Source organism: Bradyrhizobium sp. BR 1433, assembly GCF_051547665.1.
Classification (GTDB): domain Bacteria; phylum Pseudomonadota; class Alphaproteobacteria; order Rhizobiales; family Xanthobacteraceae; genus Bradyrhizobium; species Bradyrhizobium australafricanum.
The window spans coordinates 4,733,054-4,790,724 of sequence record NZ_JBPUGG010000001.1 but is presented as its reverse complement, the minus strand read 5'-3'; the positions used below and the strand labels follow the sequence as shown (position 1 = coordinate 4,790,724).

The following is a 57,671-nucleotide window of genomic DNA, read 5'->3' as shown; positions in this document are numbered from 1 at the left end:
GACCGGCAACGCCGAGGCGACGCCCACCGCCGTGCCGCGTTCCTTGGCGATGGTTTCCAGCTTGACCAGCGCGCGGTCGATTTCCGCCGACGTCGGCACCGCGTCGATGGCGAAATCGGCCTTGGCGAACGGCAATGACTGGCCCGCTGAGAGGGTCTGCGCGACGCTACGTGGGGTGGAACCGTCGTCGAAATAGCTCAGGCCGCGCTTGGCCGCTTCGCGGACGATGGGCTGCATCACGGGATCGGCCGCAACGAACCGGCCTCCCATGAAATTGGCTATCCCGGCATAGCCTTGCAGGCGGCTGAGGTGCCAATAGAAGCGGTCGAGGTTCTGCTCGCTGCTCAGCGTGGTCAGCAGGGTTTGCGGCCCGGGATCGTTGTCAGGATAGTCGAATGGCTCCATCGGGATCTGCAGCAGGATCTCGTGACGCTGGGTCCGGGCACGTTCCGCAAGCTTGCCCGGATCGGAGCCATAGGGCGTGAAGGCCAGCGTCACCGCCGGCGGCAGCTTCATGATGGCGTCGGTGGTCTTGGCGGCGCCGACGCCGAGGCCGGCGACCACAATGGCGACCACGGGCATCCGGGCGGCCTTGGCGCGGTCAGCCTCGGCCGCGTAGACCGTGAACGGCTTCAGGCCGTCGGCGACCACCGGGATCATGCCGTAGCGTGACTTTTCCAGCAGGCGCGGATCGATGCCGGTCATCGCCAGTGGCGGCGTATCGCCATCGGCCTTGTCGGCCGGATCGCCGGCGCCGATCACCACGTCCTGGCGCTTGCCGCTGGAGCCGTCGATGATGGTGACGGTTCTCGCGTCACTGGCTGCGGCCGGGGTCTTGGCGGCGGATTTGGCCGCCGGTTCGGCCGCCGCCTGGGCGGCTGGAGCGTGCTTGTCGTCAGCGGCGGCGGGCGGAGGATTGCGGAGCGTGACACGGGCGATCGGCTCGCCCCCGAGCGGGTTGTCGTTGAACAGCGCGATGCCGACAAAGCCGACCAGCACGAGCCCGAGCAGCACGGCGAGCGCCTGCATCGCCGTGAATGGCAGGCGAAACCGGCGCGTCCTGCCCACGGTCGTCTGCCCAAGCGGCGTGCTCAGTTCGTCGGCCGCTTCTGCCATGACCCTCCCCGAATCAACAGCGCGAACGATAGCACGATGCGGTGCAATCCCGCGCGCCGGCCTGCCCGGCAAAGCACGGTTACAGGTGGACACCGAAAGCAGAAAGGGCGGCCCGCGGGCCGCCCTGTTCGCCGAAATCGATCGGATTAAATCAGTTCGCGGCCTTGTTGCCCGGCTTGTCGACCGCGGCCTTGTCGCGCGCGGCCTCCGGCGCCGCTGGCGCACTGGAGGTCGACTTGATGCCGTGCAGCAGGTTGTTGGCCATCTTCAGCGCCTTGTCGTCCTTGGCGTCCGGCGGGACGTAGGACTGCGAGCCGGTCTTCTCGTCGCCGTCGTTCTTGAGATGGCCGCGCAGCGAAGCTTCGCCCTTGGTGTCGGTGCGCGCCTTCAGCTCTTCCGGCACGTCCTGCAGCACCTCGATGTCGGGCACGATGCCCTTGGCCTGGATCGACTTGCCCGACGGCGTGTAGTAGCGCGCGGTGGTCAGGCGCAGCGCGCCATTGCCCGAGCCGAGCGGGATGATGGTCTGCACCGAGCCCTTGCCGAACGAACGGGTGCCGACCAGCGTCGCCCGCTTGTGGTCCTGCAGCGCGCCGGCGACGATTTCGGAGGCCGATGCCGAGCCGCCGTTGATCAGCACGATCACCGGCTTGCCCTTGGTCAGGTCGCCCGGATGGGCGGCGCGGCGCTGGGTTTCCTCGGCGTTGCGGCCGCGGGTCGAGACGATCTCGCCACGCTCCAGGAAGGAGTCGGACACCGTGACCGCTTCTTCGAGCAGGCCGCCGGGGTTGTTGCGGAGATCGATGACGTAGCCCTTCAGCTTGTCGCCGATCTGGCCCTGCAGATTGGTGATCTCCTTCTTCAGGCCTTCGGTGGTCTGCTCGTTGAAGGTGGTGATGCGGATATAGGCGATGTCATCGGCCTCGACGCGCGCACGCACCGAGCGGACGCGGATGTTGTCGCGCACCAGCGTGACGTCGATCGGATTGTCCTGGCCCTTGCGGATGATCTTGAGCTTGATCTTGGTGTTGACCGGACCGCGCATCTTCTCGACGGCCTGGTTCAAGGTCAGGCCCTGCACCGCCTCGTCGTCGAGGGTCGTGATGATGTCGTTGGCCATGATGCCGGCCTTCGAGGCCGGGGTGTCGTCGATCGGCGAGACGACCTTGATCAGGCCGTCTTCCATCGTGACCTCGATGCCGAGGCCGCCGAACTCGCCGCGGGTCTGCACCTGCATGTCGCGGAAGCTCTTGGCGTCCATGTAGCTCGAGTGCGGGTCGAGGCCGGACAGCATGCCGGAGATCGCGGACTCGACCAGCTTGCTGTCATCGGGCTTCTCGACATAGTCGCTGCGCACCCGCTCGAACACGTCGCCGAACAGATTGAGCTGGCGATAGGTGTCCGACGTCGCGGCGCGCGCGCTCGATCCCATCAGCACAGCGCGGGGCTGCGTGACGAAAAGCGTCAGGGCCGCGCCGGTGGCGGCGCTAAGGAGAATTACCGAAGTCTTGCGCATCATCCGCGAACCTTTTCGCCTTCATTTGCGGCCCACCATGGACCTGGATCGATTGGAGTGCCGTCTTTCCGGAACTCGACATAGAGCACTGGCTGGCTCGCATTTGTCGCGAGAATGGATGCAACTTGGGACGTCGACCCCATGGTCGCAACCGGCTCCCCCGTAAGTACAAACTGGCCGATGTTTACCGAAATACGCTCCATCCCGGCGATCAGGACATGATACCCGCCCCCGGCATTGAGGATCAAGAGTTGTCCATAGCTGCGGAAAGGACCAGCGTAAACAACCCAGCCGTCACACGGGGTTGTGACCTGCGCGCCCGGCTTGGCTGCCAAAGAAATGCCTTTTTGTACGCCCCCCGCGCCGTCGGAACCGCCAAATTCGCGAATCTTGGTGCCATTCACGGGATAGGAGAACAGGCCCTTGGCCGAGGCGAAAGCGACCGCCGGGCTCATGCGGGCCGGGTCCTTGAGCGCCCCCAGATTCGGCTTGCCGTTAACCGTCGCCGGCGCTCCCTGGAGGCTGGCGGTGGCGGCGGCCTTGGCCGCGCTCTTAATATCCTGCTCCATCTTGGCGATCAGGGTCTGCAGATTGTCGGCCTGCTTCGATAGTGCGATGGCGCGGGCGCCTTCGGCCTCCATGTCCTTTTCGGCCGCGCTCTGCTGCCGCTGCCGTTCGTCGACCAGCGCCGCCAGCCGGGTCTGGTCTTCCTTCAGCTTGTCGCGGTCGGCCGCCAGCGCATCGCGTTCGGTCGAGATGGTCTTGCGCAGCGCCACCAGCTCGCTGAGATCGGCCGCAAGCTTCTCGGCGCGGACGCGCAACTCCGGCACCACGGCGCCGAGCAGCATTGCGGTGCGCAGCGATTGCAGCGCGTCCTCGGGCCGCACCAGCAGCGCCGGCGGCGTGCGTCGCCCGGCGCGCTGCAGCGCGGCCAGCACCTCGATCACCTCGGAGCGGCGTGAATCGAGCGAGGCGCGGATCTCGCGCTCACGGCCGTCGAGCGGCTGCAGGCGTGCCTCGGCGTCCGCGATCCGCGTCTCGACGCCGCGCACCTGGCCGGCAATGTCGATCAGCTGCTGATTGAGCTTGCTGCGGTCCTGGCCGATCGCGGCGATGTCGGCCTTCAGCTTCTCCTGCAGCTCGGTCGCCTTGCGCTGCTGTTCGCGCGCGGCCTCGAGTTCCTGCTCGCGCTGCTTGATCGCATCGGGCGATGGCTCCGCGGTTGCGGCCTGCTGCGCCGGCGGCGTGGATTGCTGCGCTGATGGTGTCGCTTGCGCGTGCGCCGCGGCCAATGGATATACGGCGAACATCGCGATCGACAGCGGCAGCAGCCAGCGGCGGCGCGCGACGGTGCCGAGATGCGAAGCCGAATACGAAGCTGTGTCCCGCTTGTGCTGCATTCGCGTGAGTTCAGTGGTTTCGACTGTCCGTCACCACGCCTTACGCGCGATGATAGGGGTGGCCTGCCAAAATGGTTGCGGCGCGATAAATCTGTTCCAAAAGCATGACGCGGACCATTTGATGCGGCCAGGTCGCGGAGCCGAATGCAATTCGCAACAAAGCCTTGCGCTGCAATTCAGGCGAAAGTCCGTCTGCGCCGCCGATCACGAAGACAGTATGTGCTGTTCCCTCGTCGCGCCAGCGGCCGAGCTGCCGGGCAAAGGTCGCACTGTCGATGCTCTTGCCGCGTTCGTCGAGGGCGACCAGCGCGTGCTTCTCAGGCAGCAATGCGGAGATCGCCGCAGCCTCCTCGGCAATGCGCGCGGCGGTGTCGCGCGCGCGGCTTTCCGCGATTTCGTGGATCTCGAGGCCGCGAAACCCGAGCTTGCGGCCGATATCCTCAAAGCGCTCGCGATAACGCTCGGCGAGCTCCCGTTCAGGGCCCTGTTTCAGACGGCCGATGCAGATCACGACAAGGCGCATCAACGCAGACTAGCTGCGCTGCAGCCGATTCGCATCGGCTTCGAACCCCCTTAGACCGCCGCGACCGCCGGGTTCTGAGTCCACAACCGCTCGAGGTTGTAGAACTCGCGCACCTCAGGCCTGAACACGTGCACGATCACCTCGCCGGAATCGATCAGCACCCAGTCGCAATTGGGCAAGCCCTCGACATGGATGTTCTTGACCCCGTTCTCCTTGAGGCTCTTCGTCACATTTTCCGCGATCGCGCCAACGTGCCGGTTAACCCGGCCGGTGGTGACGATCATGTAGTCGGAATATGCGGATTTGCCCCGAAGGTCGATGGTGACCGTCTCTTCCGCCTTCATGTCCTCGAGGCGGGAGAGGATCAGGCTCAGCGTCTTGTTGGCATCCGGTTTGTCGGCGTCCGGTTGCGCCTGCAAGGCCGCGGTTTTGGTCGATGTTTTACGCGCAGTCTTTGGAACCTTGGGTAAAACAGACTTTGACAATACAGATGTGGCCAGGGACCATTCCTTTCACTGTATCGCGGGTGCCGAATCCTCGGCCCCACGCGCCATACTACGCATGTGGGGTTAATGGTTTCAATATTCCAGTAACCCTTTTGCGCTTCATGCCGTTCTCCAGCTCCCGTCCGGGTTCCGAAGTCCGGTCGAAGACAGATTGGATTTCATTCCTGTCAGGAACACCCAGGCCGGCGCCTGCTGGTCGGCCAGCCGTGTCGCCTGATTTTCGGGCATGCGATAGCGCGCGAGCGCCTGCGCCGCCGGTGCGGCAAGGGCGCGGAAGCTTTGGGCGGACGGTCGATCACGGCAATCGGCACATCGGACGCGATGCGCCGCCAATCTTTCCAGCGATGAAATTGCGCGAGATTGTCAGCGCCCATGATCCAGACGAAGTGCACGCCGGAGACACGGCGGCGCAAGTGGATGATCGTGTCCACAGTGTAGCTGACGCCAATGACAGCTTCGAGACAGCTGATGTCGATGCGCGGATCGTCGGCAACGCGGCGCGCGGCCTCGGCGCGCTCGGCGAGCGCGTGCAGGCCATCATGGTTCTTCAGCGGATTGCCCGGCGTCAGCAGCCACCACACGCGGTCGAGCTGCAGGCGCTTGAGCGCGAACAGGCTGATGGCGCGATGCGCGGCGTGCGGCGGATTGAACGAGCCACCAAGCAGCCCGATGCGCATGCCGTTGGTATAGAACGGAAGCGCTTGGGCTGCGGATAACGACACGCTCGATGCTTGCTGCAATGGCTTACCGTGCGCGTGCGACAATGATCACGGCCGCGTCTGCCCGGTGCCGTGGACGCGGTACTTGAAGCTCGTCAGCTGCTCGGCGCCGACAGGCCCGCGGGCGTGGAATTTGCCGGTAGCAATTCCGATCTCCGCGCCGAAGCCGAACTCGCCGCCGTCGGCGAACTGGGTCGAGGCGTTGTGCAGCACGATCGCCGAATCGACCTCGTTGAGAAATCTTTCCGCGGCAGCGGCATCCTCCGTTACGATCGCATCGGTGTGATGCGAGCCGTGATTATGAATATGCGCAATCGCTTCATCGAGACCGTCGACGATCCTCGCCGAGATGATCGCGTCCTCGTATTCGGTGTCCCAGTCCTCGTCGGATGCGGGCTTCACCCTGGCATCGACGCCCTGCACGGCGTCGTCGCCGCGCACCTCGCAACCGGCATCGATCAACAGCTCGACCAGCGGTTTCAGCTGCGTCGCGGCAGCGTTGCGATCGACCAGCAGGGTCTCGACGGCGCCGCAGACGCCGGGACGGCGCATCTTGGCGTTCAGCACGACCGCCTTGGCCATATCGAGCCTGGCGCTAGCATCGACGTAGATGTGGTTGACGCCCTCGAGATGCGCGAACACCGGAACGCGTGCCTCCGCCTCGACGCGTGCGACGAGACTCTTGCCGCCGCGCGGCACGATCACATCGATGCCGCCGTTCAATCCCGTCAGCATCAGGCCGACGGCCGCACGGTCGCGGGTCGGCACCAGGGTAATCGCGGCCTCGGGCAGGCCGGCTTCACGCAGGCCCTGCACGAGGCAATCATGGATCGCGCGGCAGGAGCGGAAACTGTCCGAGCCGCCGCGCAGGATCACGGCGTTGCCGGACTTCAAGCACAGCACACCAGCGTCGGCGGCGACGTTGGGGCGGCTCTCGAAGATCACGCCGATGACGCCGAGCGGCACGCGGACGCGTTCGATGGTCATGCCGTTCGGCCGCTGCCAGCTTTCGGTGACGGCGCCGACCGGATCAATGATCTCGCGTACGGTCGCGACGCCATCGGCCATGCCGGCGACGCGCGCCTGCGTCAGCGTCAGGCGGTCGACGAAGGCAGAGGTCATGCCGCTCGCACGCGCCTCGGCGACATCCTCGGCATTGGCGGCGAGGATGGCCGCCGCATTGGCGCGGATCACGCGCTCGATCGCGGCGAGCGCCCGTTCCTTCTGCTCCGGCGGCGCCAGCGCCAGCACGCGCGCGGCGGCGCGCGCCTTGGCGGCGAGGTCGGTCATCAGGGCGGTGAGATCGGCGTTGCCGTCGATCGCCTTCAGGGGGGCGCTCATGAAACTACCAGCTTTGGACTAAGGCCATGTTCTAGCATGGCAATTGAAGGGTGGCGAGGCGCGGAACCGGCATGGCAGGTGGGCAGCAGGCCGCCCGCTCGGCCCAGCAAGTTATTTGGGCCTATTTGGCGGGATCGCCCCGGCCGGGCCGATCACGAGGTCGTCGCGATGGATCATCTCGGATCGGCCGCTGATGCCCAGAATGGCCATCACATCGGGCGAGGAGCGGCCCATGATCTTCTCGGCGTTCTCGGCGTCGTAGGCGACCAGGCCGCGGCCGATCTCGTGGGTGTCGGGGCCGCGCACCACCACGGCATCGCCGCGGGCGAACTGGCCGTCGACCCGGATCACGCCAGCCGGCAACAGGCTCTTGCCGGCGCGCAGCGCCGCGACCGCGCCGGCATCGATGGTCAAGGTGCCCTTTGGCTCGAGTGAGCCCGCGATCCAGCGTTTGCGCGCGGTGACGGGATTGGCGGGGGTCAGGAACCAGGTGCAGCGGCCGCCGTCGGCGATCGCAGCAAGCGGATGCTCGATCTTGCCCGATGCGATCAGCATGTGGGTGCCGGCCGTGGTCGCGATCTTCGCGGCCTCGATCTTGGTGGTCATGCCGCCGCGCGACAGTTCGGACCCGGCCGAGCCGGCCATCCCCTCGATCTCCGAGGTGATGCTTTCGACCACCGGGATCAGCCTGGCGTCGGGATCGAGCGCGGGCGGCGCGGTGTAGAGGCCGTCGATATCGGACAGCAGGATCAAAAGATCCGCGCTCGCCATGGTGGCGACGCGGGCGGCGAGGCGATCATTGTCGCCGTAGCGGATCTCGGTGGTTGCGACCGTGTCGTTCTCGTTGATCACGGGCACCGCGCCCCATTCCAGCAGCTTGGCGATCGTCGAGCGCGCGTTGAGATAGCGGCGGCGCTCCTCGGTGTCCTGCAGCGTCACCAGAATCTGCCCGGCGCCGATGCCGTGATGGCCGAGCACCTCCGACCAGATTCGCGCCAGCGCGATCTGGCCGACCGCTGCGGCAGCCTGGCTCTCCTCGAGCTTCAGCGGGCCGCGCGGCAGCTTCAGGCGGCTGCGGCCGAGCGCGATCGAGCCCGACGACACAACCATGACCTCGCAGCCTCGCTTGTGCAGCTTTGCGATGTCCTCGACCAGCGCGGCGAGCCAGGACGCGCGCACTTCGCCGGCCTGCGAGTTCGACCAGCAGCGACGAGCCGACCTTGACGACGATACGGCGAAAGTTCTTGAGCGCGGGGCGTTTCATGGATTCGGTCTGGCAGGAAGGTGGAAGCAATAGACGCCACAATGTGGCTTGGGAAGTCCAGGCGTTGCGCGGCTTGTGCCGTTCAACCCTGCGGCACCGGCGTCGCCCACGGCTCCGCCTGGCCCTTGGCCTTGTTGGACACCGGCGCTTCGCCGATCACGTCGACCAGCGCGCGCAGCGCGTCCTGCACGCCTTCGCCGGTCGCGCCTGACAGCAACAGCGGCGTCTTCTTCGCCGCCCGCTTGAGGCGGTCCTTCTGCTTCTTCAGTTCGTCGGGCGCGACCGCGTCGATCTTGTTGAGCGCGACGATCTCGATCTTGTCGGCGAGATGGCCCTCATAGGCTTCGAGCTCGGTGCGCACCGTCTTGTAGGCCTTGCCGGCATGCTCGCAGGTCGCATCGACCAGATGCAGCAGCACGCGGCAGCGCTCGACGTGACCGAGGAAGCGGTCGCCGAGGCCGGCGCCTTCATGCGCGCCCTCGATCAGGCCGGGGATGTCGGCGAGCACGAATTCGCGGCCGCCGAAATTCACCACGCCAAGCTGCGGATGCAGCGTGGTGAAGGGATAGTCGGCGATCTTCGGCCGTGCCGCGCTGACCACCGACAAGAAGGTCGATTTGCCGGCGTTGGGCAGGCCGACCAGGCCGGCATCGGCGATCAGCTTCAGCCGCAGCCAGATCCAGCGCTCTTCGCCGGGCGCGCCGGGATTGGCGTTGCGCGGCGCGCGGTTGGTGGAGGATTTGAAATGCGCGTTGCCGAAGCCGCCATTGCCGCCTTCAGCCAGCACGAATTTCTCGCCGAGTTCGGTGAAGTCGTGCAGCAGGGTCTCGCGGTCCTCGTCGAACACCTGGGTGCCGACCGGCACCTTCAGCACGATCGGCTTGCCGTTGGCGCCATGGCGGTCCTTGCCCATGCCATTGGTGCCCTTCTGTGCCTTGAAGTGCTGCTGGTAGCGGTAATCGATCAGCGTGTTCAGTCCGTCGACGGACTCGATGATGACGTCACCGCCGCGACCGCCATTGCCGCCGGAGGGACCGCCGAACTCGATGAACTTCTCGCGCCGGAACGCGACGCAGCCGTTGCCGCCGTCGCCCGAGCGAATATAGACCTTGGCTTCATCGAGGAATTTCATGATTTTCACTAGTTAGGGCAGGGTGGCCGCGGCGGCAACCCGGAAAGGCCCTGACTTCAGCGAAAAGCCTTAATTTTCGGGCCTTTTTACGGCCCTTGCGGCTAACTCGGCCGCCGCCGGACCAGGAATTTCTGCATCCCCTCCAGCACCAGCTCGCGGCGCTGGTTGTGGACGGTCGAGCGCAGCGTCACGACGCCGGTGGTCTTGCCCGGTGACAGCTCGATCACCTCCAGCGCGGGGTAGATGGTATCGCCGGCATAGACCGGCTTCAGGAACTTGCTCGATTGCTCGAGGAAGCCGATCAGCGACTCCTCCACGACATAGGGGAACAATCCCGCGCCGGGCGCGGTGTGCACCAGGGTCTGGAAGCCGTGGGCGAGCAAATCAGGCATGCCGCGCGCGCGGCAATATTCGACGTCGTAATGGATCGGATGGGTATCGCCGCTGGCGGTCTGAAACGCCGCGAACACGGCCGAGGTCTGGGTCCGGCTCGGAATCACGAAGCGCTCGCCGAGCACGAAATCCTCGAACCAGCGCTGCGCGGGGACCATGCGATGCTGGGTGGGGTCGAAGTCGCTCATGCGGCGTTTCCTGCTCTTTTTGTTGCCGGGATCAGCTACCGGTATCGCAGCGACGCAGGTGCGGCAATCCGTTCAATTCGTCACGCCCGGGCTTGTCGCGGGCATCCACGTCTTTAAAACCGGACGACTCGGGCATAGGCGAGCGGAAGCGACGCTGTCCTTGGCCAAGCGAGCGGAAGCGACTCCGTCGTTGGCCAGGCCCGACAAAAGAAAGCGCAAGTCGATTCATGAGCCTGTTCGCAAAGCTGTCCTCCTACGACGACCGGTCGGCGCGGCTCGCCGGCATCGGGTTGATGCTGCTGTCGATCTTCATGTTCTCGTTCGGCGACGCGATGGGCAAATTCATCGTCGCGACCTATTCGGTCGGGCAATTGCTGTGGCTGCGCGCCTGCGCGGCGCTGCTCGTGCTGCTGCCGATCGTGTGGCAGCGGCGCGCGGATTTCCTGCATCTGGAACGGCCGTGGCTGCAATTGCTGCGCGTCACGCTGTCGACGGTGGAGGTTGCGGCGTTCTTCCTGGCGACGGTCTATCTGCCGCTCGCCGACGTCATCACCTACTACCTCGCCGGACCGATCTTCGTCACCGCGATGTCGGGCCTCGTGCTCGGCGAGCATATCGGCTGGCGGCGCTGGACCGCGATCCTGGTCGGCTTTTGCGGAGTGCTGATCGCGCTCCGGCCGTCGGCGCAGACGATCAGCTGGCCGGCGATGATCGCGCTTGGCGGCAGCCTGTCGTTTGCGGTGCTGATGCTGATCACGCGCTCGTTGCGCGCGACGCCCGATATCGTGCTGGCGACGTCGCAATTCGGCGGCACCTTCATCCTGGGCCTCGTGCTCTCGCCGTTCGGCTGGGTGACGCCGTCAGCCGGCAGCCTCGTGCTGTTCTTCACCGCCGGCATCATCTCGGTCGCGGCGCTGCTTTGCGTCAATCGTTCGCTGAAGCTCGCGCCGGCGAGCGTGGTGGTGCCCTACCAGTATTCGATGATCGTCTGGGCGGTGATCTTCGGCTTCGTGGTGTTCGGCGACGTGCCGTCCTGGGCCACCATCATCGGCGCCGCTGTTATCATCGCGGCCGGCCTCTACATCTTCGTGCGCGAGCAACAGCTTGGACGCCCGGACTCCGCGGTGAATCCGCCGGCGTGACCGCATTGTCGTCCCGGCCTTGAGCCGGGACCCATAACCACCGATGCTGATTGCTGCACAGGCTGAAGCCACAGCTCGGCCGAGCAATGTCCATTTGTGGTTATGGGTCCCCGCGTTCGCGGGGACGACGACCGTTGTTGTGGATCGGGTCTCAGCTCTCCCGCCGGGTCGAGTTGTTCCAGCGCTTCAGCGACGTCCAGACACCGCGTGACAGGCGGAAGCAGTCGACCGGGCTCGAGGAGCCCAGCGCCTCGAAGCGGTGCAGCTCGACGCCGCCCCACTGGAAGCCGCACTTCTCGAGGATATTGCGCGACGACGGATTGACGACGCGGGCGCCCGAGATCAGCTGGTCGAGATCGAACTCCTCGAAGAAGTAATCGATCACCGCGCGCGCAGCCTCGGTGCCGAAGCCCTGGCCCCAATAGTCGACGCCGAGCCAGTAGCCGAGTTCGGCCGATGTCTCCTCGCGCCAGTCGATGCCGACCATGCCGATCGGCGTGTGATTGTTCTCGATCAGGAAAACGGTTTCGCGCCCGCCGGCGCCGAGCGCGCGCACGAAGTCGATGGCGTCGTCCTGGGTATAGGGATGCGGCAGGCGGCGGGTGTTCTCCGCGATGCGGCGGTCATTGGCGAGGCGTTCGATTGCTTTTACGTCCGCGAGCGTCGGCTTGCGCAATGTCAGCCGTTCTGTCTCGAGGACGCAAGCTCTTGCCTCACGCAAGGTCGGCGTCGGGATGTCCTGCAACATGTCGAGCTCCTGTGATGCGAAAAAATCGGTACGCAACGCTTGGAACGTCACGCGCGGTCGAAGTGGAACGCGCGCAACAAAAGGGGAGGCCGGTCATCCCGCCTCCCCTTGGAGCCCTTTGCGACTCCGCCGGTTCAACAGGACCCGGCGGACTCATGTGTGTCCACCGTCTACTCGGCCGCCTCTGCCATCGGAATAACCGATACAAACGTGCGGCCGTTGGCTTTGGCACGGAACTCGACATGACCCTCGACCTTGGCGAAGAGAGTATGATCGGTGCCCATGCCGACATTAAGGCCAGGATGCCAGGTGGTGCCGCGCTGACGCGCGATGATGTTTCCGGGGATCACGCGCTCGCCACCGAACGCCTTGATGCCAAGGCGCTTGCCCTTGGAATCACGCCCGTTGCGCGATGAACCGCCTGCTTTTTTGTGAGCCATGGCTCGTCTCCGACTTCGCTTTGATCTCTAGATCAATTCCTTGACGGAATCATTTCACGTTTTGTCACGCTTCACATCTGAAAGCGCGACGATCACTTCTTCTTAAGCCTTGGCCGCGGCCTTCTTGGCCGGAGCCTTCTTGGCGGCCGGCGCCTTTGCGGGCGCCTTCTTCTTGGCCGCCTTCGGCGCTGCGTCCTCGCCATCGGCGGGCGCTGCGACCTTTTCCTTCTTCGGCCGCGGGCCGACGGTCGGCTTGGCGTTATCGGCGAGGATCTCGGTGATGCGAAGCACCGTGAGCTCGTCGCGATAGCCGCGCTTGCGGCGTGAATTCTTGCGGCGACGCTTCTTGAACGCGATCACCTTGGCGCCGCGCTTGTGCTGCAGCACTTCGGCTGCAACGGACGCGCCTGCCACGGTGGGCGTTCCCAGCACCGGCGTATCACCGCCGAGCACCAGAACTTCGCCAAGCTGCACGATCGTGCCGACATCGCCGGCGATCTTGCCTATCTCGAGTACATCATTCGGAACGACACGGTATTGCCGGCCGCCGGTTTTGATGACTGCGAACATCGTTTGATTCCTTCGTGTTCGATCCCGGCCTCGGACGGTTCGCCCGGGTCGGCTTTTTGTTCAGTCGCTATGGGTTGCGTGTCTCGTGCGAAGGGAATGAATTCCCAAATGGTCCGCACAAAAACGATCGGCGCGAGAAATCCCCGCGCCGGATGGGGGGACTTATAGCCGCAAACGACCGAGAGTCAAGGTAGCGCAAAAACCGGCCAAAAATGAAGGGTTTGGCATGGTTTTGGCCCGGATTGGCGACTCAAGCCTGCGCCTGAGCCGCGGTCCGGTCTGGCGACGGATGGCCTGGCGCGGGCTGGCCCAGTGTGTCCGCCGCACCCGAGGAGCCGGTTTCGCCGGTAATTCCGTCCATCGAATGGCGCCGGCGCGCAAGCAACCAATCGGGTTCCCCGCCGTTAACGACCCGACCTCAAGCGGGCAGGCACGGGCAAATGGCCGAAGACACTGGATTGACCACGGGCATCGCGCACCACGGTGCCGCGCGGCTGCCGTCTGTCGACATCGACAGCTTCAACATCGAGCTGAAGGACGACGAGGGCTTTCTCGGCGATCGCGCCTCCAAGGGTGCGTTCCGCAAGATCCTCGACCGCTGGCGCAAGCCGCTGCGCAAGTCGGACGAAGATCCGTTCGGCGACGAGCCGTCGGACAAGATCAGCAAGAAGAAGCTCGATGAGTTGCTGGTCGGCGACGACACCGAGGCCTCCGCGGTCGTGCATAGCGCGATCGAGGAGTTTGCGCAGGAGCTCGCCCATGTGACACGGCGCTTCCTCAACACCAAGGCCTGGGCCAAGACCGAGCGCATCGTGGTCGGCGGCGGCTTCCGCGACTCCAGGCTCGGCGAACTCGCCATCGCGCGCACCGAGATCATCCTGAAGTCGGAGGACTTCAAGGTCGATTTGCTGCCGATCCGCTTTCATCCCGACGATGCCGGGCTGATCGGCACGCTGCATCTCGCGCCATCGTGGATTTTCGAGGCCCATGACGGCGTCCTCGCCGTCGACATCGGCGGCACCAATATCCGCTGCGGCGTGGTCGAGTTCGCGCTGGAAGAAGGCGCCCGATCTCTCCAAGGCGGCGGTCTGGAAATCGGAGCTGTGGCGCCACGCCGATGACGAGCCGACGCGCGAAGGCGCGGTGAAGCGGCTGGTGAAGATGCTGAAGGAGTTGATTGCCGCCGCCGAGAAGGAGAATCTCAAGCTCGCGCCGTTCATCGGCATCGCCTGTCCCGGCGTCATCAATGAGGACGGATCGATCGAAAAGGGGGCGCAGAACCTGCCCGGAAATTGGGAGAGCAGCAAATTCAACTTGCCGGCGAGCCTGGTCGAGGCGATCCCGCAGATCGGCGATCATGACACCGCGATCGTGATGCATAATGACGGCGTGGTGCAGGGGCTGGCCGAGGTCCCGTTCATGCAGGACGTCGCGCGCTGGGGCGTGCTGACGATCGGAACCGGGCTTGGCAATGCCCGCTACACCAATCGCAAGCGAGAGAACGGCAAGGACGAGAAGAAGGCCGAGAAGAAAGACAAGGACGACGAGAACGAAAAGAGCGAGAAAAAGGCCAAAAAAGCCAGGAAGGCCGATGCCTGAGCCGTCAGGATTCAGCGATCGCGCGCGCTCCATCCGGTCTACGGTCTGCCTTCTCCTTCCCCCTGAAAGGGGGAAGGTCGGGATGGGGGTCAGCCGCAGGCGATGCTGTTTGCGGAGAGAGCAGATCCCCACCCGCTTTGCTCTGGCGAGCAAAGCGACCTCCCCTTTCAAGGGGAGGTAAGCATGCGTAGCCCGGATGCAGCCAACGGGTCGCGCGAATGCGCGCCCGATGACAAGCTCCGCGAAATCCGGGGCACCTCCATCCGCAGATCCAGCGGCCGCGGATTACGCACGGTAAGGTTGATCGGTTAGGTTAAGATCGGGTTCGCGTTGCCGTTTCGACGTCGCTCGCTACCGTGGCCCGTGTCGCTCCCGCCGACCGGCGAAGCCGCACTTCCCGGCCAGCAATATTAAGAAGCGGCACGGGACCGCCAGTTTTTGTCGCGTCCTGGCGGTCCCACCACTTCTACCTCCAATTGATCCGCTCGAAGAAGCCGGCGATCTCGGCGGCCGCGCGGTCGGGGTCCTCGCGATGCGGGAAATGCCCGACATCGGGAAACATCTCGAGGTCCAGATTGGAGAAGGTCTCGCCCAATCGGTCGGTCCAGGCATAGGGAAACAGCGGATCGTGCTCGGCCCAGCGGATGCAGGTCGGAACAGTGATCGGCGGCAGCGCCGGGGCTTCGCCCTGCATCATCTTCACGCGCGCCGCGTGTGACGCGCGATAATGCGCAAAGCCGCCGGCGAGATTGCCGGGCTTGAAGAAATTGTCGGCGAAATCCTCGATCACGTCGTCGAACGCGGCCTTGCGGTGCGACCAGTGGTGCAGGAAATGGCCGATATAGGTGCGGCAGCTGTCTCTGCTGGCGCCGACCAGCGCGGGCGCCATCTCCATCTGGTGGAACGACTGGTACCAGATGTGATTCAGCCGGTCGGGCGCGGCCATCCGCGGCCCGATGCCGGGATAGACGAAATCGAACAAAAATAGTCCGGCGATGCGGTCGGGCGCCTTGCGGGCGAGGGGCTGCATCACGGCACCGCCGACGTCGTGGCCGACCACGCCGGCCTTGCCGATGCCGAGCGCGTCCAGCAGCGCCAGCATGTCGTCGGTATGCTGGTCGGGGCCGTACGCTCCTCCATGTGAGCCTTGCGGCTTGTCGCTGTCGCCGAAGCCGCGCAAGTCGGGGGCGATTAGGGCGTAGCGGCCTGCGAGGCGCGCCATCACCGGCTCCCAGGTCAGCCAGAATTCCGGCCAGCCGTGCAACAGCAGCAGCGGCTTGCCCGTCCCGGTCCGCGCGACGTGGAACGCCGCGCCATTGGCTCGAATCGTCACATGCTCCATGGCCCGCTCCTGCTCCGGCTGGTTCGCTCGCGCGCCGACGAACCCGAGGTGTCCTGCTAGCGCCTTGTTTCCGCGCACTTTCTCATGTTGGCCCGATGTTTCGGCGGTACGAGGCAGCGGTGACGGAAATATTATTGCAGCGCCTTGTCTGTCCCGCCGTCCTCGCCTAGAACACGCCCCGACCGCGGGTGGCGCAAATCACCCGGGCCATCGGAGAGGTGGCAGAGTGGTTGAATGCACCGCACTCGAAATGCGGCATAGGTGCAAGCCTATCGGGGGTTCGAATCCCTCCCTCTCCGCCATATCAAATTGTAATTATTAGAGTTTTTTGATTTTAGCTTGCGGGCCCCTGCCTGACTCACTTCATTCGTCTCATTCGTCCGCTGTCTCTCCGCATCCCCACTTCGAAAGGCGCGATCGGACCAAACGTCCGGAAGTCCGCCCGTAGCGGCACAGCTTCCGCTGCGCTGCATCTACAGATTGATAAGGGGAATCGCGCACCATTCGATATTGAGTGGCCCGCGTGCACCACTTTAGGCTGCCAAGGACCCTTGGGAGAGAACAACGAGTGCCTTCCGATACATCGTCTAAGCAACTGCCCGTTTATCTCGAAGGTTTGGCAATACGATTCTTTCGAGGGATCGGTCCAGAACAACAGAAACTCGGCCCGTTTAAGGGCTTCAATTTCTTTGTAGGCGCCAACAATTCTGGCAAGTCCACGATACTGGACTTCATTCACCGATATCTGGGTGCCGCAGGAAACATCAAAACGACCGCCGACAGAATCGATCGATACACCGGAGAAAAAACAGGGGAGTTGGACTTTGCTATAGGCTGGACCCCCGATCGGTTTATACGGACCGTATTTGATCGACTGAACCCTGAAATGAAACGTCGCTTCCAAGATAAAATCTCGGCGATTTGTCGCGTCCTTGGAGAGCCCGATCGTACAATTTGGGTGGTCCCCAAGAAGGGGCCAGTCATTTCTCCAAGCAAGATGGGCCAACTGAGGAGTTTGTTCGACCAACATGAGTGGCATTCGCTTTGGGCCAACTTGAAGCAAATGCAGGGCGGCGACCTGATAAACCATTGGATACCGCAAACGGTATCTCTCTTCTATGAAGCCCAACCGGAGCATTTGCCCCCGATAGGCTTCATACCGACGCACCGGCAGATAGGCGACACCTCGGACCAATTTGACGATTTTAGCGGGCGCGGCTTGATCGCTCGGCTCGCCGAGCTCCAAAGTCCTGATCACGACAAGAGAGACGAACTAGTTCTGTTTGAGAAGATAAATTCGTTCCTGCAAACAGTCGTCGGTCGAAAAGACGCCAAGATTGAGATTCCCCACAACCGAAAACACATCTTGGTTCATATGGACAACAAGGTGCTCCCTCTCATCAACCTCGGAACGGGCATACACGAAGTCATAATGATTGCTGCCTTCTGCACGATAAGCGATCAGCATATCGTTTGCATCGAAGAGCCGGAGACCCACCTACATCCCCTGCTGCAGCGCAAGCTTATATCCTACCTGCACGCCAATACGTCGAACCAATACTTCATAGCGACACATTCTGCGAGCTTCATTGATACTGCCGGGGCGGCAATCTTCCACGTAACTAATGACGGCATCCAAACGCGAATTAGAGAATCCGTGCTGCGAAGTGATCGGTTCGCTATCTGCGAAGATCTTGGAATCAGAGCGTCGGATATAGTTCAATCGAATTTTGTAGTTTGGGTAGAAGGTCCATCGGACCGAATTTACCTTCGAGCATGGATTCACACTGCCGACCCGACCTTGGTTGAAGGCATCCACTACTCAATTATGTTCTACGGGGGGCGTCTGCTAAGCCACCTGTCCGCACAAGACGACGAGGTGACAGAATTCATCCGGTTGCGTTCGCTTAACCAAAAGCTCTGCGTAGTAATGGATAGCGACAAAGCATCCTCGCACGCGAAGGTGAACGATACGAAACTGCGAGTGTCTGAAGAACTAAAGCAGGGCGGCGCGCTCGTTTGGATTACAAAAGGACGAGAGATCGAAAACTACGTGCCCTTTGACGTCCTTCAGAACGCGGTGAAGCAAGTGTATGCCGGCCGATATCATTCGGCTCCCGACCAAGGCCAATATACTCACGCGCTTCATTTTTGGCCCGTTGGAACGAGCGGAAACCGCGCAAAAAACTTGGAGACAAGAGTCGACAAAGTCCGGGTGGCTAAATTTGTGGTAGGAGGACAGCTTGATTTGGGGACGCTTGATCTAAAGCGGAATATTCAAGACCTAGTTTCGCGTATTCAGAAAGCGAACTCGTAACGGCCTTATGCGCGCGTGCGCGGCTGGCAAGCTTGCGGCAGGTCGCAGCCTCGCGCCCGATCGTCTCGGATACGGCATCGAACCCCAATCCGAACACGTCATGCAGCAGAAAGGCCGCCCGCTCCAAAGGCGACAGGCGTTCCAGGGCAATCATCAACGGCAGGATCAGATCGTCCGCCGCTTCCTCTGCTTCGGGGTCGAAGAATGGTTCGGGGAGCCACGGTCCGACATAGGCGGCACGCAGGCGCCGTGCGGATTTCAATTCGTTGAGGGATAATCGGGTGACGATGGTGTGCAAGACTGCCTTGGGATCGCGCATCTGATCGCGATCGGCAGCGAGCCAGCGTACCCAGGCGCTGTGCACGACATCCTCTGCGTCGGCGACCGAGCCCAGCATCCGATAGGCCAGCCGGATCAGGCGTGGCCGCAACTCGGCGAAGATCTCGGCAGCTGACGGTTCAGCTGCATCTGTCATGACGCCACCGGAACGGGCACCGAGGCCGCGTCACGGCCGCGTACGAACTGAAGCGCGGTCTTCGCCACCCGCTGTCCCAGGTGGCGGGCGGTTGCGAGATCGGAGTCAGGCGGGGCGGTGTCCGCGCCCTCGTCGGTGTTCGACTGTACCCGGCTCCCAGCCAGAACCCCAGCCTGTTCGGATCGGCTTGCGATCCCGATGCGGAGTTGTTCCCCGGGGCAGGTCGAGATTGACCCAATGCATGCCATGCTGTGCGGCGAACAATGCAAGCTGGATCAATGTGGACAGCTTGTCGCCGGCGTGTGCCCCCGAATTGGTGAAGCCTGCCGCGAGCTTGTCCTTCCAGCGATAGCCGTTGGACATCACCGCGCGTGACGTTGCTTCCTGAAAGGCTTTGAAGGCCGCGGAGGCGGCACCCATGTAGGTAGGCGTGCCGAAGATCAGCGCTTCCGCATCCATCAGCCGATCCCAGTTCTGTTCCACGATCTCGACGGGCACCAGAAGCGCCTCTGCCCCATCGATATCCTGGATGCCGGACCTGACGGCCTCCGCCTGCCGCCGGGTATGGCCGTAGGCGCTATGATAGACGATTGCGATCAGGGTACGACCGCCTCCGGTTCCGAGTGTATGCATGCTGTCCTCTGCTGCTGCCGTTGCAGAAGCCAAGACAAGGCAGCGCGTTCGAAACGTGACATGCCCTCCCGAACGTTCGTCCGGAGGATGTTGCCCCAATTGACCGCCACGTAGGCCGGAGCGGTGGCCGCCGGCTCCTTTGCATGGGGTTGTTTTCGATATTTTGGCGGGAGCCGCGGTCGCGTCGGGGTCGGTCGACCCTCGCCGAAGGTTGATCCCGACAATCCCATCCATCATCACCGGGTGTCGGCAGCGAGGTCGAACCTAGCGCGGTGGCGCCGGTAACCTTAATTTTTCCTTTCGATTGTCGATAAAGTTTTATCGATTATCCTCGTGACAGTTGAGCGGTGTGACGAACCGCACGATGAGCGGCAACAGCCGAGTGGCTGGACGACCGCTCTGAAATCGAAGGGTGGGCAGAGCGCAGTGCCAGCCACCTTTCGGGCTGTCCGGCGGCGGCCGGCGGGGCAAATCAATTTTGAAGTGCTTTTGATTGCCAGGTTGCGGCGCATATCGCTCCGCATGAAGCCTTTCAATTGGGATGTTCCAAGATGACGCTCGCGCATGTCTTGATCGCGGCCGGTGGCGGCTTTTTGTTGCTCGCTGGCTTCGTCGCATTTGCCCTTTGGAGAAACGCGCTCCATTCGACGGCGCGGATTTAGCAACAGGCGAGATTGAGATCCGGCGGCCTCGCTCATGGGGACGAGCGAGCGTGGCTGTCGGGATGGCCGCACCGCCGCGCGGCCTGACAGCCGAGCACCGCGCCTTACGACCTACCCCAAGGCGACGCGTGCTCGGCTGTTCAATTCCTGACCACGGTTTGTCATTCGACACGTTGATTGCGTAAAGGCGATTGCTCCGCTCTCCGCGTCACCTCCACGACGCGAGATCCAGTCTGCGCGTGATCGCGATGGCCTCGAGGAAGGCCTCGTCGTGGCTGACGACCAGCAGCGCGCCGTCATAGGCGCGCAAGCCGGCCTCGACCGCTTCCATCGATTCGATGTCGAGATGGTTGGTCGGCTCGTCGAGGATCAGGAAAGGCGGCGGCCTCACGCCGCCCAGCACACAGGCAAGACCGGCGCGAAGCAACTGGCCGCCGGAGAGGCTCGCAACGGGCTGCAGCGCGGCATCGGCGCGGAACATGAATCGCGCCAGCGCCGCGCGGCAGGCATTCTCGCCGGCATCCGGATTGATGCGCCGGAAATTCTCCAGGATGGAGGCCGACGCATCGAGCAGGCTGACCGCCTGATCGAACATGGCGAACCGGGTCATCACCTCGACGGTGCCGCGCGCCGCGGTCAGGTCGCCGCTGACGAGCTTGAGCAGCGTCGTCTTGCCGGCGCCGTTGGAGCCAGTGATCGCGACGCGCTCCGGACCGGACATGGAGAAGGTGACGTCACGCAGGATCGGCGCGTCCGCGCCGTAGCCGACGTCGGCCGCGTCGATCCGCAGCACCATCCTGCTCGCCGGCAGATGCGTCGAGGGCAGCTGCACCGCAAACGGTTGCAGCACCTCGATGCGTTGCCGCGCCGCGATGGCAAGTTCGAGCGCTTGCGTCCGCCGTCGTTCGGCGAGGCGGGCGTTCTCGCCGCCGCTGTCCTCGCTGCGGTCCTTGCGCAGCCCGGCGGCGATGCGCGGCAGATCGCCCTTGGCGCGCTTCCTTGCACCCGCGCCGTCCTTGCGCGCCTTCCGTTCGTTGGCTTCTCTTGTGTTACGGTCGATCTCGGCGACGCGCTTCTCGGCATCGGCCAGATCGTGTCGTGCTGCCGACAGCTCGATGGCCTTGCGTGCGCGATACTGGCTCCAATTGCCGCCGTACCGCCTGGCTTCCAGCGATGTCAGTTCGACGATCGCATCCATCGTCTCCAGCAATTCGCGGTCGTGGCTGACGATGATGGCGCCGTGCCGCCAGTCGGCGAGCAGGTCGATCACCGCCTTGCGTCCCGCACGGTCGAGATTGTTGGTCGGCTCATCCAGCAGCAGAAAGTCGGGCTGTGCGAAGGTCAGCGCGGCGAGCCGCGCCCGGGTCGCCTGGCCGCCGGACAGCGTCGCCAGCGGCGCGTCGAGTGCATCGTTCAGTCCGACGCGCTCGAGCGCGGCCGCGATGCGCGTGTCGAGCGTCCAGTCGACGTCGGCAATCTCCTCGGTGCTCGCAAGGCCCTGTTCGGCACGACGTAGCGCGGCCAATGCGCGGCGCGCGTCGAACAGGTCGACGACGCGTTCATCCGGCTCCAGCTGAACCGTCTGATGCAACATCCCGACGCGTCCCTGAACCGAGACGGTGCCGGATTGCGGCGTGCGCACCCTCGCGATCAGGCTGAGCAGCGTCGTCTTCCCGACGCCTGTTCCTGCCGACAAGGCCGGTGCGTTCGGGTCCGAAGTTCAGATCGATGTTGGAAAGGAGAACCCGGCCGTCAGGCGCGGACAGGGTCAGACGAGAGAGCGCGATCGATGCAGGCATGAATATCCCCGAGGGCAAGGCTGATGGGCGTTGCTGTCAGGGTGAAATCCATGGCCGTCGGCATCCTCAGGGATTGATGATTGAACTGATGTAGTCGCCTGTGAAGGCAGGATCAAGGCGCGAAGCGTATCGTCACGCCGCTTCGGCGAAGGTCCAGCGGTCGGGATCTGGGGTGTGGCCGATCAAAGCGAGACCGTAGGCGATCGATTCGAATTGATCCGCCGAGGTCAGCCGTGCCGCGCCAAAACGTTCGGCGAACAGGCGCTGCACGGCCGGCACGAACGAGGTGCCGCCGGTCAGGAACACCTTCTCGACGTCGCGCGCGGTGATGCCCGCCTGGGCCAGCGCCTCGTCCACCGTCGCGCCGAGCCGTTCGATGTCGTCGGCGATCCAGGATTCGAAATCGTCGCGCGTCACGGTCGCGCCGATATCGATGCCTTCGCGGGCGAAACGGAACTCGACGCGGTCGCGGCTCGACAGCGCGACCTTGGTGTCGGACACGGCGCGATAAAGCGCGAAGCCGAGATCGTGGTCGACGATGGTGATGAAATCGTGCAGCGGCGCCGGATCGAGCGCGGTGCGCGCGAGCTGCTGCAACTCGCGCAAATCGCCATTGCCCCGCATCATCGCGAGCTGATGCCAGCGGGCGAGGCTCGAATAATAGTGATTGGGGATCGGCAACACCTTGTCGAACGAGCGGTAGCTGGTGCCCTTGCCGAGCCGCGGCGAGACGATGTGGTCGACGATGCGGTAATCGAAGGTGTCGCCGGCGATGCCGATGCCGGCGTGGCCCAGCGGTTCGGCGCGCAGCACGCCGCCCTTGCGCGAGAACCGCATTACGGAGAAGTCGCTGGTGCCGCCGCCGAAATCGGCGACGAGCACGGTGGCATCGTGGTCCAGCGTGCGCGCGAAGGAGAACGCCGCGCCGACCGGCTCGTAGACGTAGCGCGCATGGCCGGCGCCGAGCCGCTCGAACGCAGCCCGGTAGCGCTGCATCGCGAGCTCGTCATTGGGATTGCCGCCCGCAAAGCGTACCGGTCGGCCGACCATGATGGTCGGCGCGCCGAGATCGAATCCTTCGCCGGCATGCCGCGTCAGCGTGCGCAGGAACGCCGCGAGCAGGTCCTCGAACTTGTAGCGTTGCCGGAAGATCTGGGTGGTATTGAAGGCCGAGCTCGCCGCAAACGTCTTGAACGACTGGATGAAGCGATGGATCGTGCGTCCCTCGAGGAACTGCTCGATCGCCCACGGGCCGCCCTCGGCGCGCGGATGCAGGCCGGCGCCCGGCCGTTCCTCCCAGAAGCACAGCGCGGACACATAGACGCTATGCGTGCGGCCGCCGTGGTCGAAGCGGATCGCCTCGACGCGGCCGTCGCCGTCGGACAGCGCGACCACGGTGTTGCTGGTGCCAAAATCGACGCCAATCGAGACGGCGGGCGGGGCGCTCGACATGTCATGCTCGGATTGTCTGTGAAAGGGGGCGGACGTTTAGCGGCTTTGGCCGGATTTGCCAACCCGTCTGGACGCTATCCAGTTGGGCCAGTTCCGCCTCCCCTTGGCAAGGGGAGGTCGCTTTGCTCGCCAGAGCAAAGCGGGTCGGGATCCGCGCACTCCGCAGAGAGCATCGCCTGCGGCTGACCCCCATCCCGACCTTCGGGAAGGAGAAGGAAGGCCTCGATGACGCGGCTCAATCCTTCAATGCGTAGGCGATGACGTAGTCGCCGCGTTTGGTGCCGAACGAGCCGTGGCCGCCGGCCGCGGTGACCACGTATTGCTTGCCGCCAGCCTCGTAGCTCATCGGCGTCGATTGCGCGCCGGCCGGAAGGCGATCCTCCCAGAGCACCTTGCCGTTGCGCACATCGTAGGCCCGGATCGTGTACTCATAGGTCCCGGTGTAGAACGCAACGCCGCCGGCGGTGGTGATCGGCCCGCCCAGCATCGGCACGCCCATCTTGAATGGAAGCGGCAGCGGCGTGGTGTCCCGGATCGTGCCGTTGGGATGCTGCCAGACGATCTTCATCGTCCTCAGATCGATCGCGGCCATCGAGCCCCATGGCGGCCGGTAGCACGGCACGGAGAGCGGCGAGAGGAAGCTCGAGATGCCGACGCCGAACGGCGTGCCGTACATCGGCTGCACCCCGACCTCGCTGCCGACCGGTTTCTCGGCTGTCGGCGCCGGAGGATTCTGCGGGCCGCGCGGAATGAGCCTGGAGGCGAACGGCAACGACATCGGATTGGCGATGGCGATCTGCCTGACAGGATCGACCGCGATGCCGCCCCATTCGAACATGCCGAGATTGCCCGGGAAGACCAGCGTGCCCTGCAACGACGGCGGCGTGAAGGTGCCTTCGTAGCGCAAGCGGTGGAACATGATCCGGCACAGCAGCTGATCGAAGATCGTGCCGCCCCACATGTCGGCGCCGGTCAGCTTCGCCTCCGGGCGGAAGGTCAGTTCGGAGAACGGCTGGGTCGGTGCAGAGCGGTCGCCGGGCGCGGGCCCTTGCGGCACTGCGCGTTCCGGCGCCGGCACGATCAGTTCGCCGGTCCTGCGGTCGAGCACGACGATGTTGCCCACCTTGGTCGGCTGGATCAGCGCGGGAACGACGCCCTTGGCCGTCGTCACATCGACCAGGCTCGGTTGCGAGGGAACGTCCATGTCCCAGAGATCATGATGCACGGTCTGGTACGACCAGGCGCGCTTGCCGGTGTTGATGTCCAGCGCGACGATGGCGCTGGAATAGCGCTCGACCAGCGCATCGCGATTGCCGCCCCAGATGTCAGGTCCGTTGTTGCCGGTCGGGATGTAGACCAAATTCAATTTCGGATCGAACGAGGCCGTGATCCAGGAATTCGGTGACCCGTTGGTGTAATGACGCGTCGGCGACGGCAATGCGTTCTCGTCCGCCGCGCCGGAATCCCAGGCCCAGACCAGCCTGCCGGTATAGACATCGAAGCCGCGGATCACGCCCGACGGCACCTCGACCGCATAATTGTCGATCACCGCGGCGGCCACGACCAGGATCTTGTCGCTGACGACCGGCGGCGACGTCGGCTCGAAGAAGCCGGCGGTCTTGATCCCCATGCCTTGCTGCAGGTCGAGGATGCCGTGATCGGCGAAACCATCGCAGAGCTTGCCGCTGTCGGCATCGAGCGCAATCATGCGGCCGTCATTGACCGGCAGAAATATCCGCCGCGGGCATTCGGCCGGCGCCGGATTGCCGCCAGAGTCGACGGCGCCCTGCGCGGCTTCGTGATAAGAGACCCGCGGCAGGTCATGTGCTGGAACGTCTTGTTGTGCACGAGCCTGGGGTCGTAGCGCCAGCGCTCCGTACCGGTCTTGGCGTCGAGCGCGAACAGCACCTGGTGCTGCGAGCAGAGATAGAGCGTATCGCGCACCTTGATCGGGGTGACCTCGAAGGTCGTCTCTCCGGAATCGTCTGGTGTCTTCACGTCGCCGGTGCGGAAGGTCCAGGCGACCTTGAGGTTGCCGACATTGTCAGGCGTGATCTGCTTCAGCGGCGAATAGCGTTGTCCGAATTGCGTGCGTCCATAGGCGCGCCAGTCGCCGTCCGGCTGCGGTTCGGCTTCGCTTTGCGGCACGGCAGAGCCGGACTCGGCAATCGTGCCGTTGATGTCGTGATAGCTGGACAGCAGCCCGGCGATGAGCACCGCCGCAGCAGCGACGACGCCGATCCAGAGTGGCGCCGTTGCGCGCATGTAAGGCACCGGCCCGCTTCGTGTCAGCGCGCGGACGATCACCGGCGTGAGCAGCCACAGCGCCATGGGGAAGATGATGTCGCCACGCGCCGCGAGCGGCCACCAGTCGAACCGCACCTCATAGACGGCCCACGCCAGCGTGCCGAGCAGCACGATCGCAAACAGCCAGAGCGCCTGATGGCGCCGCGCCAGCAGTAGCGCTGCCGTGGCGAGAATGCCGACGCCGAGGACAGTGTAGAAGATCGATCCACCCAGTGCGGCGAGCCAAATGCCGCCGCCCGCGAGGACCAGGCCGATCAGGGCGTAGACGATAGCCGTGATGAAGACTGCCCTGGATCGCTGCATGGTCGCTCCGGTGCGGGGCGGGATCGGGCTTGTCCCGCACAAGCGCGACAGACCGCGTCCGCCGTCGCGGACTGTCGTTCAGCCAACCGCAACTTGCAACCTGGAACTGCGATGTTGGGGCGCCACAAGCGCGTAAGGTTGCTATGCGAAGCCCGCCGAAGCAAATCATTCAAAATGCGCGCACCTTCAACAGGGAGCAGTGGAGCTGCGGGGCTGACGCAAAGGTGTGAGGTCTTCAGCGAATCTTTGAATCGACGCGCTCTTCCAGTCCTGTGCAGGCGCTGCTCTATACCGTTCCGCGGATGGTTGGCACGCAGGAGAAGCAACAATGACACTGAACCCCACTGCCGAGAATTATCGCGTCGCGGTCGCCGCCTATGAGGCGGGCCGGCCGAGCTACCCTGCGGAGATTGTCGCCGCGCTGCCGCTTGCTGCCGCGCGCTGTGTTGTCGACCTCGGTGCCGGAACCGGCAAGTTCACCCGCCTGCTGCTGCAGCATTTGCCGGCAACCGCGCGCCTGGTCGCCGTCGAGCCCGTCGCCGAGATGTCGGCCAGCCTGGCCAAGGAAGCTGGAGTGGAGGTCATCAACACGCGCGCCGATGCGATCAACCTCGAAACCGGCAGCGTCGACCTCGTCACCTGCGCCCAGGCGTTTCACTGGTTCGACAACGAGGCGTCGGTCGCCGAGATCGCGCGGCTGCTGCATCCCGGCGGGACGCTTGCGCTGGTCTGGAACAACCGGGATGACCGCACGCCGTGGGTCGACGCGTTGTCCATCATGATCGAGGGTTATGCGGGCGACACGCCCCGGCAGCGGACCGGACGCTGGCGCTGGATCCTGAAGGACCCGCGCTTCGTGCTTGAGAGGGAAATCGTGCAGGACCATCCGCACCGGATGAAGCGACAGGACGTCTTCGAGCGCATCGCATCGACGAGCTATGTCGCCAATTTGCCCGATGCGGAGAAGGCGATCCTGCGCGACAAAACCGACAATATCCTGCGCGAAGCCGGTCTCGGCGACGCCGACGAAGTGGTGTTTCCCTACGTCACGCAGCTCTTCTTGCTGAAGCGGATCTAGACCACGCTATTGCGCGGCGCGTCCTTGCTCGACCGCCTGCTTCAGGCGCGGCAGCGTCATGCGCCAGTAGAAGGAAACATGCTTGGCGCCTGAGTCAGGCCCGATTTCCCAGCCGCTTCCGCGGCGGATCGGCGAAGGCGGCACCTGCTGGGTGACGGTCAGCACCGTTTCGCCGCCGTCAGGCACGAGCGTCATCGTGATCGTTGCATAGGATTGCGGAACATCCGGCAGGCCGGAGACCTGCGACCAATAGGAGTATTCGAGCCGCATCGGCGGCTCGACATGGAGGACGCGGCCCCTGTCGCGATAGCGCTTTGTGCCGATCTCCGCCTCGATCTCGATCGGCGCGCCGATCCGCCAATCGGTCCTGAAATGCGCGTTGCGCCATCTCTCGCCCGCTTTGGAGTCCATGATCGCGTCCCACACCTGCCTTGGCTCGGCAGCGATGCGGATCGTTTCGGTGACGGACTGAAAGGCCGGGGGCTCGTGCGTCATCGAATGCTCACTTGTCGCCCACGACCTTCCATTTTCCATCGGCGCCGCGCCGCAGCGAGGGATCGCCGATGCGGATGTGTTGCGCAAGAAAATCGATGAAGGCGCGCACCCGGGCCGGCAGCGGGCCGGCATGGCCGACATAGACCGCGTGGATGTCCTCGCGATCGCCGGGGTTGAGATTCTGCAGCACCGGCACCAGACGACCGGCCTCGATGTCGGGCCCGATATGAAACAGCGCCAGCCGTGCCACGCCGATGCCGCCGAGCGTGAGTTGGCGCGCGGTCTCGCCGTCGCTGGCGCGGGCGACCGGCGGCGGCAGCGCTTCCTCGATCTTCTCGGCGCGGCGGAACGGCCAGCCTCGGATGCTGCGCGGAAAGGTCCAGCCGATGCCGCGATGGCCGGCAAGGTCGGCCGGCGTCTTCGGCGTGCCGAAGCGGGTGAGATAGGACGGCGCGGCGACCACCGCCATGCGGCTGGTGCCGAGCTTGCGTGCGATCAGCCGCGAGGCCCCGAGCGGGCCGGCGCGGATCGCGACGTCGGCGCGTGCCTGCATCAGATCGACCAGCGTGTCGGTCAGCACGATGTCGAGCGTGATGTCGGGATGCTCGCGCATGAAGCGCGACAGCAGCGGCATCACATGCAGCATGCCGAACGGGATGTTGCTGTTCACGGTGAGATGCCCGCGCGGCACGCATGAGGCGGCCTCGCGTTCGGCTTCGTCGATATCGGCGAGGATGCGCTGGGCGCGCTGGTAGAAGGCCTGGCCTTCCTCCGTGAGTTGCAGCTTGCGCGTGGTGCGGTTGACCAGCCGCGTGCCGAGCCGGGTCTCGAGCCGCGAGACCAGCTTGCTGACGCCGGACGGTGTCTGGCGCAGGCTGTTCGCTGCAGCCGTGAAGCCGCCGAGATCGACGACGCGGACGAATACGTCCATCTCGCCGGAGCGGTTGGTATCTGTGCGGGCCATTTTGAATTCAAGTCACAAATGATTGGATTGCGGCCATTCTAATCCTTCCTCGCCCGGACCGCTATCTCGCTTTGCGGAATCCTTTTGTCCGGAGCGACACATGCCTGCTGCAGTCCTTGCCTTGACCGCCGGTGCCTTTGGTATCGGCACCACCGAATTCCTCATCATGGGACTGCTGCTGCAGGTCGCCGCCGACATGCAGGTATCCGTATCCGCTGCAGGCCTGCTGATCTCCGGCTATGCGCTCGGCGTGTTCGTCGGCGCGCCGATCCTGACGCTGGCAACACGGCGGATGCCGCGCAAGGCGGTACTGCTGGCGCTGATGGCGATCTTCATGCTCGGCAACGCAGCGTGTGCGCTGGCGCCGAGCTACGGGCTTTTGATGGCGGCACGCATTCTGACCTCGCTGGCGCACGGCACCTTCTTCGGCGTCGGCTCGGTGGTGGCGACAAGCCTCGTCCCGGAAGACAAGCGCGCGTCGGCGATCGCCACGATGTTCATCGGGCTCACGGTCGCGACTCTGCTCGGCGTGCCCTTCGGCGCCTGGTTCGGCCTGATGCTCGGCTGGCGCGCGGCGTTCTGGGCGGTGGCGGCGATCGGCGTGATCGCGTTCATCGTGCTGGCGGTGCTCGTCCCCGGCCATGTCGGAGCCAACGACAAGCCCGCGCCGCTGCGCGAGGAGCTCGCCGTGCTCGGCCGCCCGCAGGTGCTGCTGGGACTTGCCATGACGGTGTTCGGCTTCGGCGGGCTGTTCGCGGTCTTCACCTATGTGCAGCCGATCCTGACGCGGCTCACCGGCTTCTCTGACGCCGCGGTGTCGCCGATCCTGCTGGTGTTCGGCGCCGGCCTTGCGATCGGCAACGTCGCGGGCGGCCGGCTCGCCGACAAGGGACTTGCGCGGGCGCTGCTGGTATCGCTCGGTGGCCTCGCCGCCGTGCTCGTCGCGCTGACGGCGGTCGTCCCGATCAAGGCATTGGCGGTCGTGGTGCTGTTCATTCTCGGCATCGCCGCGTTCGCGACCGTGGCGCCGCTGCAGCTCCGCGTGCTCGAAGCCGCCGGCGTCGAAGGGCGGACGCTGGCCTCCAGCCTGAACATCGCGGCGTTCAATCTCGGCAACGCGCTCGGCGCCTGGGCCGGCGGCGTCACCATCGATCGCGGCCTCGGCCTCGGCGCGCTGCCGTTGGTGGCCGCCGTCATCACTGCAATCGGCCTGGTGCTTGCACTGTGGAGCCTGCGCCTCGATCGGCCGATCGCGCTCGCCGCGCAATGCCCGGCGGAATGAATCGGATCAAGGGAGCATGAACATGGAATACCGCAATCTCGGTGCATCCGGCCTGAAAGTCCCCGTGCTCAGCTTCGGCACCGGCACGTTCGGTGGACAGGGACCTCTGTTTTCGGCCTGGGGCCGCAGCGACGCCAGCGAGGCGCGACGGCTGATCGACATCTGCCTCGAGGCCGGGGTCAATTTGTTTGATACCGCCGATGTCTATTCGAACGGCGCATCGGAAGAAATCCTCGGCGCCGCGATCAAGGGCCGCCGCGACAGGGTGTTGATCTCGACCAAGACCGGCCTGCCGATGGGCGACGGTCCGCTCGATGCCGGAACGTCGCGATACCGTCTGGTCGCGGCGGTCGACGCCGCGCTGCGCCGGCTCAACACGCTGGTGCGCGCCGGCAAGCTGCGCTATGTCGGCGCCTCGAATTTCTCCGGCTGGCATCTGATGAAATCACTCGGTGTCGCCGAGCGGCATGGCTGGCCGCGCTACGTGGCGCACCAAGTCTATTATTCGCTGGTCGGCCGCGACTATGAATCCGAGCTGATGCCGCTCGCGCTCGACCAGGGCGTCGGCGCGCTGGTCTGGAGTCCGCTCGGCTGGGGCCGCCTCACCGGCAAGATCAGGCGCGGTCAGCCATTGCCGACCAACAGCCGCCTGCACGAGACCGCGCAATTCGGGCCGCCGGTCGACGACGAAAAGCTTTACGCGATCGTCGACGCGCTGGACGCGGTCGCCACAGAGACCGGCCGCAGCGTGCCGCAGATCGCGATTGCCTGGCTGCTGACGCGGCCGAGCGTCTCGTCCGTGATCATTGGCGCCCGCGATGAGGCGCAGTTGCGCGACAATCTCGGCGCGGTCGGATGGTCGCTCTCGGCGGACCAGATCGCGCGTCTCGACCGCGCGAGCGCGGTGATGCCGGCCTATCCGTACTATCCCTACCGAATCCAGGAAGGCTTTGCGCGGTTGAACCCGTCACCGGTGTGAGTCCGTCGCTGGCCCGGTCTCACGCCTGGACAGTGTGCTCGCAGACCTGCCGGCGATATTCCGCCGGCGTGACGTTCATGTGCTGCCGGAACACGCGATTGAGGTGGCTTTGATCGGCAAAGCCGGCGAGCAGCGCGATCTCTTTCAGCGCGACGCGGTCCTTGCGCAGATGCTGGCACGCATGCTCGACCTTGCGCCGCAGGACATAGGCATGCGGCCGCATGCCGTAGTGCACGCGGAATTTGCGGGCGAACTGGACCGGCGTGCAATTGCAGATGTTCGCCAACTCCTCCAGCGTGATGTTCCGGAAGATGTTCTGCTCGATATAGTCCTCGATCAGCCGGGCATGCGCCGGGCGAAAGCGTCCTTGCGCGCAGGGCATCTTGAACTCGATCGCCGCATATTTCCGCAAGATGTGCACGCTCGCCTGCAGCGCCAGCGCATCATAGCAGAGCCGCCCTCCGGGACCGCCCGCGGCGACTTCCTGGACCATTTGATCGTTGATCCAGGTCAGCATTGGGTCTTCGACCTTGAGCAGGTCGTGAATCTCGATCGTTTCGGCGTCGCGGTCGAAGGCATCGCTCGCGGTCTTCGTCATGAGGGCAGGCGAGATGTAGAAATGGCTGACCTCAATGTCGTTGTTCCAATGCCAGCTTGACGGCTCCGCGCGCGTCATGAGCGACGTGACGCCACGACCGACGTGATCCTGCTTCCACGCGCCGGTGACGCGGCGGTTCATCGACGTCACGCCGTCGCGATAGAGCACCAGGAGGAAGTTTGCCGACGGCGGGACCCAGATGTCTGACGGCGCATAGCGGAAAATTCGCAGCCGAAAATCGCTTCTCCCGACTGACAAACTATCCAGCTTCATCTCGCCGGGAGCGTAGCGCGGCAGCTCCTCGACCGTGATCAACTGGCCCATCGCGCGAGCCTCCTCCCTGGGATTGGTGGCGCGGTTGACCGCTTGTTCTTGGCCGGACGGCTGACCGCAGAATAGGCCGCTTTCGCCGTTTGCCAAGGAGACCAATGGCCGGTCGGTCACTTGAACGGCAGCGTTCCAGAGATTGTCGGTTTCGTCCAAGCCGCGCGGCCGAACGGCCCGTAGCCTGCTCCGCGTTTCGGCGATAGCGCGAGCGGCCGAGACCCAAATTGACGCAACGCACCATCATCCGGCGACACCGCGGGTGGGAAGGTGCGTGCGAGAAGCCAGACACAGGAGGAAATCATGAACGAGGCCGCCACAAGGTCGAATGGAAGCAATGGTGCGCATGCAACGACCAAGCTCGACGCCGTGATCGTCGGCGCCGGCGTCGCCGGTCTCTATCAATTGTTCCGCCTGCGTGAGCAGGGACTGAGTGTGAAGGCGATCGACGCCGGGTCTGGCGTCGGCGGCACCTGGTATTGGAACCGCTATCCCGGGGCACGCTTCGATTCCGAAGGCCACACCTATCAGTACCTGTTCTCCGAGGAGCTCTACAAAGGCTGGAGCTGGAGCGAGCGCTTCCCGGGCCAGCCGGAAATCGAGCGCTGGCTGAACTACGTTGCCGACCGCCTCGACCTCAGGAAGGACATCCAGTTCGGCACCACGGTGAAGAGCGCTCATTTCAATGAGGCGACGCAACGCTGGCAGGTCGCGACCGACCAGGGCGACGTGATCGATACCCAGTTCCTCGTCACCTGCTGCGGCATGCTCTCGGCCCCGCACGTGTCCTTCTCGGGACAGGAGACGTTCAAGGGCAAGCTGTTCCACACCGCGCGCTGGCCCAAGGGACCGATCGAGCTCGCCGGCAAACGCGTCGGCGTGGTCGGCAACGGCGCGACCGGGATCCAGGTGATCCAGTCGATCGCCGGTGAGGTCGGCCACCTCAAGGTGTTCATCCGCACCCCGCAATACATCATCCCGATGAAGAACCCGAAATGGGGTGCGTCGGATGCCGAGGCCTACAAGTCGAAGTTCAAGTTCCTCACCGAGCGGCTGCCGAAGACGTTCACCGGCTTCGAATTCGACTTCGAGCATGCCTGGGCCAACCTGACGCCACAGCAGCGCCGCCACGTGATCGAGGACTGCTGGAACGACGGATCCCTGAAACTGTGGGTTTCGTCCTTCGCCGAACTGTTCTTCGACGAAGCCGTCAACGCCGAGATCACCGAATTCGTGCGCGAGAAGATGCGCGAGCGGATCAAGGACCCCAAGCTGTGCGAACTGCTGATTCCCGCCGATTACGGTTTCGGCACGCACCGGGTGCCGCTGGAGAGCAACTTCCTCGAGGCTTTCCACCGGCCCAATGTCGAGATCGTCAGCGTCAAGAGCAATCCGATCGCCCGCATCACGCCTGAGGGCATCCAGACCGCCGACGGCACGGTGCATGAGTTCGACGTCATCATCCTGGCGACCGGCTTCGACGCCGGAACGGGGGCGTTGACGCGGATCGATATCCGCGGCCGCGACGGGCGATCGCTGAAGGACGATTGGGGCAGGGACATCCGCACCACGATGGGCTTGCAGGTCCATGGCTATCCGAACCTGTTCACGACAGCGGTGCCGCTCGCGCCCTCGGCCGCGCTCTGCAACATGACCACCTGCCTGCAGCAGCAGGTGGAGTGGATCGCCGATTGCATCAGATATCTGCGCGGCAAGAACCTGAACGTCATCGAGCCGACCAGGGATACCGAGGATCAGTGGGTGGCGCATCACGATGAGACCGCCAACGCAACGCTGATCGCCAAGACCAACTCCTGGTACCTGGGCTCCAATGTCGAGGGCAAGCCGCGCCGGGTGCTGTCCTATTGCGGCGGTGTCGGCACCTACCGTCAGAAATGCGACGAAGTCGCCGCGAGCGGCTATCGCGGCTTCGCCACGCAGTAAGGCCGACCGCATTCGGACCTCGTAGCCCGGATGGAGCGAAGCGTAATCCGGGGGCTTGTGCCGCCCGGCGCCGCCGGTCCCGGATTTCGCTCCGCTCCATCCGGGCTACGCGGGTCAACATCACAAAACACAGGAGGAAGACAATGAGCACGAATTTCAGTGCAGCAGCAGATGCGATTCTCGATGGCGTCGTGACTTCAAACCCGCGCGTTCCCGGCGTCGTTGCGATGGTGACCGACCGCCATCGCAACATCTATGAAGGTGCCGCCGGCAAGCGCCGCCTCGACCAGCCCGCCGATATGACGGCCGACAGCGTGTTCGCGATCTTCTCGACGACCAAGGCGATCACCGGGACGGCCGTCCTTCAGCTCGTCGAGGAAGGCAAGCTCGATCTCGACGCGCCGGCCAAAACCTATGCGCCCGACATCGGCAAGCTCCAGGTGATCGAGGGCTTTGACGACAAGGGCGAGCCGCGGCTTCGTCCACCGAAACGCGACATCACCACCCGCATGCTGATGGTCCATTCCGCGGGTCTGAGCTACGACTTCATCAATCACACCTATAACCGGCTGGCGCAGGAGAAAGGGCAGCCCAGCGTCATCACGGCGTCCAAGGCTTCGCTGATGACGCCGCTGCTGTTCGATCCGGGCGAGCGCTGGGAATACGGCACCAATATGGATTGGTGCGGCCAGATCGTCGAGGCCATCACCGGCCGCCGGCTCGGCGAGGTCTTCAAGACACGCATCTTCGAGCCGCTCGGGATCATGGACACGACGTTCGAGCTCACCCACGCGATGCGCCGCAAGCTGGCGGGCATCCACGCCCGCAACGCCGACGGCTCGCTGACGCCGATGGATTTCGAGCTGCCGGCCAATCCCGAGATCCACATGGGTGGCCACGGGCTTTACGGCACCATCGGCGACTACATGCGCTTCATCCGGATGTGGCTGAACGACGGCGCCGGCGAGCACGGGCGTGTCCTCAAGGCCGAGACCGTGCGGATGGCGGAGAAGAACCATCTCGGAAACAACAAGGTCACCGCGATCACCGGCGTGATCACCTCGCTCGCCAACGACGCCGAGTTCTTCCCGGTCAGTCGAAATCCTGGGCGCTGAGCTTCATGATCAACGAGGAGCAGGCTCCGACCGGCCGCCCCGCCGGCGCGCTCGGCTGGGCCGGTCTCGCCAATCTGTTCTACTGGATCGATCGGCAGAACGGTTTTGGCGGATACTGGGCGACGCAGATCCTGCCGTTTGGCGATCCGACATCCTTTATCGGCTACATCAATTTCGAGACCGCGTTCTACGAATCCCTGAGGCTGCGCAAGGCGGGATAGGGACAGCCAATCGGAGCGTGCTAAAGGCTAGCTCGCTCCGAGCAGCTCCGTGATCAGCCCCGCTGCCTTGATCCCCGTGCCGCTGATGATGACGACGGTGCGCTCCGCCGGCCGGATCGCGCCGCGCGCCTTCAGGACATCGAGCGCGGCGGCGGCCGAGGCCGAGGTCGGCTCGACGAACAGACCGGTCTGCGCCAGCCGCTTCAACGCGGCGACGATGCCGTCTTCGGGAATTGCCACGGTGCCGCCGCCGCTCTCCTTCAGTGCCGCGATCATCTGCTTCAGCCGCAGCGGATGCTTGATCGCGGTGCCCTCGGCGATGGTCTTGCGGACCGCGCGATCGACCGGCGTGTCGACGCCGGCGGCGAAGCTGGCATCGACCGGCGAGCAGTTGAGCGGCTGGGCCGCGAACAGGCGTGGCAGCCGCGCGATCTGCCCGGCCGCCAGCAGCTCGTTGAAGCCGATATAGCAGCCGAGCAGGCTGCTGCCGGCGCCGACCGGCATGATGACGTTGTCCGGCGCGGTGAAGCCGAAATCTTCCCAGATCTCATAGGCCAGCGACTTGGTGCCCTGCAGGAAGAACGGTTGCCAGTTGTGGCTGGAGTAGAAGATCTGCTTCGACTGGCGGATCGCCTCTGCCTCGGATTCCTCGCGCGGGCCTTCGACCAGCTGCACCTCGGCACCGAAGGCGTGCATCTGCGCCACCTTCATCGGCGACGTCGTGGCCGGCGCAAGGATCCTGACCCGCATGCCGCCGGCCGCGCCATAGGCTGAAACCGACGCGCCGCCATTGCCGGAGCTGTCCTCCAGCACCGCATCGACGCCGAGCTGGCGCAGGAACGACAGCATCACCGTGGTGCCGCGATCCTTGAAGCTTGCGGTCGGATTGAACCATTCGAGCTTGAAATGCGGCCGCAGGTCATCCCACGCCTTCTCGACGGCTGGCGTGCAGCCTTCGCCCATCGTGATCGGCCGCCTGATCTCGACCGGCAGCACCGCGCGATAGCGCCACAGCGATCGCGTCGTGCGATCGATGTCGTCGCGGGAGATGCCCGGCAGCGATGTTATCAGGAGCGGCTTGCCTTCGTCGGAGCACCAGCGCGGAATATCCAGCGGATAGAGCTTTCCGGTGAGCGGGTCGATGTAGCTGGGTGAAGGCATGTCGTGAAATCCCAAACGCGAGTGGCATTCAGCGGCCGTTACGCCGCGCCGGCCTGCCTGCTCAGATAGCTCTTTGCAAAGTCGAGATACCAGTCGAGGCATCCTGGATTGGCCATCGCATCGCGATTGATGACCTTTTCGACGGGGTGGCCGAGCAGCAGCTTCTTGACCGGCAGCTCCTGCTTTTTGCCGGACAGCGTGCGCGGAATTTCCGCCACCACGAAGATGTCGTTGGGCAGGAAGCGGCGCGACAGCCCGGCCTCGACCGCCTTGTTGATCTTGGCTTTCATCGCGGCGTCGAGCGCGATGCCCTCGCGCAGCACCACGAACAGCGGCATGTAGCTGTCGCGGCCGAGATATTCGAGGTCGACGACCATCGAATCCAGCACCTCCGGCAGCGCCTCGATCGCGGAATAGAGCTCGCTGGTGCCCATCCGCAGGCCATGGCGGTTGATGGTGGCGTCGCTGCGGCCATAGATCACGCAGGAGCCGTCGGGGTTGATCTTGAGCCAGTCGCCATGCCGCCACACCGGGCCGCGGCCGGACCCGTCGAAATTGTCGGGATAGGTTTCGAAATAGCTCGACAAATAGCGCGCGTTGCCGGGATCGTTCCAGAAGCGCAGCGGCATCGAGGGCAGCGGCTCGGTGCAGACGAGCTCGCCGACCTCGTCGATCACCGCGTGGCCCTGCTCGTCGAACGCTTCCACCGCGCAGCCGAGCAGGCGGCATTGCATGATGCCCGGCGTCTGCGGCAATTCGCGATTGCCGCCGATGAAGGCGCCGGCGAAATCGGTGCCGCCGGAAATATTGGCCCACCACATATCGGCCTGCGCGGCATTGCCGTTCTGCTTCGCAAGCGCTGCGAAGCGCTCGTTGAACCAGGCTTGGGTGTCGGCGCTGAGCGGCGAGCCGGTCGAGCCGAGCGTGCGTAGGCCGGAGAGGTCGCCGACGGCAGCGAGATCGATCTCCGCCTTGGTGCAATTGGCGAAGAACGCCGCGCCTGCGCCGAAGAAGGTCGCCTTGGCGTCGGCGACGAAGCGCCACAGCGTGGTCCAGTCCGGCTTGTCCTTGGTGCCGCCGGGACTGCCGTCGAAGATGCAGCAGGTCGTGCCGTTGAGCAGGCCGTTGGCCTGGCAATTCCACATGATCCAGCCGGTCGAAGAGTACCAGTGGAAGCGTTCGCCGAACGAGTTCGGCTGATAGCTGCAGCCGATGTCGTTGTGCAGCGTCGAGAGCGGCAGCGCCACGACGATGATGCCGCCATGGCTGTGCAGGATCGGCTTCGGCAAGCCGGTGGTGCCCGAGGAATAGACGATCCAGAGCGGATGATCGAACGGCAGCCATTCCGGCTCGAAGGCGTCGATCTCCGCGCTCCGGCCCGCGAGGATCGATGACAATCGCGTCTCGGACGGCGCGGCGTCGCTGTGCAGGATGAACATGCTGCACGGTCGGCAGCGCGCGCCGCAATTCCTCGATCACACCTTGCCGGTCGTGGCGCCGGCCGGCATAGGTCACGGCGTCGCAGGCGATCAGCACCTTCGGCTCGATCTGCTTGAAGCGATCGATCACCGCGGGCGCCGCCATGTCGGGCGCGCAGACGCTCCAGACCGCGCCCAGGCTCGCGGTCGCGAGGAACGCGATGATCGTCTCGGGAATGTTCGGCAAGTAGGCGGCGACCCGGTCGCCGGCGCGCACGCCGTTGGCCTTCAGATGCAGCGCCAGCGCTGCCGATTTGCGCTGCAGCTCGGGCCAGCTCGTCTCCGAGAGCTTGCCGTCCTCGCCGCTCGAGATCAGGGCCGGCAGTCCCGCGGTATGCGCCGGCGCGACATGGCGGAAGACCTGGCGCGCGTAGTTCACCGAAGCGCCGGGAAACCACACCGCGCCCGGCATCTTGCGCTCGGCCAGCACCGCCGAATGCGGCGTCGGCGAGCGCAGGTCGAAATAATCCCACACGCTCTGCCAGAAGGCGTCGATATCGGTGACCGACCAGCGCCGCATCGCCTCGAAATCCGCAAATTCAAGGCCGCGCGTCTGCTTCAGCCATTGGCGGTAAAGAGCCATTTGCGGGACGTAAGGTGCTGTCATGGGCGGTTTCCGAAAGTCCTTGTGTCGTGGCGGGCGACCGAGGCCCGCCGGCGTGTCTTAACATAGTGATGCGAGCACGGGGAACGCAGTCGAACTGCTGCCTGCGTCATATTCTTACCGCCTCCGCAGCGTGCTATTGCGTTGGGTGCGGGGCTGATTCCATATGTATCCGGTGAAGTGAGCGGCCATGTCCGTCGGCGAACTCTTCATCCTCGGCTTCCACGGCAAGGTCATTCCGCCCTGGCTGAAGGAATTTGCCGCGCAGTTCGGGCTCGGCGGGGTAATCCTGTTCGACTATTCCTGCCAGACCCGGCAGTACGACAACAACATCGCCTCGCCCGCGCAGGTGCAGTCGCTCTGCGCCGAGATCGCGGCGCTGCCGTCGCGGCCGCTGGTCTTCATCGACCAGGAGGGCGGCCTGGTGCGCCGGCTCAAGGACAGCTGCGGTTTTCAGCCGCTGCCGAGCGCGAAGGAGTTCAACCTGCTCGCGCGCGCGGAAAAGCAGACGGTGCTGGCCGCAAGCTACGGCGAGCTGCGCCGGCTCGGCATCCGCTACAATTTCGCGCCTGTCATCGACGTCGACTACAATCCCGACAATCCCAACATCGGCAGGATCAAGCGGTCCTATTCGCCCGATATCGGTGAGGTCGAGGCCAATGCCCGGCTGGTCGACGCTGCGGCGCGGCAGGCGGGAGTAGGCCTCTGCCTGAAGCATTTTCCGGGCATCGGCGGTGCAAGCGTCGATTCGCACCTGGAGTTCATGGACATTTCCGATGCGCTGCGTCCCGAGCAGGAGGAGCTGTTCTACGCGTTGGCGCCGCGCACCTATGGCGATGCGGTGCTGGTCAGCCACGCCATTGTCCGGCAGTGGGACGCGCAGCGTCCGATGACATTGTCATCGGCCGGGCTCGGCCGGCTTCGCCGTCGTCTGCCCGAGACGTTGCTGATCACCGACGACATGCAGATGCAGGGGCTGCAGAAGGCGCTCGGCACAAGCGCGGCCAGCCTGCAGTCGATCGCCGCCGGCATGGACATGATCTGCATCGGCAACAATCTGTTCGACCAGGAGCAGGGGATGGCCGGCATCGCCGCGGCGGTCGCGGGTGCGGTGCAGGATGGATCACTCGATCAGGCCGCGGTGCGGCGATCCATTGCGCGCGTGCAAAAGCGCAAGGCGCTGTTCGCCTGACGGCGTTGAACCAAATTTTGCGTCGGGCGACCACAAGGTGTGGAACCAAATTTCATTGCCGCGATTTAACAATGACGCTCATCGGGGCTGACAACCATGAAGATGCTCAAGCGTCTCTTCCGATTGACCTGGCTACGTCGGGCCGCACGCAAACCAGCCGATTTTCCGCCTGCCTCCATCGATCCTGACGAATTCAGCCGCCTGCTTTGCAGCGGGCGCGCCGAGGATTTGCGGACACTGGCAAAGCGATTGAGCCAGCGCTCGCGGGCCCACGCATAGGCGGTGGATCGGATCCAATCGCTAGCCCGGTCTTCGGCCAAAACCGGCAACTCCGGCGCGCGGCCGTGACTCCCGGCATCGGTCTCGATACGACCAGTTACTGCTTTGCTTTTTCATGATTGCCGATCCCGACCGCCTTGTAGTCGTAGGTCGGGTAGAACTCGGTGTGGTAGGCGCCCCAGGCGCTGTTCTCGATGACGCGGTTGACCTCGCGCAGCCGCGATGCCGGCAGCCGCAGCGTCACCACCTGGCCGATCCCCATCATCACGTACCAGCTGACGACCTCGACACCCTCGGGCGGAAACGCCTTGTAGAAGCCCTGCCGCTCAAGCTGGGCATTGAGCTCACCGAGCGGTCGTGACTGATCATGCTTGAAGAAGATGGTGAGCATGACCGCGGTGTCGGGCGTCGGCGTTGCATCGCTGGTCGGCGGGGTCTGGGCCTGCGCGCCTGCGCCAAGCAGCAGTGCCGCGGCGAGCGCCGCAATCGTCATCAAGGAAATCCAGAATCCGTTCCGCCCTCGCTTCATGGCCGCGCCCTTATTGCTGATCGAGAGGCGGCGATCATCGCGACGCCTGCCGGGGCTGTAAATTGACATTCGCCTGATCCGGTGCTTGCCCGACGCTTCTCGGTTGATGTGAACCGTCTCATAGGTGCGCGCGCCCGCGTGCGGTATGCCGAGGCCATCCCGATGCCCAGAGGGATGATCGATGACGACCCGGCGAATGGCGTATTGGTGGTTCAGGTTCGTTCTTTCGGGGCGGTTCCTGCAGAAATTCCTTCGGCTCCGGCGCCCCTGAGGCGCCGGGCCGCGAATTCCGGCCTTTTTCAATCCGGAAGCCAGGGGCCGGAAATGGCTGCCCGAACCGTTGAAGGTCGATGTCCGGCGGAGAATCCCGCCGGTGGCGGCCTCGCCCATCCGTCCCGTAAGAATACTGTAATTCGACTCAAATATGCGAGATTCGTTGCCAAATCAGCGGTAACCTGCGCCTGCTTGGCAGGTCGGGGACCGAGGTCACAGTTGCGTCACCCGTAGTTCTACGGAGCCCCATGTTAACGCGGCCACAAGTTCACCTTTGGTAAACCATACTTATGACGCAACATGACAACCGAGCCGAGGCGCGCCTTCCGGCATGGACGGGTGGAACCGCGACGCTCGAGCCGCAGTCGCTTGACACTCAGGGACCCGCAGGACCGCGGCCGCAGGCGGACGCCGGTGCCGCGATCGTCCGGCAGTTCAATGGGCCGGTGACGGCGCTGCTGCTCTATATGAACGAACTCAAGCAGCACAGTCAGCAATTCGCGCACGCGCCCGGCAACGGCGTCTATCTGCGGCAGGTGATCGAGAACGCGCTCGAGCAGACCGAGCGCGTGTCCGCGATGCTGAAGCAGATTTCCGACCTCTATCCCAATGCCGTCCCGGCCGCAGACCTCAAGCCGCCGGGCGACGACAAGCCGGCAGGCTCCCGGTCGCCGGATGTCATGTTCGCACCGGAAGCCGGCCGCAAGCCATTGACCAAGCGCGAGCGTGAAGTGCTAAGCCTGATCAGCGACGGCTATTCCAACAAGCAGGGCGCGCTGCGGATGAACATCAGCCCGCGCACGTTCGAGAGCCATCGCGCCGAGGCGATGCGCAAGCTCGGGGCGCGCAACACCGCCGACCTCGTCCGCAAGGCCTTGCTGCATTCGGCATAGAGCGTTTTCAAGCGAAGTGGTTCGCGCAAAGAAGACGCGTCAAAACTGAAAACCGGAGCCCCGTTCCGATTCCATCGGAATGGGGCTCTGAGCGATGTTCGGTTCGTTAGGACCCGGTTCTCAGAAATCGTCTTCCGCGGCGAAGCACAGGCGCGGTGCGAGCCGCGCGGCCGTCGCGGATGCCTTCGGTTCATCCGGAACGATCGTGACCACCCATGCCGCGGTCGCGCCAGACCTGCTTTCGACGATCGCGCGCACGCGTCCTGTGACGGTCGCGCCGGCCGACCGTATGGTGGCGGTCCGGCCGTTGAACTGGGCCATGCGGAAGCGCCGGGCTTCCTTCCGGTCGGTCGTCTGGTACGTGAACATCGGCTCCCCCGTGCGTCCACGTGAATGTGAGGAAACAGCGTTATCCGACGATGAAAATCGCACGCCGTAGAAGTACGGCTTGCACAGCGGTCAGAGCGCTTTTGAGCGAAGCGGGTGCCGGCTTGCGCGAAGAAGACGCGGCAAAAACAACAAACTCTAACGGCCGACTTCCTGACAATTCAGCAGTCCGGCATATTGCGCCTTGACCGCGGCGTAGCATTCGCACGCCGTCTTGATCAGCCCATCCGCGTTGGTGATCTCGATGTGCCCGCGGCTGTAGTGGATGAAATTGGCCTGTTGCAGGGTATGCGCGACCAGCGACACGCTGTTGCGGCGCGCGCCGATCATCTGCGCCATCGCCTCCTGCGTCAGGACGATCTTGTTGCTGCCGGAGAGATCGCGCGTGTGCAGCAGGCATCGCGCCAGCCGTGACTCCACGGTGTGCGCGGCGTTGCAGCCGGCGGTCTGCTGGATCTGGGCATAGACGGCGAGCCCGTGCCGGATCAATCTCGCGCGAAGCGTCGGGCTCTGGCCGGCAGCTGCGCGCAACGGCTCGAGTTCCACGGTCGAGGCGACGCCGGGCACCAGCACCGTGGCGTTGTTGAGGACAGGCCCTTCGACGAGCGGGGCGAATGCGCCATAGATGCTGTCGCGGCCGACCATCGCGACCTGCACGCGCTCGCCTCTAGCCAGCTTGACCACCAGCGAGATCACGCCCTTGTGCGGCATGTATGTCCGCTTGAGCATCTCGTCGGTCTCGACCAGGACCGAATCGGCCGCGAGCTCGACCGTCCGCAGATGCGGCCGAATCAATTCGAAATCGCTCGCCGAGAGCGACGCCAGGAATCCGTTGGGTGATCGAGGAACCGTTTCCAAAGCAACCTCCAGCCTGCCGGCAAAGCTTGTCTCTGGGCCCAGACTGGCGCGTGCAGCTGGACGTTCATGCAACCTATTCTGGCACGTCAAGGTTCCAATGGAAACATGTCTTGCTTCCAATAGGAATGCGCCTATCGCCGCACATTCGGGTTGTGTGCGCGGTCACAGTTGGGGCTGGGCGGCGCGCCGGTCAGTCTTCCGGCCCGATCAATTGTTCGGCGTGCGCCTTGACCGTCGTATAGCATTCACACGCCGCCTTCCGCAGGCCGTCGATATCGGTGATCTCGATATGACCGCGGCTGTAACGCAGGATACCGGCCTGCTGAAACCCATGCGCGACAATCGAAACCGCATTGCGCCGGACACCGATCATCTGCGCCAGCATCTCCTGGGTGAGCGGCAACGCCTCGCTGCCGCACAAATCGCGTGCGCGCAGCAGCCAGCGTGACAGCCGTGCCTCCACCGGATGCGAAACATTGCAGGCGACGGATTGCTGCGTCTGCGCCATCAGCGCCTGCTCATAGAGCGCGACCAGGGTCCGGAAATCCGCGCTGCGATTTGCTGCCTCGCGGAAATCCTCCGCCCGCATCATCGAGGCTGAGCCTGGCACCACGACAATCGCATCGGCAAGCAGCGGCCGCTCGTGCAGGGCGGCAGACGCGCCCACGACGCCGTCGCGACCGACGGTTGCAATCTCGACAGATTGCCCGTCGGACAGATTGATCATCATCGAGACCACGCCGCTATGCGGAAAATAAACCCGCTGCACCGGCGCGCCGGCATTGGCGAGCGCCGTTTCCTTGGTCAGGTCGACGGTTTCCAGGAGGGGATGAAGTTGCGCGTACTCCGTGGGGGAAGTGCTTGCAACAGACGATTGGGCGGACGCGATACCGCGGACATTGCTGCTCCTGCCGAGGGCGGGAGCACTACGGTCTCGCATCACCTACTCTTGGCGTGTGGAAGGACTGCGAACATAGCTTGCCTGTCCAATTGCACAAGGGTTGTGGTGTTGAAACTATACCCTCTGGAGGGCAGACGGCGTGGCCGCCGCCGGGACCGGTGATCGACGTCGATCCGCGCGGCGCGAGATCCGAGCGCGACTTTGTCTCTCATTTATTGATTTCCATTAACTCTGTTCCTCGCTGGACTTTGCATCGTGGTGACCTGCAACGCCGGCTATCGACGCGCCGGGCCTGCCGCGCCGGGATGTCGCAAGTCCTGCACATGCGCAGGAAATTCACGGCCATGACGTCGGTCCGGCGCCGACCGCGCGCTGCCGCGGCCAGCCATCGCGCCGGCCGCCCGTCGAATCACCGGCAAGGCCGTCCTGGGTATTTGTACGGACCAGCCCTTTAACGAACGGGTAGCGCGGACGGACCAGTGTGACGTGGGTCGCCGTGCGAAATTTACGGCGTCGCGTCAATCGTGTTCATCCAGAAGGGTATCCAGTATGTCCGGCATCGTTCTTTCGGCATCGGTCCGTCAAAACCTGCTTTCGCTGCAGTCGACCGCTGACCTGCTCGCCACCACGCAGAACCGCTTGTCCACCGGCAAGAAGGTCAACACTGCTCTCGACAATCCGACCAACTTCTTCACGGCGCAGTCGCTCGACAACCGCGCCAGCGACATCAACAACCTCCTGGACGGTATCGGCAACGGCGTGCAGGTGCTGCAGGCCGCCAACACCGGCATCACCTCGCTGCAGAAGCTCGTCGACAGCGCCAAGTCGGTCGCCAACCAGGCCCTGCAGGCCGCCGTCGGCTATTCCGCGAAGTCGTCGGTGACGACCGCCGCGATCCCCGGCGCGACCGCCGACAACCTGCTCGGCACCGCGACCCCGACCAACGCAACCCTCACCAGCACCGCCGCCTATACCGGCATCGACCTCACCGCGGCCGGCGCGAACCTGACGTTCCAGATCAACAGCCAGACTGTGACCTTGAACTCGGGCACGAACTACTCCGCCACGCAGGTTCGCGATGCGATCAACACGCAGGTCGGCGCCAGCGCCAAGGTCGCCGCCTCGATCGACGGCACCGGCAAGCTGGTCCTGACCAGCACCAACACCGCCGGCACCGGCGACACGCTCACCGTCGGTACGTTCAGCTCGGGCGATGCGACGCAGCTCGGCCTGCCGGCCGGTGCTACGGCAACCGCAACCGGCACGGCTGGCGCGAGCCCGCTGGATACCCTCACGCTGACCATTGGCGCGACCGGCAACGGCACCGCGACCAACATCACCTTCGGCACCGGCACGGGCAAGGTGAAGTCCCTCAACGACCTGAACGCCGCGCTGTCGGCTAACAACCTGCAGGCCTCGCTCAGTGCGGCCGGTGCGCTCACCATCAGCACCACCAACGATGCCGCTTCGGCGACCATCGGCACGATCGGCGGCACGGCGGCCGGCGCCGGCAAGCTGTTCAACGGCCTCGCGGGCAGCGCCCCGGTGCAGGACCCGACCGCGCTGGCGAACCGCGCCAACCTGGTCAACCAGTACAACAACATCCTGGACCAGATCACCACGACCGCCCAGGACGCGTCGTACAACGGCATCAACCTGCTCAATGGCGATCAGCTCAAGCTGACCTTCAACGAGACGGGCTCCTCGACGCTGAAGATCCAGGGTGTGACCTTCGACGCCACCGGCCTCAACCTCACCAAGCTGACCGCCGGCACGGACTTCGTGGACAACGCTTCGGCCAATGCCACGCTGAAGACGCTGAACAGCGCGAGCGGCCTGCTGCGCACCCAGGCTTCGACCCTCGGTTCGAACCTGTCGATCGTGCAGATCCGCCAGGACTTCTCGAAGAACCTGATCAACGTGCTGCAGACCGGCTCGTCCAACCTGACGCTGGCCGACACCAACGAGGAAGCGGCCAACAGCCAGGCGCTGTCGACCCGCCAGTCGATCGCGGTGTCCGCGCTGGCGCTGGCCAACCAGTCGCAGCAGAGCGTTCTGCAGCTGCTCCGCTAAGCGTAGCCGCGACAGACATCGACTATCGAGGCGGCGGAGGAAACTCCGCCGCCTTTTCTTTGGCTGCGCTTAACCATCCCGCCGGGTTCAACCAATGAGCGATCGCGTTCGGATGCAGGCGGTCGTCATGTCGCGAACGTTTTGCAAGACTTAGCGGTCCTCAATTCCAATTAGTTCAAATTGCGATGACCGATGGAACGGCCTCTTTCCCGTCCGGGTGGTAAGGCCTGTCCTTGTGAGACCGGCCGTGATGTCGTGATGCGTCGTCGAACTGCTGAAGGGCTTCATCGTCCGTATTTGCACGGACGGCAAAATTAACGTCGGCGTGAAGCCGGCCAAGTTATCGATGCAAGGCGAGCGTTCCGTAGCACCTTGAGGGGACCGATTGATGGACGATCTGTTGCGCGAGTTCCTGACGGAGAGCAGCGAGAGCCTGGATACGGTCGACAACCAGCTGGTGCAGTTCGAGCAGGATCCGAACAACGCGAAGATCCTGGATAACATCTTCCGGCTGGTGCACACCATCAAGGGCACCTGCGGCTTCCTCGGGCTGCCGCGGCTCGAGGCGCTGGCACATGCCGGCGAGACCTTGATGGGCAAATTCCGCGACGGCATGCCGGTGACGGCGGAAGCCGTGACGCTGATCCTGTCCTCGATCGACCGCATCAAGGAGATCCTTGCAGGGCTGGAGGCGACCGAGGCCGAGCCCGAAGGCAATGACCGCGATCTGATCGATCAGCTCGAGGCGATGGTCGAGCACGGCATGGCGGCGATGTCCGATTCGACGCAGTCGATATCGTCTGGCTCGACGCAGTCGATGCCGGTTGCTGCTGAAGAAGACGTGCCGGTCGTCGAAGCTCCGTCGGTGCAAGCGGCGATGACCGAAGGCACGCTGGTGGTGCAGACGCTGGAGCGTCCGCTGCGTCCGGGCGAGGTCTCGCTCGACGAGCTCGAGCGCGCCTTCCGCGAGACCGAGACCGAAGCCGCCGCACCGGCGCCGGCCGTGAAGCCTGCCGCTGCGGCTCCCGCCGCTGAACCCGCTGAAGCTGCAAAGAAGCCGGCCCGCAAGGCGGCCGGTGAGGATGTCCAGGAAGGCGACAAGATCGCCAACCAGTCGATCCGGGTCAATGTCGACACCCTCGAACACCTCATGACCATGGTCTCCGAGCTGGTGCTGACCCGCAACCAGCTGCTGGAGATCTCCCGCCGCAACGAGGACACCGAGTTCAAGGTGCCGCTGCAGCGGCTTTCCAACGTCACCGCCGAGCTGCAGGAGGGCGTCATGAAGACGCGCATGCAGCCGATCGGCAATGCCTGGCAGAAGCTGCCGCGCATCGTCCGCGACCTCTCCGGCGAACTCGGCAAGCAGATCGAGCTCGAGATGCACGGCGCCGACACCGAGCTCGACCGCCAGGTGCTCGACCTGATCAAGGATCCGCTGACGCATATGGTGCGCAACTCCGCCGATCACGGGCTGGAGACCACCGCCGAGCGGGTCGCCGCCGGCAAGCCGGAGCAGGGCACCATTCGCCTGTCCGCCTATCACGAGGGCGGCCACATCATCATCTGCATCGCCGACAATGGCCGCGGGCTCAACACCGAGCGGATCAAGGCCAAGGCGCTCCAGAACGGTCTCGTCACCGAGGCCGAGCTCGAGAAGATGACCGAGGCCCAGATCCACAAGTTCATCTTCGCGCCGGGCTTCTCGACCGCCGCGCAAGTGACTTCGGTGTCCGGCCGCGGCGTCGGCATGGACGTGGTGCGCACCAATATCGACCAGATCGGCGGCACCATCGACATCAAGAGCGTGGCCGGCGAGGGCGCCTCGGTCACCATCAAGATCCCGCTGACCTTGGCGATCGTCTCCGCCCTGATCGTGGAAGCCGGCGGCGACCGCTTTGCGATTCCTCAATTGTCTGTCGTCGAGCTGGTGCGGGCCCGCGCCAACTCCGAGCACCGCATCGAGCGCATCAAGGACACCGCAGTGCTGCGGCTGCGCAACAAGCTGTTGCCGCTGATCCATCTCAAGAAGCTCTTGAAGATCGACGACGGCGCGACGACTACGGATGCCGAGAACGGCTTCATCGTGGTCACGCAAGTCGGCAGCCAGACCTTCGGCATCGTGGTCGACGGCGTGTTCCACACCGAGGAGATCGTGGTCAAGCCGATGTCCACAAAACTGCGGCACATCGACATGTTCTCCGGCAACACCATTTTGGGCGATGGCGCCGTGATCATGATCATCGACCCCAACGGCATCGCCAAAGCCCTCGGCGCGTCCGGCTCCTCGGCCCATGACCTCGCCGACGACAATGCGAACGCCCATGCCGCAAGCGGCGAGCAGCTGACCTCGCTCTTGGTGTTCCGCGCCGGCTCCTCGCAGCCCAAGGCGGTGCCGCTCGGCCTCGTCACCCGGCTGGAGGAGATCGCAACCGACAAGATCGAGCTCTCGAACGGTCGCTACATGGTGCAGTACCGCGAGCAGCTGATGCCGCTGGTGCAGATGGCCGGCGTCGAGGTGCAGTCGCAGGGCGCGCAGCCGATCCTGGTGTTCGCCGACGACGGCCGCTCGATGGGGCTCGTGGTCGACGAGATCATCGACATCGTCGAGGAGCGGCTCAACATCGAGGTCGCGGGATCGCAGGACGGCATTTTGGGCTCGGCCGTGATCAAGGGCCAGGCCACCGAGGTGATCGACGTCGGCCACTTCCTGCCGATGGCGTTCGCCGACTGGTTCTCGCGCAAGGAGATGCGGCCGTCGGCCTCGGCGCAGTCGGTGCTGCTGGTCGATGACTCAGCGTTCTTCCGCAACATGCTGGCGCCGGTGCTGAAGGCCGCCGGCTACAAGGTCAGGACCGCGGGCGGCGCGCAGGAAGGGCTCGCGGCGCTGCGTTCGGGACAGAGCTTCGACGTCGTGCTGACCGACATCGAGATGCCCGAGATGAACGGCTTTGAGTTCGCCGAGAACATCCGGAGCGACCACAACTTCGACCAGCTGCCGATCATCGCGCTGTCGGCGATGGTGTCGCCGGCGGCGATCGAGCGCGGCCGGCAGGCCGGCTTCCACGACTATGTCGCCAAGTTTGATCGTCCCGGGCTGATCGCGGCGCTGAAAGAGCAGACCGCCGGACTGCGCCGCGCGGCTTGAGGGAAGAGAGCATGATCCGGAAAAGTGTGAAGCGGTTTTCCGATCAGATCATGCTCAAACAAAAGGTTCATTGATGACCAGCAAGACCGAGACAAGCGAAGGCGCGATGGCCGAATACGTCACCGCCGTGATCGGCGGGCAGCTGTTCGGCCTGCCGATCTCGCGGGTGCAGGACGTGTTCATGCCGGAGCGGCTGACGCGGGTGCCGCTGGCCTCCAGCGAGATCGCCGGCGTGCTCAATCTGCGCGGCCGCATCGTCACCGTGGTCGACATGCGCGCCCGGCTCGGGCTGCCGAAGGCCGACGACGGTAAGCCTCCGATGGCGGTCGGCGTCGACCAGCGCGGCGAATCCTATGGCCTGCTGATCGACCAGATCGGCGAGGTGCTGCGGCTCTCCGAAAACAGCCGCGAGGACAACCCGGTCAACCTCGATCCCCGCATGGCCAAGCTCGCCGGCGGCGTCCACCGCCTCGACGGCCCGCTCATGGTCGTCCTCGATATCGATCGCGTGCTCGAACTGGTGCCCAAAACAGCTGCTGCAGCGTAACACTCCACCGCGGAGACGGTGGATTCCACAAGGAGGCCAACACATGAAGACATGTCTCGTCGTCGACGATTCCGGCGTGGTGCGAAAGATCGCGCGACGCATCCTGGAAGGAATGGAGTTCACGGTCATCGAGGCCGAGGACGGCGCGGTCGCGCTCGAAGCCTGCAAGCGCGCTCTGCCGGATGCCGTGCTGCTCGACTGGAACATGCCCGTGATGGACGGCTTCGAATTCCTCGTGCAGCTCCGCCGCATGCCCGGCGGCGATCAGCCCAAGGTCGTGTTCTGCACCACCGAGAACGGCATCGACCACATCTCGCGGGCGCTGCATGCCGGCGCCAACGAATACATCATGAAGCCGTTCGACAAGGACATCGTGATCGCGAAATTCCAGGAAGTGGGCCTGCTGGCGCTCGACGCGTCGGCCGAAGCCTGACACCCAGTTTCACCATTCAGTCCCTTGTGAGGCTCCCGTGACGCCCCCGACTACGAGTATCTGCGTAAGCTCCTGAAGGACCAGTCCGGTCTCGATCTGTCCGCGGACAAGCAATATCTGATCGAGAGCCGCCTGCTGCCGCTGGCGCGCAAAAGCGGCCTGTCCGGCATTCCCGACCTTGTCGCCAAGATCAAGGCGGGCTCGTCCACGCACACCGTCCAAGTGGTCGAGGCCATGACCACCAACGAGACGTTCTTCTTCCGCGACAAGGTGCCGTTCGAGCACTTCCGCGACACCATCATGCCGGAGGTGCTGAAGGCACGCGCCGCGCGCCGCAGCGTCCGGATCTGGTGCGCCGCCGGCTCGACCGGCCAGGAGCCCTATTCGCTGGCGATGTGCCTGAAGGAAATGGGCGCGGCGCTTGCCGGATGGCGCGTCGAGATCATCGCGACCGATCTGTCGCAGGAGGTGCTGGAGAAGTCGAAGGCCGGCATCTACAGCCAGTTCGAGGTGCAGCGCGGGCTGCCGATCCAGATGCTGGTCAAGTACTTCAAGCAGTCGGGTGAATTCTGGCAGGTCAATCCCGAGCTGCGTGCGATGGTCCAGCACCGCCAGCTCAATCTGCTGCACGATTTCTCCCAGCTCGGCACGTTCGACGTGATCTTCTGCCGCAACGTGCTGATCTATTTCGATCAGGACACCAAGATCAACATCTTCAACCGTCTTGCCCGGTTGATGGAGGCCGACGGCTTCCTGGTGCTGGGCGCCGCCGAAACCGTGGTCGGCCTGACCGACACGTTCAAGCCGATCCCCGAGCGGCGTGGCCTGTACCGGCCGAGCGGGGTGCGGGGCAGGCTCGCCATGCCGAAGCCTGCGATGGCGGTCGGATATTGAGCGATGACCGAGGACGGCAAATCCATTGAGCGGGTCACCTTCAGCCGGGGTGTCGATGTCTGCATCATGGCCATCGACGGCACCTGGCGGCGCGACTGCCAGCTCAATGCCATCTCCGACACCGATGCGTCGCTGACGGTCGAAGGTTCCATTCAGGGGCTCAACCTGAAGGAGTTTTTCCTCTTGCTGTCCTCGACCGGACTTGCCTATCGCCGTTGCGAACTGGTCCGCGTCAACGGCACCGAAATGGACGTCAGCTTCCTCAAGGGCAAGCCGAGCAAACGGCGATCATCCGCGGACGAAGAGCGGGCCAGGGCCTGACGTCAAGACAGCCTGATCCGACCGGGCGGGCAAGGCCCGCGGCCAATCCGGACGATGCGTGGAACAGATCGCCGCCTGATGGGTTGGGCGTCGTCGGGACAATCGAGGTGATTGGGCCGAACCTGTCGGTGGCGGACGGTCAGTTCAGCAGACGCGCTGCTGCCCGGAATGGCGCAGGCGGTCGAGCGCGCGCGGGCTAATGTCGTCGAGAACGACGGTGTCGCCGCCGGCCTGCCGCGCGGCAAGGCCTCGCGCGCAATCGCCGCTTCGATCAACCGCAGGCTCGCCTGGACATGGCCGATCAGCGCGACCAGGTCCGTCACGATCAGACCGCAGGGATCATTGCCCTCGTCCAAGCGCGCTGCAACGCGGTCCGACGCTGCATTTTCCATGCATGTTTCTCCACTGCCCCCCACTTTTAGGGAACGCGCTGCTACTTGTGCGTTAAGCGGACGTCCCGTACAAATACGGTCCATTGATCGAGATGGTCGGGTTAGTTCTTGTGCGGTCAGGGCAGCACGCTTCACCACTGATGGACGATGCATATGGTTGAGAATGGCGCTCCGCGCGGGAAATCTTTGTAGTCGACGACGATCCTGCCGTTCGCGAGACGCTTTCAGTGGTCCTGTCGACCGCTGGTTACAAGGTGATCTGCTTTGCGGACGGCGCGGCGTTGCTCGCGGTGGCGCGCAGCAGGACGCCGGCCTGCATCCTGCTGGACGTGCACATTCCCGGCAAATCCGGGCTCGATATCCTGAGAGAGCTGCATGGCGAGGATTATCCGGCGCCGATCTTCATGATCTCCGGTCAGGGTGACATCGCGATGGCGGTCAGCGCCATCAAGAACGGCGCACTCGACTTCATCGAGAAGCCGTTCCGCGGCAACGAGATCGTGAGCCGTCTGAACGAGGCGATCGACGCCTACACCAGGCGCCAGGCCGAGACCTCGGCGTCGCGGATCGCCGCGCTGCACTTCCCGGGTCGCGAGCCGCTGACCCGCCGCGAGCGCGAAGTGCTCGAGCAGTTCACCGCGGGCGCCTCCAACAAGGAGGCCGGGCGCCACCTCGGCATCAGTCCGCGCACGATCGAGGATCACCGCGCCAACATCATGAAGAAGCTCGGCGCGCGCAACGCCGCCGATCTGGTCCGCATCGTGATGACGGCGCAGCAAAAGTAGGCCAGGGCTGGTTTACGTTCCGATCGCCACATTGCGGAGCCTGTCGGCGCACGTTCAGCGAACGGCACGTCTGCGCCGGGCGCGGGACGACACGTCAGAAAATCGAGTATATGCCTGACGCAGGGCAAGCGCGCCGGAACCGCGCGCGTGCGAGCAATGTCGAGACCCATGGCGATGACGAAGAAGAACAAGACCCCGGATCAATTGCGCAGCGCGCGCTGGTTTGCGCCCGATGATTTGCGCGCCTTCGGCCACAGGTCGCGGGCAATGCAGATGGGTTACGCGCCGGAGGAGTGGCGCGACCGGCCCGTGATCGCGATCATCAACACCTGGTCGGATGCGCAGCCCTGCCACATGCATTTCAAGAGCCGGGTCGACGACGTCAAGCGCGGCGTGCTGATGGCCGGCGGTTTTCCGCTCGAGCTGCCGGCGCTGTCGCTGTCGGAATCGCTGTTGAAGCCGACCACGATGCTCTACCGCAACATGCTGGCGATGGACGCCGAGGAACTGCTGCGCGGCCATCCGGTCGACGGCGTGGTGCTGATGGGCGGCTGCGACAAGACCACGCCCGGCCTGCTGCTCGGGGCCACCAGCATGAACCTGCCGGCGATCTACCTGCCTGCCGGACCGATGCTGCGCGGCAATTGGAAGGGCCGCACGCTGGGCTCAGGCTCCGACGCCTGGAAATACTGGGACGAGCGCCGCGCCGGCAAGATCTCCGACAAGGACTGGGTCGACATGGAGGCCGGCATCGCCCGCAGCTACGGCACCTGCATGACCATGGGCACGGCCTCGACGATGACGGCGATCGCGGAAGCCATCGGCATGACGCTGCCGGGCGCCTCGTCGATCCCCGCGGCCGACGCCAACCACATCCGCATGAGTTCGGAGGCCGGCCGTCGCATCGTCGAGATGGTGTGGGAGGATCTCACGCCGCAGAAGATCCAGACCCGCAAGGCCTTCGAGAACGCGATCACGGTCGCGATGGCGATGGGCTGTTCGACCAACGCCATCATTCACCTGATCGCGCAGGCGCGCCGCGCCGGCCAGGACATAGGGCTCGACGATTTTGAAAAGGCGAGCCGCAAGGTGCCTGTGATCGCCAATGTGCGGCCGAGCGGCGACCTCTATCTGATGGAGGATTTCTTCTACGCCGGCGGGCTGCCCGGCCTGATGAACCGGATCAGGCAGCATCTGCATCTCGACTGCATCACCGTCACGGGCCAGACTCTCGGCGAGAACATCGCAGGTGCCGAGGTGCACAATGGCGACGTGATCCGCACTGTCGACAACCCGATCTACAAGGAGGGCGCGCTCGCGGTGTTGAAGGGCAATCTCGCGCCCGATGGCTGCGTCATCAAGCCAAGCGCCTGCGATCCGCGTTTCCTCAAGCACACCGGGCCTGCGCTGGTGTTCGACGACTATCCGTCGATGAAGAAGGCGGTCGACGATCCCGATCTCGACGTCACGGCCGATCACGTGCTGATCCTGCGCAATGCCGGCCCGCAGGGCGGGCCGGGCATGCCGGAATGGGGCATGCTGCCGATCCCGACCAAGCTGGTGAAGCGGGGCGTGCGCGACATGGTGCGGCTGTCGGACGCGCGGATGAGCGGCACCAGCTACGGCGCCTGCATCCTGCACGTGTCGCCGGAATCCTATATCGGCGGCCCGCTGGCGCTGGTGCGGAACGGCGACCGCATCACGCTCGACGTCGCCGCGCGCACCATCAATCTCGATGTGCCGGAGGCGGAGCTGGCCAGGCGCCGCGCCGAATGGAAACAGCCCGAGCAGCGCTTCGAGCGCGGCTATGGCTGGATGTTCTCGAAGCACATCAAGCAGGCCAATGAGGGCTGCGACTTCGATTTCCTCGAGACCGGTTTTGGCAAGCCGGTCGGTGAGCCGTCGATTTATTGATCACTGTCGTTCCGGGCGATGCGCAGCATCGAACCCGGAACCTCGAGATTCCGGGTTCGGTCGCTGTAGCGCCCGCCCCGGAATGACAATCGGAAAAAGCATCATGTCAAAACTCAGCGACACCACCCGCAACAAGCTGAAATCCGTCTCCACCGCGACGGTCGCGACCGCGCTGTTCAAGCGCGGTTTCCGCATCCAGATGATCCAGGATGTTCATCCCCTGGGCCCGGATCAGCCGACCATGGTCGGCGAGGCGTTCACGCTTCGCTACATGCCGGCGCGCGAGGACCTCAACAAGATCGAGGTGTTCCGCGATCGCGCGCATCCGCAGCGCAAGGCGATCGAGGAGTGCCCCGTGGGCGCGGTGCTGGTGATGGACAGCCGCAAGGATGCGCGCGCCGCGTCGGCCGGCGCGATCCTGGTGACGCGGCTGATGAAGCGTGGCTGCGCCGGCGTTGTCACCGACGGCGGCTTCCGGGATTCGGCCGAGATCGCGCGGCTCGGCTTCCCGGCCTTTCATCATCGCCCGAGCGCGCCAACCAACCTCACGCTGCATCAGGCGATCGAGATCAACGTGCCGATCGGCTGCGGCGATGCGCCGGTGTTTCCCGGCGACGTCATCCTCGGCGACAGCGACGGCGTCATCGTGATCCCGGCGCATCTCGCCGACGAGATCGCCGACGAGACGTTCGAGATGACCGCGTTCGAGGATTTCGTCACCGAGCAGGTCCAGAACGGCCGCGGCATCTTCGGGCTCTATCCTGCGACCGACGAACAGACGCTGAAGGATTTCGCGACGTGGCGGAAGGCGAAGGGGCGATAGCTCGTCGTCTCACAGTACGCTGTCGTCCTTGATAAGCGATCGCCATACATCCCGCTGTCGTCCCTGCGAAAGCAGGGACCCATAACCACAGGGAGAAGTTTGGCGAAGACTGGCAGTTGCGTTGTGTGCCGTGGTACTGTGACTTACTTGCTCGATAGATCACGCGGTATGGGTCCCGGCCTTCGCCGGGACGACGATGGGGAGGGGACCGCGCAAGCCAACCGGCACCCTACACCTCCGCCTTGTCAGCCATCCCGACCGCCCACAGCGCGAACGCATAGACGATCGCGACCTCGTCGAGGCGGTTGAAGCGGCCGGAGGCGCCGCCGTGGCCGGCGCCCATGTTGGTACGCAGCAGCACCGGGCCGCCGCCGCTCATCGTGGCGCGCAGCCGCGCGATCCATTTCGCCGGCTCCCAATAGGTGACGCGCGGATCGGTGAGCCCGCCCATCGCCAGGATCGCCGGATAGTCCTTGGCCGCGACATTGTCGTAGGGCGAATAGGACAGGATGGTGCGGAAATCTTTCTCGCTCTCGATCGGATTGCCCCATTCCGGCCATTCCGGCGGCGTCAGCGGCAGCGTGTCGTCGAGCATGGTGTTGAGCACGTCGACGAACGGCACTTCGGCGACGATGCCGGCGAACAGCTCGCCGGCGCGGTTGGCCACCGCGCCCATCAGCATGCCGCCCGCCGAGCCGCCATGGCCGACGATGCGCTTCTCACCGGTATATTTCGCCTCGATCAGCGCCCGCCCGGCGGCGGCGAAATCGTCGAACGTGTTGGTCTTCTTCTCGCGCTTGCCGTCGAGATACCAGCCCCAGCCCTTGTCGGCGCCGCCGCGGATATGCGCAATCGCATACACAAAGCCGCGGTCGACCAGCGACAGTCGGTTGGCGGCAAACGACGCCGGCATCGCCATGCCGTAGGAGCCGTAGCCATACAGCAAGAGCGGCGCCTTGCCGTCACGAACGAAATCCTTGCGATGCAGGATCGAGACCGGCACCTGCGCGCCGTCATGCGAGGTCGCCATGATGCGCGTGGTGACGTAGTCGGCCGGATTGTGGCCGGACGGAATCTCCTGGCGCTTGCGTAAGCTCCGCATCCGGGTCGCCATGTCGTAGTCATAGACCTCCGACGGCGTCGTCATCGACGAATAGGCAAAACGCAAGTTGGTGGTGTCGAACTCGTAGCCGCCCATCGTGTCAAGCGAATAGGCCGCCTCGTCGAAGGCGATCGCGTGCTCTTCGCCGCTGTTGAGGTCGCGGATGATGATCGCCGGCAGCGCATTGGCGCGCTCCAGCCGCACTATGTGGCCGGCATAGAGCTCGACGTCGAGCACATAGACGCCTTCGCGATACGGGATCAGGTCGCGCCAGTTGCTGCGCTCGGGCGCGGTGAGCGGCGCGGTGACGACCTTGAAGTCGATGGCGTCGTCGGCGTTGGTCAGGATGAACAGCTCGTCGCCGCGGTCGGCGATCGAATATTGCACGCCTTCCTCGCGTGCCGCGACCAGCCGCGGCGGCGCGTCGGGACTGGAGAGATCGATCAGCCGCTGTTCCGAGGTCTCATGGTCGCCGCCCGCGATCACGCAGAAGCGGCCGCTCGCGCTCTCGTGCAGGTGGGTGAACCAGCCGGAATCCTGCTCCTCATAGATCAGGATGTCGTCGGCCTGTTTGGTGCCGAGCTTGTGCCGCCACACCTGCATCGGCCGGTGATTGTCGTCGAGCTTGACGTAGAAGAAGCTCTTGGAATCCGCGGCCCACACCACCCCGCCGTCGGTCTCCTCGACGAGGTCGTCGAGATCGCCGCCGGTGGCCCAGTCGCGCACCCGGATCGAGAAATATTCGGAGCCCTTGGTGTCCGCGCTCCAGGCGTGCAGGCGGTGATCGTTGGAATGCCGGCTGCCGCCGAACTTGAAATATTCGTGGTCCTTCGCCAGCGCGTCGCCGTCGAGCACGACATGGGCGTCGCCGCCGTCGCGCGGCGTGCGGCAGTACAGCTCGTGCTGGCCGCCCTCGCGGAACTTGCGGAAATAGGCGAACGGGCCGTCCGGCGACGGCACGCTGGAATCATCCTCCTTGATCCGCCCGCGCATCTCCTTGACCAGCCGCTTCTGCAAGCCGTCGGTATGGCCGAGCAGGCTCTCGGTGTAACCGTTCTCGGCTTCGAGATAGGTCCGGATGTCGGGATCGAGGATCGAGGGATCGCGCAGCACCTCCTGCCATTTCGGATCCTTGATCCACGCGTAGTCGTCGGTCACCGTGATGCCGTGGGTGGTGAAGGAATGCGGCCGGCGCGGCGCGACGGGGGGCGATGTTGTGGTGGTGGATTGGGTCACACGATCCTCATGGTGCGGGGTTCCGCTCTATATCGGGATGAATGTGGCGATTGCCAGATGGGACGGGTGATTGGACGTCCTCACTATCCCCGTCATTGCGAGGAGCGAAGCGACGACGCAATCCATGGCCCCGCGGATGCGGACCGATGGATTGCTTCGCTTCGCTCGCAATGACCGTGAGGACAGAGCGAGCTACCCGTTCCGCAGCCGCGCGCCGGCATTGCCGCCGGACATCGGGATCCGGTTCACCGCCAGCACCACGGCGAAGGTGATGACCAGCATCGCGATGCCGAGCACCGCGATCGCGGCGAGGTCGCCGCCTTCGTTGAGATCGTAGATCAGGACCGAGAGCACCTTGGTCTGCGAGGTGAACAGCACGATCGCCGCCGACAGTTCCCGCATCACCCCGATGAAGATGAAGCACCAGGTCGCGATCACGCCGGTGCGCAGCAAGGGCGCGGTGATCTGGCGCAGCGCCTGCAACCGGGTCGCGCCGAGGATGCGGCTTGCCTCCTCGAGCTCGGGATGGATCGTCGCGAACGCCGCCTGCAATTGCTGGTA

At 64.5% G+C, this 57,671-nt stretch carries 43 protein-coding genes, 1 tRNA gene and 9 pseudogenes (2 of these 53 running past the window's edge); 21 read left to right on the top strand and 32 right to left on the bottom strand.

Annotated elements, in window-relative coordinates:
• The 10 genes and pseudogenes from ACSKB9_RS23115 to ACSKB9_RS23070 all read right to left on the bottom strand — a co-directional run.
• Window positions 1-1,116, bottom strand: partial view of a divergent polysaccharide deacetylase family protein gene (locus ACSKB9_RS23115; protein WP_438075990.1) — the 5' portion only. It extends 99 nt beyond the left edge of the window; 1,116 of the gene's 1,215 nt are visible here — the first part of the coding sequence; the start codon lies at window positions 1,114-1,116; its stop codon lies beyond the left edge, outside the window.
• Window positions 1,117-1,267: 151 nt separating this feature from the next.
• Window positions 1,268-2,635, bottom strand: a complete 1,368-nt coding sequence (locus ACSKB9_RS23110) for a S41 family peptidase (protein WP_438075988.1) — start codon at window positions 2,633-2,635, stop codon at window positions 1,268-1,270.
• Entirely contained in the window at window positions 2,632-4,032 is a 1,401-nt protein-coding gene (locus ACSKB9_RS23105) for a murein hydrolase activator EnvC family protein (RefSeq protein WP_438075986.1), read from the bottom strand. Before ACSKB9_RS23105 ends, ACSKB9_RS23110 begins: the two co-directional genes overlap by 4 nt.
• A gap of 40 nt (window positions 4,033-4,072) precedes the next feature.
• On the bottom strand, window positions 4,073-4,555 hold the full coding sequence (gene rlmH, locus ACSKB9_RS23100) for a 23S rRNA (pseudouridine(1915)-N(3))-methyltransferase RlmH (RefSeq protein ID WP_057020910.1): 483 nt from the start codon (window positions 4,553-4,555) through the stop codon (window positions 4,073-4,075).
• A gap of 50 nt (window positions 4,556-4,605) precedes the next feature.
• The gene (gene rsfS, locus ACSKB9_RS23095) at window positions 4,606-4,974 is read right to left on the bottom strand and encodes a ribosome silencing factor (RefSeq protein WP_016847840.1); all 369 of its coding nucleotides are present in this window, start codon (window positions 4,972-4,974) and stop codon (window positions 4,606-4,608) included.
• A gap of 186 nt (window positions 4,975-5,160) precedes the next feature.
• A pseudogene (locus ACSKB9_RS23090) lies at window positions 5,161-5,738 on the bottom strand (nicotinate-nucleotide adenylyltransferase).
• Between the two features lie 90 nt (window positions 5,739-5,828).
• Window positions 5,829-7,121: a glutamate-5-semialdehyde dehydrogenase gene (locus ACSKB9_RS23085; protein ID WP_438075983.1), complete on the bottom strand. Its 1,293-nt coding sequence runs from the start codon at window positions 7,119-7,121 to the stop codon at window positions 5,829-5,831.
• Between the two features lie 111 nt (window positions 7,122-7,232).
• Window positions 7,233-8,385, bottom strand: a pseudogene (gene proB / locus ACSKB9_RS23080) (glutamate 5-kinase).
• An 82-nt stretch (window positions 8,386-8,467) separates the two neighbouring features.
• Window positions 8,468-9,517 carry a GTPase ObgE gene (gene obgE / locus ACSKB9_RS23075; protein WP_038384668.1) on the bottom strand — a complete coding sequence of 350 codons (1,050 nt, stop codon included), beginning with the start codon at window positions 9,515-9,517 and terminating at the stop codon, window positions 8,468-8,470.
• A gap of 101 nt (window positions 9,518-9,618) precedes the next feature.
• Window positions 9,619-10,098 carry a MaoC family dehydratase gene (locus tag ACSKB9_RS23070; RefSeq protein ID WP_076834607.1) on the bottom strand — a complete coding sequence of 160 codons (480 nt, stop codon included), beginning with the start codon at window positions 10,096-10,098 and terminating at the stop codon, window positions 9,619-9,621.
• A gap of 227 nt (window positions 10,099-10,325) precedes the next feature.
• Here ACSKB9_RS23070 and ACSKB9_RS23065 point away from each other — a divergent pair, with 227 nt between their 5' ends.
• On the top strand, window positions 10,326-11,240 hold the full coding sequence (locus ACSKB9_RS23065; RefSeq protein WP_253605440.1) for a DMT family transporter: 915 nt from the start codon (window positions 10,326-10,328) through the stop codon (window positions 11,238-11,240).
• 151 nt (window positions 11,241-11,391) lie between these two features.
• On the opposite strand, the gene ACSKB9_RS23060 is transcribed toward ACSKB9_RS23065, so the two are convergent.
• The 3 genes from ACSKB9_RS23060 to rplU form a co-directional block, all read right to left on the bottom strand.
• Window positions 11,392-11,988 carry a GNAT family N-acetyltransferase gene (locus ACSKB9_RS23060; protein WP_438075980.1) on the bottom strand — a complete coding sequence of 199 codons (597 nt, stop codon included), beginning with the start codon at window positions 11,986-11,988 and terminating at the stop codon, window positions 11,392-11,394.
• 170 nt (window positions 11,989-12,158) lie between these two features.
• A complete protein-coding gene (rpmA, locus tag ACSKB9_RS23055; RefSeq protein WP_016847848.1) occupies window positions 12,159-12,428 on the bottom strand; it encodes a 50S ribosomal protein L27 in 270 nt (89 codons plus the stop codon).
• Window positions 12,429-12,530: 102 nt separating this feature from the next.
• Entirely contained in the window at window positions 12,531-12,998 is a 468-nt protein-coding gene (gene rplU, locus ACSKB9_RS23050; protein WP_016847849.1) for a 50S ribosomal protein L21, read from the bottom strand.
• Between the two features lie 440 nt (window positions 12,999-13,438).
• Here rplU and ACSKB9_RS23045 point away from each other — a divergent pair.
• Window positions 13,439-14,597: pseudogene (locus tag ACSKB9_RS23045) on the top strand (ROK family protein).
• 466 nt (window positions 14,598-15,063) lie between these two features.
• On the opposite strand, the gene ACSKB9_RS23040 reads toward ACSKB9_RS23045, so the two are convergent.
• A complete protein-coding gene (locus ACSKB9_RS23040; protein WP_438075977.1) occupies window positions 15,064-15,939 on the bottom strand; it encodes an alpha/beta fold hydrolase in 876 nt (291 codons plus the stop codon).
• Window positions 15,940-16,151: 212 nt separating this feature from the next.
• Between ACSKB9_RS23040 and ACSKB9_RS23035 the strand changes: the two genes are divergently transcribed.
• Together ACSKB9_RS23035 and ACSKB9_RS23030 are read left to right on the top strand one after the other, a co-directional pair.
• Window positions 16,152-16,241 (top strand) — tRNA-Ser (locus ACSKB9_RS23035).
• Between the two features lie 266 nt (window positions 16,242-16,507).
• A complete protein-coding gene (locus ACSKB9_RS23030; RefSeq protein WP_438075975.1) occupies window positions 16,508-18,256 on the top strand; it encodes an ATP-dependent nuclease in 1,749 nt (582 codons plus the stop codon).
• A 7-nt stretch (window positions 18,257-18,263) separates the two neighbouring features.
• On the opposite strand, the pseudogene ACSKB9_RS23025 reads toward ACSKB9_RS23030, so the two are convergent.
• From ACSKB9_RS23025 to ACSKB9_RS23000, 6 genes and pseudogenes are all read right to left on the bottom strand, one after another.
• A pseudogene (locus ACSKB9_RS23025) lies at window positions 18,264-18,731 on the bottom strand (sigma factor); the annotation flags it as partial.
• Window positions 18,728-19,364: pseudogene (locus ACSKB9_RS23020) on the bottom strand (flavodoxin family protein). The pseudogenes ACSKB9_RS23025 and ACSKB9_RS23020, both read right to left, overlap by 4 nt.
• 287 nt (window positions 19,365-19,651) lie before the next feature.
• The gene (locus ACSKB9_RS23015; protein ID WP_438075973.1) at window positions 19,652-20,062 is read right to left on the bottom strand and encodes a hypothetical protein; all 411 of its coding nucleotides are present in this window, start codon (window positions 20,060-20,062) and stop codon (window positions 19,652-19,654) included.
• 172 nt (window positions 20,063-20,234) lie between these two features.
• Window positions 20,235-21,825: pseudogene (locus ACSKB9_RS23010) on the bottom strand (ABC-F family ATP-binding cassette domain-containing protein).
• 132 nt (window positions 21,826-21,957) lie between these two features.
• Window positions 21,958-23,277 carry an Hsp70 family protein gene (locus ACSKB9_RS23005; protein ID WP_438075971.1) on the bottom strand — a complete coding sequence of 440 codons (1,320 nt, stop codon included), beginning with the start codon at window positions 23,275-23,277 and terminating at the stop codon, window positions 21,958-21,960.
• 235 nt (window positions 23,278-23,512) lie between these two features.
• A pseudogene (locus ACSKB9_RS23000) lies at window positions 23,513-25,542 on the bottom strand (membrane-bound PQQ-dependent dehydrogenase, glucose/quinate/shikimate family).
• A gap of 673 nt (window positions 25,543-26,215) precedes the next feature.
• Here ACSKB9_RS23000 and ACSKB9_RS22995 point away from each other — a divergent pair.
• Window positions 26,216-26,965, top strand: coding sequence for a class I SAM-dependent methyltransferase (locus ACSKB9_RS22995; protein WP_438075969.1), 750 nt, complete (start codon window positions 26,216-26,218; stop codon window positions 26,963-26,965).
• Between the two features lie 6 nt (window positions 26,966-26,971).
• On the opposite strand, the gene ACSKB9_RS22990 is transcribed toward ACSKB9_RS22995, so the two are convergent.
• Together ACSKB9_RS22990 and ACSKB9_RS22985 are read right to left on the bottom strand one after the other, a co-directional pair.
• Window positions 26,972-27,460 (bottom strand): SRPBCC family protein, encoded by a 489-nt coding sequence (locus ACSKB9_RS22990; protein ID WP_438075967.1) that lies wholly within the window; start codon window positions 27,458-27,460, stop codon window positions 26,972-26,974.
• A gap of 7 nt (window positions 27,461-27,467) precedes the next feature.
• Window positions 27,468-28,424 carry a LysR family transcriptional regulator gene (locus ACSKB9_RS22985; protein ID WP_438075965.1) on the bottom strand — a complete coding sequence of 319 codons (957 nt, stop codon included), beginning with the start codon at window positions 28,422-28,424 and terminating at the stop codon, window positions 27,468-27,470.
• Between the two features lie 100 nt (window positions 28,425-28,524).
• Between ACSKB9_RS22985 and ACSKB9_RS22980 the strand changes: the two genes are divergently transcribed.
• Window positions 28,525-29,706, top strand: coding sequence for an MFS transporter (locus ACSKB9_RS22980; RefSeq protein ID WP_438075963.1), 1,182 nt, complete (start codon window positions 28,525-28,527; stop codon window positions 29,704-29,706).
• Between the two features lie 22 nt (window positions 29,707-29,728).
• Entirely contained in the window at window positions 29,729-30,685 is a 957-nt protein-coding gene (locus ACSKB9_RS22975) for an aldo/keto reductase (RefSeq protein WP_438075961.1), read from the top strand.
• Between the two features lie 19 nt (window positions 30,686-30,704).
• On the opposite strand, the gene ACSKB9_RS22970 is transcribed toward ACSKB9_RS22975, so the two are convergent.
• Window positions 30,705-31,607, bottom strand: a complete 903-nt coding sequence (locus ACSKB9_RS22970; protein ID WP_438075959.1) for a helix-turn-helix transcriptional regulator — start codon at window positions 31,605-31,607, stop codon at window positions 30,705-30,707.
• Between the two features lie 303 nt (window positions 31,608-31,910).
• On the opposite strand from ACSKB9_RS22970, the gene ACSKB9_RS22965 reads away from it, so the two are divergent.
• Window positions 31,911-33,551: a flavin-containing monooxygenase gene (locus ACSKB9_RS22965; protein WP_438075957.1), complete on the top strand. Its 1,641-nt coding sequence runs from the start codon at window positions 31,911-31,913 to the stop codon at window positions 33,549-33,551.
• Between the two features lie 143 nt (window positions 33,552-33,694).
• Window positions 33,695-34,887: pseudogene (locus ACSKB9_RS22960) on the top strand (serine hydrolase domain-containing protein).
• Between the two features lie 27 nt (window positions 34,888-34,914).
• Here ACSKB9_RS22960 and ACSKB9_RS22955 read toward each other — a convergent pair.
• On the bottom strand, window positions 34,915-36,048 hold the full coding sequence (locus ACSKB9_RS22955) for a threonine synthase (protein WP_438075955.1): 1,134 nt from the start codon (window positions 36,046-36,048) through the stop codon (window positions 34,915-34,917).
• Between the two features lie 38 nt (window positions 36,049-36,086).
• Window positions 36,087-38,133, bottom strand: a pseudogene (locus ACSKB9_RS22950) (acetoacetate--CoA ligase).
• 187 nt (window positions 38,134-38,320) lie between these two features.
• Here ACSKB9_RS22950 and ACSKB9_RS22945 point away from each other — a divergent pair.
• Together ACSKB9_RS22945 and ACSKB9_RS22940 are read left to right on the top strand one after the other, a co-directional pair.
• A complete protein-coding gene (locus ACSKB9_RS22945; protein WP_438075953.1) occupies window positions 38,321-39,322 on the top strand; it encodes a glycoside hydrolase family 3 N-terminal domain-containing protein in 1,002 nt (333 codons plus the stop codon).
• A gap of 96 nt (window positions 39,323-39,418) precedes the next feature.
• Window positions 39,419-39,601 carry a hypothetical protein gene (locus ACSKB9_RS22940; RefSeq protein WP_225163741.1) on the top strand — a complete coding sequence of 61 codons (183 nt, stop codon included), beginning with the start codon at window positions 39,419-39,421 and terminating at the stop codon, window positions 39,599-39,601.
• 97 nt (window positions 39,602-39,698) lie between these two features.
• On the opposite strand, the gene ACSKB9_RS22935 is transcribed toward ACSKB9_RS22940, so the two are convergent.
• Complete coding sequence (locus tag ACSKB9_RS22935; RefSeq protein WP_375167122.1) at window positions 39,699-40,130, bottom strand: hypothetical protein; 432 nt, start codon at window positions 40,128-40,130, stop codon at window positions 39,699-39,701.
• Between the two features lie 563 nt (window positions 40,131-40,693).
• On the opposite strand from ACSKB9_RS22935, the gene ACSKB9_RS22930 reads away from it, so the two are divergent.
• Complete coding sequence (locus ACSKB9_RS22930) at window positions 40,694-41,296, top strand: helix-turn-helix domain-containing protein (protein ID WP_438075951.1); 603 nt, start codon at window positions 40,694-40,696, stop codon at window positions 41,294-41,296.
• Window positions 41,297-41,416: 120 nt separating this feature from the next.
• Here ACSKB9_RS22930 and ACSKB9_RS22925 read toward each other — a convergent pair whose 3' ends face one another.
• The 3 genes from ACSKB9_RS22925 to ACSKB9_RS22915 form a co-directional block, all read right to left on the bottom strand.
• On the bottom strand, window positions 41,417-41,665 hold the full coding sequence (locus tag ACSKB9_RS22925; RefSeq protein ID WP_253588544.1) for a hypothetical protein: 249 nt from the start codon (window positions 41,663-41,665) through the stop codon (window positions 41,417-41,419).
• A 156-nt stretch (window positions 41,666-41,821) separates the two neighbouring features.
• Entirely contained in the window at window positions 41,822-42,541 is a 720-nt protein-coding gene (locus ACSKB9_RS22920) for a Crp/Fnr family transcriptional regulator (protein ID WP_092090036.1), read from the bottom strand.
• 190 nt (window positions 42,542-42,731) lie between these two features.
• On the bottom strand, window positions 42,732-43,481 hold the full coding sequence (locus tag ACSKB9_RS22915; RefSeq protein WP_438075948.1) for a Crp/Fnr family transcriptional regulator: 750 nt from the start codon (window positions 43,479-43,481) through the stop codon (window positions 42,732-42,734).
• 510 nt (window positions 43,482-43,991) lie between these two features.
• Here ACSKB9_RS22915 and ACSKB9_RS22910 point away from each other — a divergent pair.
• The 6 genes from ACSKB9_RS22910 (at window position 43,992) to ACSKB9_RS22885 (ending at window position 50,858) form a co-directional block, all read left to right on the top strand.
• Window positions 43,992-45,515: a flagellin gene (locus ACSKB9_RS22910; protein ID WP_438075946.1), complete on the top strand. Its 1,524-nt coding sequence runs from the start codon at window positions 43,992-43,994 to the stop codon at window positions 45,513-45,515.
• A 388-nt stretch (window positions 45,516-45,903) separates the two neighbouring features.
• A complete protein-coding gene (locus ACSKB9_RS22905; protein WP_438075944.1) occupies window positions 45,904-48,663 on the top strand; it encodes a hybrid sensor histidine kinase/response regulator in 2,760 nt (919 codons plus the stop codon).
• A 73-nt stretch (window positions 48,664-48,736) separates the two neighbouring features.
• Window positions 48,737-49,210 (top strand): chemotaxis protein CheW, encoded by a 474-nt coding sequence (locus ACSKB9_RS22900; RefSeq protein WP_438075942.1) that lies wholly within the window; start codon window positions 48,737-48,739, stop codon window positions 49,208-49,210.
• Between the two features lie 43 nt (window positions 49,211-49,253).
• The gene (locus ACSKB9_RS22895) at window positions 49,254-49,643 is read left to right on the top strand and encodes a response regulator (RefSeq protein ID WP_018269419.1); all 390 of its coding nucleotides are present in this window, start codon (window positions 49,254-49,256) and stop codon (window positions 49,641-49,643) included.
• A gap of 60 nt (window positions 49,644-49,703) precedes the next feature.
• The gene (locus ACSKB9_RS22890) at window positions 49,704-50,537 is read left to right on the top strand and encodes a CheR family methyltransferase (RefSeq protein WP_438080356.1); all 834 of its coding nucleotides are present in this window, start codon (window positions 49,704-49,706) and stop codon (window positions 50,535-50,537) included.
• Between the two features lie 3 nt (window positions 50,538-50,540).
• Window positions 50,541-50,858, top strand: coding sequence for a hypothetical protein (locus ACSKB9_RS22885; protein ID WP_028338017.1), 318 nt, complete (start codon window positions 50,541-50,543; stop codon window positions 50,856-50,858).
• A gap of 2 nt (window positions 50,859-50,860) precedes the next feature.
• Here the strand turns inward: ACSKB9_RS22885 and ACSKB9_RS22880 are convergent, their stop codons facing one another.
• Window positions 50,861-51,250: a hypothetical protein gene (locus ACSKB9_RS22880; protein ID WP_438075939.1), complete on the bottom strand. Its 390-nt coding sequence runs from the start codon at window positions 51,248-51,250 to the stop codon at window positions 50,861-50,863.
• A 182-nt stretch (window positions 51,251-51,432) separates the two neighbouring features.
• Here ACSKB9_RS22880 and ACSKB9_RS22875 point away from each other — a divergent pair, with 182 nt between their 5' ends.
• The 3 genes from ACSKB9_RS22875 to ACSKB9_RS22865 all read left to right on the top strand — a co-directional run bounded on the left by ACSKB9_RS22875 (window position 51,433) and on the right by ACSKB9_RS22865 (window position 54,772).
• On the top strand, window positions 51,433-52,035 hold the full coding sequence (locus tag ACSKB9_RS22875; protein WP_438080354.1) for a response regulator transcription factor: 603 nt from the start codon (window positions 51,433-51,435) through the stop codon (window positions 52,033-52,035).
• Between the two features lie 174 nt (window positions 52,036-52,209).
• The gene (araD, locus tag ACSKB9_RS22870; RefSeq protein WP_438075937.1) at window positions 52,210-53,949 is read left to right on the top strand and encodes an L-arabinonate dehydratase; all 1,740 of its coding nucleotides are present in this window, start codon (window positions 52,210-52,212) and stop codon (window positions 53,947-53,949) included.
• A gap of 103 nt (window positions 53,950-54,052) precedes the next feature.
• Window positions 54,053-54,772: a ribonuclease activity regulator RraA gene (locus ACSKB9_RS22865; protein WP_253605368.1), complete on the top strand. Its 720-nt coding sequence runs from the start codon at window positions 54,053-54,055 to the stop codon at window positions 54,770-54,772.
• A gap of 229 nt (window positions 54,773-55,001) precedes the next feature.
• Here the strand turns inward: ACSKB9_RS22865 and ACSKB9_RS22860 are convergent, their stop codons facing one another.
• Window positions 55,002-57,110 (bottom strand): S9 family peptidase, encoded by a 2,109-nt coding sequence (locus ACSKB9_RS22860; protein WP_438075935.1) that lies wholly within the window; start codon window positions 57,108-57,110, stop codon window positions 55,002-55,004.
• A gap of 192 nt (window positions 57,111-57,302) precedes the next feature.
• Window positions 57,303-57,671, bottom strand: the end of a protein-coding gene (locus tag ACSKB9_RS22855; protein WP_438075933.1) for an ABC transporter permease. Its footprint extends 1,350 nt past the window's final position; only the last 369 of its 1,719 coding nucleotides appear in the window; its start codon lies beyond the right edge, outside the window; it ends in the stop codon at window positions 57,303-57,305.

Excerpts from the sequence above, each read along its gene's own strand:
- ACSKB9_RS22910 (WP_438075946.1), top strand. The coding sequence starts at position 43,992 with ATGTCCGGCATCGTTCTTTCGGCATCGGTCCGTCAAAACCTGCTTTCG.
- ACSKB9_RS22935 (WP_375167122.1), bottom strand. The coding sequence starts at position 40,130 with ATGAAGCGAGGGCGGAACGGATTCTGGATTTCCTTGATGACGATTGCG.
- ACSKB9_RS23060 (WP_438075980.1), bottom strand. The coding sequence starts at position 11,988 with ATGTTGCAGGACATCCCGACGCCGACCTTGCGTGAGGCAAGAGCTTGC.
- ACSKB9_RS22975 (WP_438075961.1), top strand. The coding sequence starts at position 29,729 with ATGGAATACCGCAATCTCGGTGCATCCGGCCTGAAAGTCCCCGTGCTC.
- ACSKB9_RS22900 (WP_438075942.1), top strand. The coding sequence starts at position 48,737 with ATGACCAGCAAGACCGAGACAAGCGAAGGCGCGATGGCCGAATACGTC.
- ACSKB9_RS22965 (WP_438075957.1), top strand. The coding sequence starts at position 31,911 with ATGAACGAGGCCGCCACAAGGTCGAATGGAAGCAATGGTGCGCATGCA.
- rpmA (WP_016847848.1), bottom strand. The coding sequence starts at position 12,428 with ATGGCTCACAAAAAAGCAGGCGGTTCATCGCGCAACGGGCGTGATTCC.
- araD (WP_438075937.1), top strand. The coding sequence starts at position 52,210 with ATGACGAAGAAGAACAAGACCCCGGATCAATTGCGCAGCGCGCGCTGG.
- ACSKB9_RS22930 (WP_438075951.1), top strand. The coding sequence starts at position 40,694 with ATGACGCAACATGACAACCGAGCCGAGGCGCGCCTTCCGGCATGGACG.
- ACSKB9_RS23085 (WP_438075983.1), bottom strand. The coding sequence starts at position 7,121 with ATGAGCGCCCCCCTGAAGGCGATCGACGGCAACGCCGATCTCACCGCC.
- ACSKB9_RS22970 (WP_438075959.1), bottom strand. The coding sequence starts at position 31,607 with ATGGGCCAGTTGATCACGGTCGAGGAGCTGCCGCGCTACGCTCCCGGC.
- ACSKB9_RS22990 (WP_438075967.1), bottom strand. The coding sequence starts at position 27,460 with ATGACGCACGAGCCCCCGGCCTTTCAGTCCGTCACCGAAACGATCCGC.
- ACSKB9_RS22885 (WP_028338017.1), top strand. The coding sequence starts at position 50,541 with ATGACCGAGGACGGCAAATCCATTGAGCGGGTCACCTTCAGCCGGGGT.
- ACSKB9_RS22955 (WP_438075955.1), bottom strand. The coding sequence starts at position 36,048 with ATGCCTTCACCCAGCTACATCGACCCGCTCACCGGAAAGCTCTATCCG.
- ACSKB9_RS22905 (WP_438075944.1), top strand. The coding sequence starts at position 45,904 with ATGGACGATCTGTTGCGCGAGTTCCTGACGGAGAGCAGCGAGAGCCTG.
- ACSKB9_RS23040 (WP_438075977.1), bottom strand. The coding sequence starts at position 15,939 with ATGGAGCATGTGACGATTCGAGCCAATGGCGCGGCGTTCCACGTCGCG.
- ACSKB9_RS22865 (WP_253605368.1), top strand. The coding sequence starts at position 54,053 with ATGTCAAAACTCAGCGACACCACCCGCAACAAGCTGAAATCCGTCTCC.
- ACSKB9_RS22995 (WP_438075969.1), top strand. The coding sequence starts at position 26,216 with ATGACACTGAACCCCACTGCCGAGAATTATCGCGTCGCGGTCGCCGCC.
- rlmH (WP_057020910.1), bottom strand. The coding sequence starts at position 4,555 with ATGCGCCTTGTCGTGATCTGCATCGGCCGTCTGAAACAGGGCCCTGAA.
- ACSKB9_RS22985 (WP_438075965.1), bottom strand. The coding sequence starts at position 28,424 with ATGGCCCGCACAGATACCAACCGCTCCGGCGAGATGGACGTATTCGTC.
- rplU (WP_016847849.1), bottom strand. The coding sequence starts at position 12,998 with ATGTTCGCAGTCATCAAAACCGGCGGCCGGCAATACCGTGTCGTTCCG.
- ACSKB9_RS22940 (WP_225163741.1), top strand. The coding sequence starts at position 39,419 with ATGAAGATGCTCAAGCGTCTCTTCCGATTGACCTGGCTACGTCGGGCC.
- ACSKB9_RS23070 (WP_076834607.1), bottom strand. The coding sequence starts at position 10,098 with ATGAGCGACTTCGACCCCACCCAGCATCGCATGGTCCCCGCGCAGCGC.
- ACSKB9_RS23065 (WP_253605440.1), top strand. The coding sequence starts at position 10,326 with ATGAGCCTGTTCGCAAAGCTGTCCTCCTACGACGACCGGTCGGCGCGG.
- ACSKB9_RS23105 (WP_438075986.1), bottom strand. The coding sequence starts at position 4,032 with ATGCAGCACAAGCGGGACACAGCTTCGTATTCGGCTTCGCATCTCGGC.
- ACSKB9_RS23110 (WP_438075988.1), bottom strand. The coding sequence starts at position 2,635 with ATGATGCGCAAGACTTCGGTAATTCTCCTTAGCGCCGCCACCGGCGCG.
- ACSKB9_RS22880 (WP_438075939.1), bottom strand. The coding sequence starts at position 51,250 with ATGGAAAATGCAGCGTCGGACCGCGTTGCAGCGCGCTTGGACGAGGGC.
- ACSKB9_RS23005 (WP_438075971.1), bottom strand. The coding sequence starts at position 23,277 with ATGTCGAGCGCCCCGCCCGCCGTCTCGATTGGCGTCGATTTTGGCACC.
- ACSKB9_RS22945 (WP_438075953.1), top strand. The coding sequence starts at position 38,321 with ATGTCCGTCGGCGAACTCTTCATCCTCGGCTTCCACGGCAAGGTCATT.
- ACSKB9_RS22895 (WP_018269419.1), top strand. The coding sequence starts at position 49,254 with ATGAAGACATGTCTCGTCGTCGACGATTCCGGCGTGGTGCGAAAGATC.
- ACSKB9_RS22915 (WP_438075948.1), bottom strand. The coding sequence starts at position 43,481 with ATGCGAGACCGTAGTGCTCCCGCCCTCGGCAGGAGCAGCAATGTCCGC.
- ACSKB9_RS23015 (WP_438075973.1), bottom strand. The coding sequence starts at position 20,062 with ATGAGCGAGGCCGCCGGATCTCAATCTCGCCTGTTGCTAAATCCGCGC.
- obgE (WP_038384668.1), bottom strand. The coding sequence starts at position 9,517 with ATGAAATTCCTCGATGAAGCCAAGGTCTATATTCGCTCGGGCGACGGC.
- ACSKB9_RS22980 (WP_438075963.1), top strand. The coding sequence starts at position 28,525 with ATGCCTGCTGCAGTCCTTGCCTTGACCGCCGGTGCCTTTGGTATCGGC.
- ACSKB9_RS22925 (WP_253588544.1), bottom strand. The coding sequence starts at position 41,665 with ATGTTCACGTACCAGACGACCGACCGGAAGGAAGCCCGGCGCTTCCGC.